The following is a 57139-nucleotide window of genomic DNA, read 5'->3' as shown; positions in this document are numbered from 1 at the left end:
TAGGTGGCCTCGTCGAACAGCCCCACCGGCAGGCCGCGGCCTTCCAGGTAGCGGGTATGCTCGGGGGTGTGCAGCACCGGCAGCGGCAGATGGCCGCCAACGGCGTAGGTCAGCAGGCCGGTGTCTTCATCGATCACCCCGCCAACCATGGTCACGTGCTTGCCCAGCTTGCAGTTGATCAGCCCGCGGTTGATGTGGCTGAGCACCTGCGAGGGTTTGAACTCGCGCATCTTGCTGCCGCGCTTGAATTCGAACAACAGCCGCGTGGTCATGAACTTCAGCAGCACGGTGACGAACGCTGACGACGCGCCATGCCCGGAGACGTCGGCGAGATAGAAAGCGATGCGCCGTTCGTCCACCCGGAAGTAATCGGCAAAATCACCCGACAGGTATAGCGACGGGATGATCTGGTGCTCGAAGGCGAACTCGCCGGCCACCCAAGGGCTTTCCGGCAGCATGTTCATCTGCACCTGGCGACCGGCGGTCTGGTCCTCCTGCAGCAGGTGCAGGCTGGCCTCCAGTTCGCGGTTGGCGGCTTCGAGCTTGTCGCGGTAGCGCTGGTTTTCCAGCACCAGGCGCGAGCGGTCGAGGGCGCGGCGCACCGAATGCTCGAGCACGGCCAGGTCTTCCAGCGGCTTGATCAGGTAGTCGGCAGCGCCCAGGCGCAACGCTTCCACCGCATCACTCATGACGCCGGCACCGGACACCACGATCACCGGTAACTGCGGGGCGCGCTCGCTGACCTGGCGGATCAGTTCGAGGCCGCCCATCTGCGGCATGCGCAGATCGCAGATCACGAGGTCGGGCTGGTGTTCTTCGAAGACCTGAAGCCCCTGCTGGCCATTGCCGGCCTGGAGGACGCTGAAGCCACTGTCTTCAAGATAGGCGGCGAGGCTTGCACGGACCACGTCGTCGTCATCGATGATCAGCAGCGTTGCACTGGTTTTCTGCATGTGGGCGAACGGCGCCGATTTAGGTTGGTGCAGCGGTGTCGGCAAGGCAGACGGCCAGCTACGGGAATTCTTTGTGGTCACACTCTACTTTGAGTTGTAGGACAAGATCACCTGCCCGGCAACTGTCCGGCAACTGTGAGAGCTACCTTGTAAGGCGCAGACGGTACTCCCATCCGGCAGGCGTTTCAAGCATGCAAGGGTCGACCCCGCCGCACTTTACAGGGCAAATCACCGGGAGTTATAAGAAAGTCGACCAGCGCAACCCGACGGGAAGGATGCAGCATGCCCCACACGCCCTCCAGCCATGGCGAGAAACGCGATTTCATCCGCATGCGCATCGACACCGAGGTCAGCCTGCTGCACGAAGGCCAGGTGATCGCGGCAGTGTGCCTGGACCTGTCCAGCGGCGGCATGCAGGTGCAGGCACCGCAGCGCTTCCACGTGGGGGACCATATCGAGGTACGGATCGAGTCCGACCACCCGGCGCTGAAGGGGCTGCACGCCAGCACCGAAGTGGTGTGGATTGCCGACCAGCCGGGCGGGCAGCAGAAGTTCGGGTTGCGGATTCTGGCGATGCATTGATGGGGCTGCTGGGCACCCCTGTAGGAGCGGCCTTGTGTCGCGATGGGCTGCGCAGCAGTCCCCGGCTTCAGCTTTGCCGCATGAATTGCCGGGGCCGCTTTGCGGCCCTATCGCGACACAAGGCCGCTCCTACACGGGGACTGTGCAGGACCAAGCACGCGCAGGATCAGAAGTCGTCTTCGACCTCGCCATCCTTGACCTTGAACTCGCGGTTCTGCAGGTAGGCGTTGCGAATGAAGATGTACTTGTCACCCTGGATCAGCTTCTCTGCCGACAGCAGGTCGGCGCGGGTGTCGATGATGTCCAGGGCGAAGATCGAATTGCGCGTCGGCACATGGTCGATGTAGCGGTAGGGCTTGGTGTAGGTATCCGGGTACTTGGCCACGCCGTCACGCACGGTGCTCGGGCCCAGCAGCGGGATGACCACGTACGGGCCGCTCGGCACGCCCCAGTAGCCGAGGGTCTGGCCGAAGTCCTCGTCGTTGCGCTGCAGGCCCATCTTGGTACCCACGTCGAAGAAGCCGCCCAGGCCGAAGGTGGTGTTGACTATCAGCCGCGCCGTGTCCACGCCCGCAGCATGGGGCTTGAACTGCAGCAGATCGTTGGCCAGGTTGGTCACATCACCCAGGTTGCGGAAGATGTTGTGGATGCCATCTTCGAGGAACTGCGGGGTGACCGCCTGGTAGCCCTTGGCCAATGGCTTGAGGGCATAGGTGTCGAGGGTATCGTTGAAACGGAAGATCGGGCGGTTGACCGCTTCCCAGGGATCTTCCTCGGTGGCGGCCTGGGTGGCTGCCACGGGCGCCAGCAGCATGCTGGCGCAGACACAGGCCTGGGTGACTCGTTCGATCACACTGGCACCGATCCTACGCATAGGTGTTTCTCCATCGAATTTCTCGGCCGCAAGCGCAAACGGGTGCGCTGCTGTACGGCGGCAGTATAGAGGCTTGCGGGCTGATAAACAGCTTTACACATCTCTGCTCAATATTTTGTGAACAACTGTTGCGCGGCGCCCGCTGTCACAGGGCGGTAACAATCGCCGAATAGCCTGCGGACTATTTGAGGGAAGTTGCCATGGACGCTGCACCCGCCTTCACCGCTGTGCTGTTCGGCTTGCGCGGCTGCCTGGTGCAAGCCGCCAATGGCGCCCCCTCGCCCGCCCCCGGCGCCCTGGCCACCCTCGCCAGCCTGCGCCAGCGCCAGGTGCCGTGCATCTGGCTGGACGACCTCGACGCCACTCAAAGCAAGCGCCTGGCGCACGTACTGCCCGCCTGGCTGCCGGGGCATTCGGTGAACGGCGTGCGCTGGCCGGCGCCGAATGCCTGCTGGCAGGCCCTGATGACGCTGGACAGCCAACGCCTGGACGGCTGCGTGCTGGTCAGCGGCGACCCACGCCTGCTGCAGTCCGGCCTGAACGCGGGGTTGTGGACGGTAGGGCTGGCAGCCTGCAGCCCGTTCTGCGACCGCAGCTCGCGGCAATGGCAAGCCATGACTGCGCAGGAACAGGACCTGGCCCGTGGCAAGGCGACGCTTGAACTGTTCGGCCTGGGCGTGCACTCGGTGATCGACCACCTGGAAGCGCTGGACACCTGCCTGCAGGACATCGCCCAACGCCGGCGCAAGGGCGAAAAACCCTGATACAGCACCTTTGACGCGGATCATGCAAAGCAACGACAGGTGGATTACGCTGAAGACAGGCCAGAACCTTTGCCGCTTCGCTGAGGTCCATGGCTTGCCAAGCCATTGATGGAGAACTGCCAATGCCTGCCCGCGAATTGCAAGAGCGCCTGAACAGCTTGCGCGAGCAACTGGATCGCAACGTGCCGCTTTCGGACGAGGAGCTGGCCGCGCTGCACGAAGAAGCGCGCCAGATCGAGGCGCAACTGAAGCTTGAGGAAGCCACGCCAGACCACAACCTGGTGGACGGCGTGAACCTGGCGATCGAACGCTTCGAGGCCGACCACCCCGACCTCACCGCCACCCTGCGCAGCATTGCCAACTCGCTGCACAGCATGGGGATCTAGAAATACTGGGGCCGCTTTGCGGCCCTATCGCGACACAAGGCCGCTCCTACAGGTACAGCGCATGCCTCAAATCTTGCGCTGTACCTGTAGGAGCGGCCTTGTGTCGCGATAGGGGCGCGAAGCGCCCCCCCCCCGGCGTACTTGCGAACCTTACTGCCGAACCAGGCGCTTGTTGTCCGGGCTGATCGCCCCCGTGCTGCGGTAAGGGTTGATATCCAGCCCACCCCGGCGCACATAGCGCGCATAGACGGTCAAATGCTCCGGCTGCAGCAGGTTCTTCAAGTCCAGGTAGATCCGCTCCACACACTGCTCGTGGAAGTCGGCATGCTGGCGGAAGCTGATCAGGTAGGTCAGCAGGCTGGCATGGTCCAGCGCCCTGCCCTTGTACTCGACCACCACGCTGCCCCAGTCCGGCTGGCCGGTGACCGGGCAGTTGGACTTCAGCAGGTGGCTGTGCAGGGTTTCTTCCACCTGCCGCTCCGGGTTGCAGTGCAGAAGCTCTGGCTGTGGCTGTTCGTAGTTGCTGATGGCAACGTCCAGCGCATCGATGCAATGCCCCGGCAAGGCCACTACGCCTTGGGCCTCGACCTCGGCCAGGGTGCGTACTTTCACGCCGACCGGCTTGCCGGCGGCGGCGGACAGGTCTTTCTCCAGGCACGCCTGCAGTTCGCCAAGCGAGGCGAACACCGTCTGGTTCAATGAGTTCAGGTACAGCTTGAACGACTTGGACTCGATGATGTTCGGCGAATCGGCGGGGATGGCGAACTCGCCGATTGCCACCACCGGCTTGCCCGACGGCAGCAGCCAGCTCAGCTCGAAGCAGTTCCAGTAATCCACACCCTGCCACGGCAAGGTCTGGGCGGTAACGCCCAGTTCGGCCCACTTGGCGGTACGCGGGATCGGGAACAGCAGCTCCGGAGAATAGGTGGCAATGTATTCGCTGGACTTGCCCAGCGGGGAATGTTCGGCAGCGGGATGCATGGAAACTGACCTGAAGGTTCGAAATTGCCCCTAGTCTACCGGTTTTGCCCCCCGCCTTGGAGCGCAAGTCAGCGGGATTACATCTTCGTCAGTTTGGGGCGAGCGGGTGCATCGTCACGTATCATCTCAGCATCACCCAATCCCTGTGGGAGCGGGTTCACCCGCGAACACCGGCAAAGCCGGTGCCATGCACCGTGTTGAATTCTTCGCGGGTAAACCCGCTCCCACAGGGTTTTGTGCCGTTTGCTGGAGTCAATTCACCCAATGAAACTGCTGATCGTCGAAGACCAGGCCCGTACCGGCCAGTACCTGAGCCAGGGCCTGAACGAGGCCGGCTTCGCCACCGAACTGGCCACCGACGGCGAGACCGGCCAGTTCCTCGCCCTGACCGGCGACCACGACCTGCTGATTCTCGACGTGATGCTGCCCGGCCGTGACGGCTGGCAGATCCTCCAGGCCGTGCGCCAGGCCGGACTGGACACCCCGGTGCTGTTTCTCACCGCCCGCGATGCCGTGGAAGACCGGGTGCACGGCCTGGAATTGGGCGCCGATGATTACCTGGTCAAGCCGTTCGCCTTCTCCGAACTGCTGGCGCGGGTACGCAGCCTGCTGCGCCGGGGCACCAGCCCCAGCCAGGACACCACCCTGGGCCTGGCCGACCTGCGCCTGGACCTGATCCGCCGCCGCGCCGAGCGCGCCGGCCAGCGCATCGACCTGACCGCCAAGGAGTTCGCCCTGCTTGAACTGCTGCTGCGCCGCCAGGGCGAGGTGCTGCCCAAATCGCTGATCGCCTCGCAGGTGTGGGACATGAATTTCGACAGCGACACCAATGTGATCGAAGTGGCGATCCGCCGCCTGCGCCTGAAGATCGACGACCCACACCCCAACAAGCTGATCCATACCGTACGCGGCATGGGCTATGTACTCGAAGAGCGCGCGGAGTGATGCGTCGGGTCTCCCTCGGCAGCCGCCTGGCCCTGCTGTTCGCCGCCTGCACCGCCGCTGTCTCGCTCGGCGCCGGCCTGATATTCAGCCGGGCCAGCGAGCAGCATTTCGTCGAACTGGACCAGCAACTGCTGGACTCGCGCCTGTCGCTGTTCCGCACCCAGCTGGCCGGTATCACCACCCCGGCCGAGCTGCAGGCGCGCCTGCCCGCCTTGCGCGATGAACTGGGCCACCAGGCCGACCTGGCCCTGCGCATCAACGGCAGCGACGGCGCCACCTGGTTCGAAAGCCGCACAGGCCTGCCGCGGACGCCACTGCCCGACGGCCTGGCAACCCTGCATGCGCAAGGCACCGACTACCGCAGCCTGGCCGTGCACCTGGCGCAAGGCGCCCCGCAGTCGCCACAACTGACCCTGTACCTCGACATCACCCATCACCAGCACTTCCTGCAGGGCATGCAACGGCTGATCTGGCTGACGGTGGGCCTGTCGGCGCTGGCCACGGCACTGCTCGGTGCCTGGGCTGCACGCCGCGGGCTGCGACCGTTGCGGCAGATGGGCCAGGTGGCTGCCAGCGTATCGGCGCGCTCGCTCACCACACGCCTGCCGGTGGCACAGATGCCCGAAGAGCTGGCCGAACTGGCCACGGCCATGAACGCCATGCTGCAGCGCCTGGACGATGCCTTCCAGCGCCTGTCGGCATTCTCCGCCGATATCGCCCACGAGCTGCGCACGCCGCTGTCCAACCTGCTGACCCACACCCAGGTCACCCTCACCCGCCCGCGCAGCCTCGAAGAGTACCGCGAAGCCCTGCACGGCAACCTCGAGGAGCTGCAATGGATGGCGCAGATGATCAACGACATGCTGTTCCTGGCCAAGGCCGACCATGGCCTGCTGGTGCCGGGGCAAGCACCGCTGGTGCTGCATGAGGAGGTGGATGCGCTGCTGGAGTACTACGCGCCGCTGGCAGAGGACAGCGGCGTGCAGATGCTGCGCGAGGGTGAGGCGCTGCTGCAGGGCGACCGGCATATGCTGCGCCGGGCACTGTCCAACTTGCTGGACAATGCCTTGCGCTTCACCCCGTCGGGTGGGCAGATAAAGGTGACATTGGGGCCAGGGCCGAGGATTGGCGTGGCCAATACCGGGGCGGCTATCGAGCCGGCAGTGTTACCACGTTTGTTCGACCGCTTCTACCGGGTGGACCCGGCGCGGCGGGAAGGCAGTAGCGAGCATGCCGGGTTGGGGTTGGCGATTACCCGGTCGATCGTGCAGGCCCATGGCGGGAGCATTCGGGCGCAATGCGAGGATGGGTGGACGCGGTTTTTGATCGAGTTCACTCAGGATCGGTGAAACTGGGGCTGCTTCGCAGCCCATCGCGACACAAGGCCGCTCCCACAGGGATCGCGTCAGCTTGGCCAATTCGCGATGCTTGTGGGAGCGGCCTTGTGTCGCGAAAGGGGCGCAAAGCGCCCCCAGACTCTCAGGTAAACATCAAACCGCCAGACCAATCGCCGGCTGCACCTGCGATGCCCGATAAGCCGGGTAAATGGTCGCCAGGAAGCTCATCACCAACCCGGCAGTGCAGATGATCGCCACATCGCCCCACTGCAGCTGCGACGGCAAGCTGCTGACGAAGTACACATCCGAAGTAAAGATGTGCTGCCCGCTCACCCGCTCCAGCCAACCGACGATCTGGCTGACGTTGAACGCCGCAATCACCCCAAGCACGCCACCGATCAGCGTCCCGACAATGCCGATCAGGCTGCCCTGGACCATGAACGTGCCCATGATCTGCGCCGGTGTGGCGCCCAGGGTGCGCAGGATGGCGATGTCCGGGCCCTTGTCGTTCACCACCATCACCAGGGTGGCGATGATGTTGAACGCCGCCACCGCGATGATCATCAGCAACAGCAGGCCGATCATGGTCTTTTCCATCTTCATGGCGCTGAACAGGCTGCCCTGGGTATGCGACCAGTCATCGGCACGGTAGGCATCGCCCAGCCCGGCAGCGATGGCCTTGGACACCTGCGGCGCGGCATACAGGTCGTGCAGTTTCAGGCGCACGCCCTGCACCTGGCCCGGCGCCCAGCGCTGCATGGCGCCGGCATCGTCCACATGGATGTAAGCCTGCGAGCCATCCAGCTCGGCGCCGACCTTGAAGATGCCGACCACGGTCAGGCGCTGCATGCGCGGGGTGATGCCGCCCGGCTCCTTGCTGATTTCCGGCACGATCAGGGTCAGTTTGTCGCCGGTATTCAGGCGGAAGCGCCGCGCAGTCAGCTCACCGATGACCACGCCGAACTCACCCGGCTGCAGGTCCTGCAGGCGGCCCTGGACGATATGCTGGCCGACGATCGAGACCTTGCCCTCTTCAGCCGGGTCGATACCGCCTACCTGGATCGGCTGCATCGCGCCCTTGTACGACAGCATGCCTTCCATTTCGGTAATCGGCGCCGCCGCCATCACCGCCGGGTCGCGCATGGCCGCGTCGGCCACCTTGTGCCAGTCGTCCAGCGGCTGCACGCCGAGGATGGCGGCATGCGGCACCAGGCCGAGGATGCGCGAACTCATTTCGCGCTGGAAGCCATTCATCACCGACAGCACCACGATCATCGCCAGCACGCCCAGCGACAGGCCGATCATCGAGGTCATCGAGATGAACGAGATGAAGTGGTTGCGGCGCTTGGCTCGGGTGTAGCGCGCGCCGATGAAGATGGGCAAGGGTCTGAACATGTACGAAATCACCCAATGAAAACAGGAAAACGGGGCGGCACCGGCCACCCCGTGCAGTCGATCAGATCGCCACCAGGTGGCCGTCGTCGAGCTTCAATACACGGTCCATCTGGCGCGCCAGGTTAAGGTCGTGGGTGACCACCAGGAACGCCGTGCGCGACGCGCTGGACAGTTCCTGCATCAACTCCTGGATGCCCTGGGCGGTGTGGTGGTCGAGGTTGCCGGTCGGCTCGTCGAGCATTACCAGGCCGGGGCGGTTGACCAGTGCCCGGGCAATCGCCACCCGCTGGCGTTCACCACCGGACAGTTCGGCCGGCTTGTGGTTGAAGCGGTGGGCCAGGCCCACGCGCTTGAGCAGCGCCTCGGCACGCTCACGGGCCTCGGGGATGGGCGTGCGGCCGATCAGCAATGGCATGCACACGTTCTCGATGGCAGTGAATTCCGGCAGCAGGTGGTGGAACTGGTAGACAAAGCCCAGCTCGCGGTTGCGCAACAGGCCACGGGCACGCTCGCCCAATGCCGACAGCTCCTCACCGGCCAGCCAGACACTGCCCTGGGTCGGCCGGTCGAGGCCGCCCAGCAGGTTGAGCAAGGTACTCTTGCCCGAGCCGGAGCTACCCACGATGGCTACCCGCTCACCGGCGTGCAGCTCGAGGTTGAGCCCGGACAGCACCTGCACCGATTCCGGGCCCTCGTCGTAGGACTTGCCCAGGTTGCGGCAACTCAGAACGGCTTTATCACTCATGCGCGACTCACTCATAACGTAGCGCCTCTGCAGGCTGGGTGCGGGCCGCACGCCAGGCCGGGTACAGGGTGGCGAAGAAACTCAGGACCAGTGCCGCGCCACAGACCATGTACACGTCCTGGGCCTGGATCTGCGACGGCAGGTAATCGATGAAATACACGTCGGCGTTGAGGAACTTGTGCCCGATCAGTTTCTCGATGCCGGCGATCACCGCGCTCACGTTCAGCGCGGCGACGATCCCGACCACGGCGCCGATCAGGGTACCGATCACCCCGATCACCGTGCCCTGGACCATGAAGATGAGCATGATCTGCCCGGGCGTGGCGCCCAGGGTACGCAGGATGGCGATGTCGCCACGCTTGTCGTTGACTACCATCACCAGGGTGGAAATGATGTTGAACGCCGCCACCGCCACGATCAGCAGCAACAACAGGCCGATCATGGCCTTTTCCATGCGGATCGCCTGGTACAGGTTGCCGTGGGTACGGGTCCAGTCACGGCTGTAGAATTCCTGGTCACCCAGGCGCTGGGCGATGTCCCAGGCCACCCGTGGCGCCTGGAACAGGTCGTCGAACTTCAGGCGCAGGCCCTGGACCTGGTCGGGTTTCCAGCGGTGCAGGCGGGACAGGTCGCTGATGTTGGTCAGGCCCAGGTAGCCGTCGATCTCGCCCGCGCCCACGTGGAAGGTGCCGACCACGGTGAAGCGCTTCATGCGCGGGAACATGCCGGCCGGGGTCACGCTGACCTCGGGGGCGACGAAGGTGAGCTTGTCGCCGATGCCCACGCCCAGCTTGGCCGCGGCCTTGTCGCCGATCATGATGCCCCACTCGCCCGGCGCCAGCTGGTCGAGGCGGCCTTGCAGGACGAACTTGTCGATGATCGACACTTCGCGCTCGCGGGCCGGGTCGATGCCGTTGAGCAGCACCTTCTGCACCTTGCCTTCATGGGTCAGCAGGCCCTGCATCTGGGTGAAGGGCGCAACCGCCACCACCTGCGGATTCTGCTTTACTTGTTGGGCAAGGGCCGGCCAGCCGGCAATGGGCTGGCCGCTCTCCAGCGTGGCATGCGGGATCATGCCCAACACGCGGGTGCGCATCTCGTGGTCGAAACCGTTCATCACCGAGAGCACCACGATCATCACCACCACGCCCAGGGCGAGGCCGATCATCGAGGTCAGGGAAATGAACGAGACGAAGTGATTGCGACGTTTGGCACGGGTATAACGCGTGCCGATGAATGCGAAAAGAGGTCTGAACATGTCGGGGCTTGTTCGGATGAAAGGGAACGTCCTTGTGGCGAGGCGCCTACGGCGGCTTTACACTCGGACCACCGCCGCTACCTTGGGTTCGCCATGACGACATTAGACGAAGAAGATCGCCGCGAATACTACCGCATCGAAGATCGGATCGCACTTCAAATAAGCCCCCTCAGCGCGGCCGAAGCCCTTGACCCAGATGTGTTGCAAGATGATTCGCCACTATTCAACCTGCTCAGCGAACTGCACCTGTCCGACTTCGAGTCGCAACACCTGCTGCGCCAGCTGAGCGAAAAGGACCGCACCCTCGCCGCCTTCCTGCGCGCGCAGAACAAACGCCTCGACCTGCTTAGCGCGGTGGTTGCCCAGACCCTGATCGGCGAAGTTGGCCAGCCCCAGCCGGTGGTCATCTCCGAGGGCGGCATCGAATTCGCGCAAGCCACAGCGGTGGCCCCCGGCACCCGAGTCAAGGTGAAGATGGTGCTGATGCCGCGCGCCCATGGCCTGCTGCTGCGCGGCAAGGTAACCCATTGCGACCCGCGCCCGGAGGGCGGCTTCGAGGTCGGCACCGAATTCACCGACATGACCGACGCCCAACGGCAACTGCTGGCTCGCTACATCCTGCAGCGCCAGCAGCAGCAACGGCGCCAGCAGCTGGAACAGAACGACCCCGCCTCCTGAGCCCATTTTTCTCTGATTTGAAGGAACGAACGTGACCCTGATCTACGGCCACCGCGGCGCCAAGGGCGAAGCGCCCGAGAACACCCTGAAGAGCTTCCAGCAATGCCTCGCCCATGGCGTGACCCGCTGCGAGCTGGACCTGCACCTGTCGGCCGACAACGAGCTGATGGTGATCCATGACCCCACCCTCAAGCGCACCACCGGCAAACGCGGCAAGGTGGTCGAGCACCCGGCCGCCGAGCTGGTCAAGATCGATGCCCGCAAAGGCGGCCCGGGCCACGTCCAGCCCTGCCCGATCCCGAAACTGGAAGAACTGTTCGAGAAATGCCCGTTCGAGCACTGGCAGCTGGAGGTGAAAAGCGCCTCGCGCACCCGTGCCGCCACCACCGTGCTGGCAATCCGCGAACTGGCCCAGCAGTACGGCCTGCTGGACAAGGTGACCATCACCTCCAGCTCACGCGAAGTGCTGGGTGCCGCCCTGGAGCTGGTGCCGGACGTCAAGCGCGGGCTGGTGGCCGAATACGCCTGGCTCGACCCGCTGAAGGTGGCACAGAACTACGGCTGCGAGCTGCTGGCATTGAACTGGACACTGTGCACCCCCGAGCGCCTGCTCAAAGCCCAGGGCCAGGGTTTGCACGTGTCGGTGTGGACGGTCAACGAACCGGCACTGATGCGCCGGCTCGCTGATTTTGGCGTGGACAGCCTGATTACAGACTTTCCCGGTTTGGCCAAGACCACCCTCGGGCAGGGTTGAAATCGGTCTCTCCGACCGGCTCAGGCCACCGGTCGGAGCCGCTCAAAAAAGCCGGTTCAGGCCGTCGTAGGCAGCTACCCGATAGGCTTCGGCCATGGTCGGGTAGTTGAACGTGGTGTTGACGAAGTACTTCAGGTTGTTCTGCTCACCCGGCTGGTTCATGATCGCCTGGCCGATGTGGACGATCTCCGAAGCCTGGTAGCCGAAGCAGTGCACGCCAAGGATTTCCAGGGTTTCGCGGTGGAACAGGATCTTCAGCATACCCTGCGGCTCACCGGCGATCTGCGCGCGCGCCATGCCCTTGAAGAAGGCCTTGCCCACTTCGTACGGCACCTTGGCCTGGGTCAGTTCCTGTTCGTTGCGGCCGATCGAGCTGATCTCCGGAATGGTGTAGATGCCGGTCGGCACATCGTTGACGAAGCGCCAGCTGCCATTATCGACGATGCTGCCAGCGGCAGAGCGGCCCTGGTCATGAGCGGCACTGGCCAGGCTCGGCCAGCCAATGACGTCGCCGGCACCGTAGATGTTCGGCACGCTGGTGCGGTAGGCCTCGTCGACCTCGATCTGGCCGCGGCTGTTGACCTTGATACCGATGTTTTCCAGGCCCAGCTTGTCGGTGTTGCCGGTACGGCCGTTGCACCACAGCAAGGCGTCGGCCTTGATCTTCTTGCCCGACTTCAGGTGCAGGATCACCCCGTTGTCCAGGCCTTCGACGCGCTCATACTCTTCGTTGTGGCGCACGGTGATGTTGTTGTTGCTGAAGTGGTAGCTCAGCGCCTGGGAAATTTCCGAGTCGAGGAAGCTCAGCAACTGGCCACGGTTGTCCACCAGCTCTACCAATACACCCAGGCCGCTGAAGATCGAGGCGTATTCGCAACCGATCACGCCGGCACCGTACACGATCAGCTTGCGTGGGGTGTGGCTGAGGCTGAGGATGGTGTCGCTGTCGTAGACGCGCGGGTGGTGGAAGTCGATGTCGGCCGGGCGGTACGGGCGCGAGCCGGTGGCGATGATGATGTGCTTGGCGTTGAGCTTTTCCACCACACCGTTCGGGCAGACCACTTCGACGGTCTGCTCGTCGGCGAAGCTGCCGGTGCCGAAGAACACGTCCACGCGGTTACGCGCGTAGTAGCCGGTGCGCGACGCTACCTGCTTGGCGATGACCTTCTCGGCGCTTTTCAGCACGTCCGGGAACGAGAACCAGCGCGGCTCACCGATGGCACGGAACATCGGGTTGGTGTTGAACTGCATGATCTGCCGCACCGAGTGACGCAGTGCCTTGGACGGGATGGTGCCCAGGTGGGTGCAGTTGCCCCCGACCTGGCGACGGCTATCGACCATCGCCACCTTGCGCCCTGCTTTGGCGGCGTTCATTGCCGCACCTTCTCCGGCCGGGCCGGAACCCAGCACCACTACGTCGTAGTTGTAGACAGCCATGCGTACTCCTTCAGAACTGGCCCGCAAGCCACGGTCGCTCGCGGGGCGCGATCATGCCGCCGGGGCGTCATGAGAAAATTCGGGTGCAGTCTAATCAAGCGTGAACGCCGCGCACATTAACCCTTGGTCGCGTCGTAGGCCAATTTTGCCCGCACTACATGTGTGAACCATTCCCTGGCGGCGATCATCCCTGCTTGTGCTTTCATTCGCCTTTCACTGCCCGTTCGAATGCGGGCGTAGCTCGGGAGACGAAGCCACCCTCGGCCCGAGTCACCAATACCGCGGCCAGGCCATGCGCCACGGCAAAATCCCAGCCACGTTCCGGGCCCAGGATCAACAGCAGCGTCGAATAGCCGTCGGCCTGCAGCGCCGAGGCATCGAGCACGGTGACCGCGGCCAGGTCGTGCTGCACCGGGCGCCCGAGGCGGGCATCGAAGGTGTGCGAATAGCGCCGGCCATTCTCCTCGAAATAGTGCCGATAGTCACCCGAGGTTGATACTGAAAGGCCATTGACCGGGATGATCTGGCGGGCTATCTGGCGATCTTCGCGTGGCAGCTCCAGGGCGATGCGCCATGGGCTGCCATCGGGCTTGCGGCCGGCGGCCTTGAGCTCGCCGGTGGCTTCGGCGACAAAGCTGGCCACGCCCATGGCCTGCAGGCGCGCGGCGATCAGGTCGACGGCATGGCCGGCGGCGATGCTGTTGAAGTCGAGTTGCACCGGGGCGTCCTTGCACAGGGCCTGGCCGTCGATATGCAAGTGCCGGTAGCCCACGCGCTGGCGCACCTGGGCCAGGGCCAGCGGGTCGGGCACCTGCTCGTGACGGGCCTGGGGGCCGAAGCCCCACAGGTCGAGCAAGGGTTCGACGGTAAGGTCGAAGGCGCCGCCGCTCTGCTCGGCCAGGAGCTGACCAAGGCTGACCAGTTCGAGCATGTCGGGCGGCAGGACCTGGCACTGGTTGGCGGGCAACTGGTTGAAACGGCTGACGGTGGAGTCGCCGCGGTAGGTCGAGTAATGCTGGTCGATGTCGTGCAGGATGGTTTCGACTGCCGCCTGCACCTGGACCGGCGCCGGGCCGCCGGGTTCGCGCACGTACTGGATGCTGTAGCTGCTGCCCATGGTCGGGCCGCCCAGGCGCTCCAGGGTGGGGCCCTGGTTGCAGGCGGTGAGCAGCATGAGGATGAACAGCAAGGCTGTGCGCAAGGTTCGGGCTCTCGGTTGCCTGTACTGGCCTCTTCGCGGGTAAACCCGCTCCCACAGGTATACCACTGCCCTCACGGACGACGCGGCCCTGTGGGAGCGGGTTTACCCGCGAAGAGGCCGGCACAGACAACAAAAATTCTGGATAAAAAAACGGGAACCCGAAGGTTCCCGTTTTTTCATTGCCTTACAAGCGTATCAGTGCGGAAACGCTGGCGGGTTCACACCGGCCATCTCTTCCATCACACGAACCACCTGGCAGCTGTAACCGAATTCGTTGTCGTACCAGACGTACAGAACAACGCGGTTGTCATTGCAGATGGTCGCTTCGGCGTCAACCACACCGGCGTGGCGCGAACCGACGAAGTCGGTCGAAACCACTTCCTGCGAGCTGACGTAATCGATCTGCTTGTGCAGTTCCGAGTGCATGGCGGTCTGGCGCAGGTACTCGTTGATCTCGTCGCGGCTGGTGGCCTTCTCGAGGTTCAGGTTGAGGATGGCCATCGAAACGTTCGGCGTCGGTACGCGAATGGCGTTGCCGGTCAGCTTGCCCTTCAGCACTGGCAGTGCCTTGGCGGCAGCAGTGGCGGCGCCGGTTTCGGTGATGACCATGTTCAGCGGCGCGGCACGGCCACGGCGGCTGCCCTTGTGGAAGTTGTCGATCAGGTTCTGGTCGTTGGTGAACGAGTGAACGGTTTCGACGTGGCCGTTGACGATGCCGTACTGGTCGTTGATGGCCTTGAGCACCGGCACGATGGCGTTGGTGGTGCAGGAAGCGGCCGAGATGATCTTGTCATCGGCAGCGATGTCACCGTGGTTGATGCCGTGCACGATGTTCTTCAGCGCGCCCTTGCCAGGTGCGGTGAGGATCACGCGGGCAGCGCCCGGGCAGGCCAGGTGCTGGCCCAGGCCGTCGGCATCACGCCATACGCCGGTGTTGTCGACGATCAGCGCGTTTTCGATGCCGTACTGGGTGTAGTCGACTTCGCTCGGGCTCTTGGCGTAGATAACCTGGATCAGGTTGCCGTTGGCGGTGATGGTGTTGTTGGCTTCGTCGATGGTGATGGTGCCATCGAACGGGCCGTGCACCGAGTCACGGCGCAGCAGGCTGGCACGCTTGACCAGGTCGTTCTCGGCGCCCTTGCGCACGACGATGGCGCGCAGGCGCAGGCCGTCGCCGCCACCGGTCTTCTCGATCAGGATGCGCGCCAGCAGGCGGCCGATGCGGCCGAAGCCGTACAGGACAACGTCGGTGCCCTTGCGCGCCGAAGCGTTCTGCTGGCCAACCACCTCGGCCAGTTCTTCACGGACGAACTGCTCGGCAGTGCGGCCATTGCCTTCCTGCTTGAACTTGTTGGCCAGCTTGCCCAGGTCGACCGAAGCGGCGCCCAGTTTCAGCTCGCTCATGGCCTTGAGCAGGGGGAATGTCTCGTGGACGGACAGTTCGGTTTCGTCGGCTTGACGATGACGCGCAAAGCGGTGCGCCTTGAGGATCGAGATAACCGAACGGTTGATCAGGCTACGGCCATAAATCGAGCTCACCACGTTGTTGTTGCGGTAGAGCTGACCGATAAGCGGGATCATCGCTTCAGCCAGGGCTTCACGATCGATCCACTCACCAAGACACTGGTCGGGCTTCTGAGTCACGGGAACCTTCCACATGTAGGGACAGAAAAAAGGGGCTACATTATGACGCCCCAACGCGTTACGGGCAATGAGCGCCTGTCGCGGCCACGCAAGCCAGCGTTCACGCCCTTTCGAACCTGACAGCCGGCACCGTCACCGGTACAATTGATCTCTTTGCCGCAACGCTTGGAGTGCAATCTCCCGTGTCAGTTCTGCGCCTACCGCAAATGTCGGCCACGGCCGGCAAACAAACCTGGGGCAATCTACCCGGTGCCACCCTCAGCCTGGCCATCGCCGAGGCCGCCAGCAGCGCGGGCCGCTTCACTTTGCTGCTGACTGCCGACAGCCAGGCTGCCGATCGTCTGGAACAGGAACTTCGCTTCTTTGCCCCGGACCTGCCGGTGCTGCCGTTCCCCGATTGGGAAACCCTGCCCTACGACCTGTTCTCGCCGCACCAGGACATCATTTCCCAGCGCATCGCCAGCCTCTACCGCCTGCCGGAGCTGAGCCACGGCATCCTCGTGGTGCCGATCACCACCGCCCTGCACCGCCTGGCGCCGACCCGTTTCCTGCTGGGCAGCAGCCTGGTGCTGGACGTGGGCCAGACCATCGACGTGGAGCAGATGCGCCTGCGCCTGGAGGCCAGTGGCTATCGCTGCGTCGACACCGTCTACGAGCATGGCGAGTTCGCCGTGCGCGGCGCGTTGATCGACCTGTTCCCGATGGGCAGCAAGCTGCCCTACCGCATCGACCTGTTCGATGACGAGATCGAGACGCTGCGCACCTTCGACCCAGAGACCCAGCGCTCGATCGACAAGGTGGATTCGGTGCGCCTGCTGCCGGCGCGCGAGTTCCCGATGCAGAAAGAGGAAGTGACCCGCTTCAAGGCGCGTTTCCGCGAACGCTTCGATGTCGATTTCCGCCGCAGCGCTATCTTCCAGGACCTGGCCAGCGGCATCATCCCCGCCGGCATCGAGTACTACCTGCCGCTGTTCTTCGAAGAAACCTCGACCCTGTTCGACTACCTGCCGGCCGACACCCAGGTGTTCTCGCTGCCCGGCGTGGAACAGGCCGCCGAACACTTCTGGAACGACGTGCGCGGGCGTTATGAAGACCGCCGTGGCGACCTGAGCCGGCCGCTGCTGCCACCGGCCGAACTGTTCCTGCCGGTGGAAGACTGCTTCGCCCGGCTCAAGCAATGGCCACGGGTAGTGGTCAGCACCGAAGACCTCGACCCGGGCGTGGGCCGCGAGCGCTTCCCGGCGCGCCCCCTGCCCAACCTGGCAATCGAGGCCAAGGCCAACCAGCCCCTGGCCGAACTGGCCAATTTCCTCGACCAGTTCCCCGGCCGGGTGTTGTTCACCGCCGAATCGGCGGGCAGGCGCGAAGTGCTGCTGGAGCTGCTCGAGCGGCTGAAACTGCGCCCGGATACCGTCGACGGCTGGGCCGACTTCATCACCGGCAGCGAACGCCTGGCAATCACCATCGCCCCGCTGGACGAAGGCCTGCTGCTGGACGACCCAGCCATCGCCCTGGTCGCCGAAAGCCCGCTGTTCGGCCAGCGGGTCATGCAGCGCCGGCGCCGCGACAAGCGCGGCGAAACCGCCAACGACGCGGTGATCAAGAACCTGACCGAGCTGCGCGAAGGCGCGCCGGTGGTGCACATCGACCATGGCGTGGGTCGCTACCTGGGCCTGGCCACCCTGGAAATCGACGGCCAGGCCGCCGAATTCCTCACCCTGGAATACGCCGAGGGCGCCAAGCTGTACGTGCCGGTGGCCAACCTGCATCTGATCGCCCGCTACACCGGCAGCGACGATGCCCTGGCACCGCTGCACCGGCTGGGCTCGGAGGCCTGGCAGAAGGCCAAGCGCAAGGCCGCCGAACAGGTGCGCGACGTGGCCGCCGAACTGCTCGACATCTATGCCCGCCGCGCCGCGCGCAAGGGCTATGCATTTGCCGACCCGTCCGCCGACTACGCCACCTTCAGCGCCGGCTTCCCGTTCGAGGAAACCCCGGACCAGCAAGCTGCCATCGAAGCGGTGCGCGCCGACATGCTGGCGCCCAAGCCGATGGACCGCCTGGTGTGCGGCGACGTCGGCTTCGGCAAGACCGAAGTGGCCATGCGCGCGGCATTCATTGCCGTGCACAGCGGCCGCCAGGTGGCCGTGCTGGTGCCCACCACCCTGCTCGCCCAGCAGCACTACAACAGCTTCCGCGACCGCTTTGCCGACTGGCCGGTGACCGTGGAGGTGATGAGCCGCTTCAAGTCGGCCAAGGAAGTGGCCAACGCCGCCGCCGATCTGGCCGAAGGCAAGATCGACATCCTCATCGGCACCCACAAGCTGCTGCAGGACGATGTACGCTTCAAGGACCTGGGCCTGGCCATCATCGACGAAGAGCACCGCTTTGGCGTACGCCAGAAGGAACAGCTCAAGGCCCTGCGCAGCGAGGTGGACATCCTCACCCTCACCGCCACGCCGATCCCGCGTACGCTGAACATGGCGGTGGCGGGCATGCGCGACCTGTCGATCATCGCCACGCCGCCGGCGCGCCGCCTGTCGGTACGCACCTTCGTCATGGAGCAGAACAAGAGCACGGTCAAGGAGGCGCTGCTGCGCGAGCTGCTGCGCGGTGGCCAGGTGTACTACCTGCACAACGATGTGAAAACCATCGAGAAATGCGCCGCCGACCTTGCCGAACTGGTGCCAGAGGCGCGCATCGGCATCGGCCACGGGCAGATGCGCGAGCGCGAGCTGGAACAGGTGATGAGCGACTTCTACCACAAGCGCTTCAACGTGCTGGTGGCCTCGACCATCATCGAAACCGGTATCGACGTGCCCAGCGCCAACACCATCGTCATCGAGCGTGCCGACAAGTTCGGCCTGGCCCAGCTGCACCAGCTGCGCGGCCGTGTTGGCCGCAGCCACCACCAGGCCTACGCCTACCTGCTGACGCCAACCCGGCAGAAGGTCAGCGCCGACGCCGAAAAACGCCTGGAGGCGATCGCCAACACCCAGGACCTCGGCGCCGGCTTCGTGCTGGCCACCAACGACCTGGAGATTCGTGGCGCCGGCGAGCTGCTGGGCGAAGGCCAGAGCGGGCAGATCCAGGCGGTGGGCTTTACCCTGTACATGGAAATGCTCGAGCGCGCGGTCAAGGCGATCCGCAAGGGCACCCAGCCCAACCTTGAGCAGCCGCTGGGCGGCGGCCCGGAAATCAACCTGCGCCTGCCAGCACTGATCCCCGAGGACTACCTGCCCGACGTGCATGCGCGGCTGATCCTGTACAAGCGCATTGCCTCGGCGGCCGACGAAGAAGGCCTCAAGGACCTGCAGGTGGAAATGATCGACCGCTTCGGCCTGCTGCCCGAGCCGACCAAGAACCTGATGCGCCTGACCTCGCTCAAGCTGCACGCGGAAAAGCTCGGCATCAAGAAAGTCGACGCCGGCCCCAACGGCGGGAAGATCGAGTTCGAGGCCGAGACCCCGGTCGACCCGCTGACCCTGATCAAGCTGATCCAGGGCCAGCCCAAACGCTACAAGTTCGAAGGCGCCACCCAGTTCCGCTTCCTGGTACCGATGGAACGCCCCGACGAACGCTTCAATAACCTGGAGGCGCTGTTCGAGCGCCTGACCCCACAGCCTGCCTAAGGAAGATCCATGCGTGCCATCCGTTGCCTGACCCTGCTGCTGGCGCTGTTCGCCCCGGCCGCCTTCGCCGAAGGCCTGTATCAGGTAGAAATGATCCTGGTGCGGCAGAACAGCGTGCCCGCCTTCACCAGCCCGTTCGCCCCCGAAGACTGGAGCGCTGGCGCTCCACGCCTGGAAAAGGACGCCGAGCGCCGCCTGGCGCTGGAAGACGAAGCCACCCGCCTGGAAGCCACCGCGGACTACACCGTGCTACTGCACAAGGCCTGGCAGCAGCAAGTGGGCAGCGAGCCCAGCCGCATCGCCCTGGGCGAAGGCACCGAGCAGTTCGGCCACTTCCCCATCGAAGGCAACCTGAGCATCGCCGAGGGCCGTTTCATTGCGGTCGAGGCCAACTTCTGGGTCAACCAGCTGGACGGCAACGGCAGCGTGCTGCAAAGCGAGCAGTTCAAGCAGAGCAACAGCAACGTCAAGGGCGGCCAGCTGACCTTCCTCGACGGTGGGCACCTGGCGGTGCTGCTGAAGGTGACACCACCAGGTACGCCTAAAATGCCAGTGATGGACCCGGAGATGATGGAGCAGTGATGTGAGCGAGAGCGATGCGCAGTTCTTTGTGCGGGAGCACGACGGCTGGACGTTCGCGTTTGACCGCAAGTCCCTGCAACGCGGCCTGGACTACGCCGAGGAAGGCAGAAGCGAAATCGTGTCCATCCTCGACATGACCGTCCGCGCCCAGTGCGCAGGTTCCGGCGGCCGGACCTACTACCAGCGCATCACGCTGGACATGACGGAAGATGGCCTGGAGTGCCGAGGCACTTGCTCATGCCCGGTGGGCGAAGACTGCAAGCATTGTGCGGCTGCGCTCTATTTGCTGGAGCGCGGGCCGGATTACGCCGAGGGCAGCCATGATGCCCCTCACCCAACGGTTGACGCAGCCCGGCAATCTCTGGACCTCCCACCTGAACTCGCCCATTGGGTCGAGGCCCTGGAAGCTCCGACAAAGCCTGCCGAGCCTGCCAGGCGCAAAGGCCCGTCGCTCTACTACAAGGTCGTTAATGAGCACGGCCTTTGCACGCTCAGCGTATCCAAAGGCACCCGCGAAGCCGATGGCCAGCTGAAACTCGCCCGTGCCAGCTCGCTGCCTGAGATGCTCTACTACACGCCACGTTACGTAACTGATGAGGACCTGCGCATCCTCAGGCTGATTGACGCCCTTGGCAAAAACACCAACATGCCAATCGCAAGGCTGGAAGGAAAGCAAGGCGCAGAGCTGTACGAGTTCGCACTGGCCAGTGGCCGCCTGATCTACGGCGAGCAACTGTTGCCACTAGCCCCCGGGCCGACACTGCCGGCCGAGTTTCGCTGGATGAGGCTTGAGAACGGCAGCTATCGTGGTGCGTGGCACCATGATGAGCGGATGCATGACATGGCACTGCCGCTCGACCCGCTCTATTACATCGATACCCAGACGGGCATGACTGGCAAGCTTGTACATGATCTTGACCCGTTCATTGCCAGCCAACTGGCAAGCGCACCTACGGTGCCCGAACACTTGATCATCCCCCTGAGCCACCGCTTGAATGCACTGAATCGCCAGGTTCCAACGCCTACAAGCGTACGCAGTGAACAGATCGACAGTATTCAACCCAGGCCGCACCTGACGCTGGGCAGCCTTGAATTCAGCGCCTACATGCCCAAGACCGGCCGCATGCAGCGGCAGATGCAGCATCGGGCCGCACTGGCGTTCGACTATGACGGTTTACGCGCCAGCGGCAGCGACGAAAAACCGCTGACCCGCCTGGTAGACAACACCAGCCAGCACATCCGCCGCCAGCCACAAGCCGAACAGGCGCTGCGCAAGGTGCTGCGCGACCTCGGTTTCAAGGCCGCCACCCGGCAGAGCAAGGCCCTGCCTGACAGTGCCGGCGAGATGCTCCAGTTGCCCGATGACGAAGCCTGGCTGCGCTTTGCCCGCGAAGGCCTGCCGCGCCTGCGCGAAGCCGGTTGGAACATTGACATCCACCGCGACTTCGCCTTCAACCTGCAGGAAGTGGACGACTGGTACGCCACCATCGACGAAGCGCCCGGCCATGAATGGTTCGACCTGGAGCTGGGCATCGTGGTCGATGGCCAGCGCCACAGCCTGCTGCCGATCGTGCTGCAACTGCTGCGCAGCAACCCGGAACTGCTGCGCCCCAGCGAACTGGCCCGGCGCAGTGACGACGAGCACCTGCTGATCGACCTCAACCGTGGCCGCCTCGATGCCCCGGCCCTGCGCGTTGCCTTGCCCTATGGCCGCATCAAGGCAGTGATGGGCACCCTGGGCGAACTGTACCTGCACGAAAACGCCGCAGGCCCGTCCCTGCGCCTGGACCGTGCCGATGCCTCACGCCTGAACGACATCGACGGCCTGCCCCTGCATTGGGAGGGTGGCGAGCATGTGCGCGACCTGGGCCGTCGCCTGCGCGATGCCCGTGACTTGCAGGTAGAACCGCCATCCGGGCTACAGGCCAGCCTGCGCCCTTACCAGCAACAAGGCCTGAACTGGCTGCAGGCGCTGCGCGAGATGGGCACCGGCGGCATCCTCGGCGACGACATGGGGCTGGGCAAGACCCTGCAGGCCCTGGCACACCTGCTGCTGGAGAAACAGTCCGGGCGCCTGAGCGCACCGGCCCTGGCGGTGATGCCGACCAGCCTGGTGCCCAACTGGCTGGACGAAGCCCAGCGCTTCGCCCCCGGGCTGCGCGTGCTGGCCCTGCAAGGCCCGGGGCGCAGCAAGCATTTCGCCAAACTGCACGAATACGACCTGGTCCTGACCACCTATGCCCTGGTGCCGCGCGACCTCGAGCACCTGCGCGCCCAGGCCTGGCATGTGCTGGTGCTGGACGAGGCACAGAACATCAAGAGCAGCACCAGCAAGGCCGCCCTCGCGGTTTACGAGCTGCAGGCCAATCAGCGCGTCTGCCTGACCGGCACGCCAATGGAAAACAACCTGGGCGAGCTGTGGTCGATTTTCCACTTCCTCATGCCTGGCTGGCTGGGTGACCTGAAGCGCTTCAACCAGGACTACCGCACACCGATCGAGCGCCACGGCGACAGCGAGCGCATGGCCCACCTGGCCAGCCGCATCCGCCCGTTCCTGCTGCGCCGCACCAAGGAGCAGGTGGCCACCGAGCTGCCGGCCAAGACCGAGATGGTGCACTGGGTCGAGCTTAGCGATGCCCAGCGCGACACCTACGAAGCCGTGCGGGTGGCCATGGACAAGAAAGTCCGCGATGAAATCGCCCGCAATGGCGCCGCGCGCAGCCAGATCATCATCCTCGACGCCCTGCTCAAGCTGCGCCAGGTATGCTGCGACCTGCGCCTGGTCAAAGGGGTGGAAAGCAAAGGCAACCAGGCCGACAAGGGCAAACTGGGCGCGCTGCTGGAAATGCTCGAAGAGCTGCTGAGCGAAGGGCGCCGGGTGCTGTTGTTCTCGCAGTTCACCTCGATGTTGGCGTTGATCGAGCAGGAACTGGAGAAGCGCAAGATCCGCTACAGCCTGCTGACCGGTGACACCCGCGACCGGCGCACGCCGGTGCAGCAGTTCCAGCAGGGTGATAGCGAAGTGTTCCTGATCAGCCTCAAGGCGGGTGGCGTGGGCTTGAACCTGACGGCCGCAGACACGGTGATCCACTTCGACCCCTGGTGGAACCCGGCCAGCGAGAACCAGGCTACCGACCGCGCCTACCGCATCGGCCAGGACAAGCCGGTGTTCGTGTTCAAGCTGATCACCCGGGGGACAGTGGAAGAAAAGATCCAGCTGTTGCAGCAGGAGAAGGCGGCGCTGGCGGCGAGCCTGCTGGATGGCGGGCAGGCCGGGCAATGGCGGCTGGGGGATGAAGAGATCGAAGCGCTGTTTGCGCCGCTGCCTGGGAAGCGCGGGCGGTAGCCTAGAATCCCTCGCTGCCTGTACCGGCCTCTTCGCGGGCACGCCCGCTCCCACAGGTACAGCGCTGCTTTTCAGGCTGTTGTGTTGCCTGTGCCGGCCTCTTCGCGGGTAAACCCGCTCCCACAGGGATATCAGTGCCCTCAAGGGCGGTGCTGTACCTGTGGGAGCGGGTTCACCCGCGAAGAGGCCAGCACAGGTACAACACCAATTTCGAAACCAGCACAGCACCTGTGGGAGCGGGCATGCCCGCGAAGGGGCCGGCGCGGTCAATCGACCAGCTGCGCCTCCCGCAACGCCCCCAACGCCTCCAGCCACCGCGGCTGCTGGCGATAATCCGTCCGCGCAAACCCTTGCCCACGCATCCGCGCAATCCGGGGCGAGGGCTTGACCTTCATCCGCTGCGCCGCACTCAACGCCAGCTCCGCCGCCGCCCGGTCATTGCACACCAGGCCCATGTCGCAGCCAGCACTCAACGCCGCCTCGATCCGACTGGCCGCGTCCCCGACCACATGCGCACCCGCCATCGACAGGTCATCACTGAAGATCACCCCGTCAAAGCCCAGCTCGCCACGCAGGATGTCCTGCAACCAGCGCCGCGAGAAGCCAGCCGGCTGGTTGTCGACCTGCGGATAGATGACATGCGCCGGCATCACTGCCGCCAATTGCCCGCTCAGGCGGGTGAACGGCACCAGGTCGGCCTGGCGCAGCTGTTCGAGGCTGCGCTCATCGGTGGGAATGGCCACATGCGAATCCGCTTCGGCCCAGCCATGCCCCGGGAAGTGCTTGCCACAAGCCGCCATGCCCGCCGCATTCATGCCACGGATGAACGCCCCGGCCAGTTGCGTGGCGCGCAGCGGGTCACCCTCGAAGGCGCGGCTGCCCACCACGGCGCTGCGCTGGTGGTCCAGGTCGAGTACCGGGGCAAAGCTGAGGTCCAGGCCAACCGCCAGCACCTCGGTCGCCATCAACCAACCGCACTGCTCGGCCAGGTACTCGGCGTTGTCATTGTCGGCCAGGGCACGCATGGCCGGCAGGCGCACAAAGCCCTGGCGCAGGCGCTGCACCCGGCCGCCCTCCTGGTCCACCGCCAGGATCAGGTCGGGGCGGATGGCGCGGATCGACGCGCACAGTTCACGCACCTGGCGCGGGCTGTCGATGTTGCGGGCAAAGATGATCAGGCCGGCCACTTCAGGCTGGCGCAGCAGGTGACGGTCTTCGGCGGTCAGCCATTTACCGGCGATATCCACCATCAGGGAGCCTTGCAGGCTGACAGTCATTGGGTAATCCTTCATTGAAGACTGAGAGAAGCCCACTGGGGGCAGGCGGCCTGCTCGATGCGCACCGGGCAATGGGCCGGCACCTGCTCGAACAGGCTTAGCAAATCGGTGTTGCGCAGGCGTATGCAACCATGGGACAGCGCTACGCCCATGGGTTCCGTATCCGGGGTGCCGTGCAAGTAGATATAACGGCGGAAGGTGTCGACCGCACCCAGGCGGTTGACACCCGGCTCGCAGCCACTGAGCCAGAGAATGCGGGTAAGGATCCAGTCCCGGCCGGGGCATTGCGCATGCAAGGCCGGCGACCACACCTCGCCGGTCCAGCGCCGCCCGGCCAATACCGCATTCAGCGGCAAGCCCGCACCGATCTTCGCCCGCACCTGGTGCAGGCCACACGGCGTGCAACCCGAGCCGTTGCGCTCGCCGGCGCCGTTGCGCGCCGTGGAAACCGGCACGCGCAGGCGCAGCTGGCCATCGGCAAAGCCATAAAGGCACTGGTCAGCGAGGGAAATGTGCAGGAAGTCGAGGTCGGGCATGGGCGCTAGCTTAGCCGAAGCGCCCTGCCCCGCCCAGCCTTCAGGCCTTGGCGGTGGTGGCGCTTGCGCTGGTCTTGGTGCGCGGGCGCAGCTGCGCGGTGGCCATGGCGTCGTCGGTAACACCGCTATCGGCACGCATGCCCGCAGCCAGGAACGGCACCATCAGGCGCATTACCTGCTCGATCGAGGTGTTGATGCCGAAATCGGTCTCGGCAATCGCCCGCAGGGCCTTGATGCCGGACATGCTGAAGGCGGCGGCGCCAAGCATGAAGTGCACTCGCCAGAACAGCTCCAGCGGCGGGATGCGCGGTGCAGCCTCGTTGACCAGCAGCATGTAGCGGCGGAACACCTTGCCGTACATGTCTTCCAGGTAACGCCGCAGGTGGCCCTGGCTCTGGCTGAAGGCCAGGCCCAGCAGGCGCATGAAGATCGACAGGTCGTTGTTGCTGCGCGGCTGCACGGCCAAAGCCTGCTCGACCAGCATTTCCAGCAGCTCTTCGAGGCTAGGCTTGTGCTCCGGCTTGGCCTGGCGCCGCTCCAGCTCACGCTCGAGGCTGGCGCAGAACGGCCCGAGGAAGCGCGAGAACACTGCCTGGATCAGGGCCTTCTTGGAGCCGAAGTGATAGTTGACCGCCGCCAGGTTGACCCCGGCCTTGCTGGTAATCAGCCGCAACGAGGTTTCTGCGAACCCCCTTTCCGCGAACAGCTGCTCGGCAGCATCGAGAATGCGTTCAACGGTTTCCGATTGGGCCATGACTACTCCGACTACTCCGCCAGACAAACAGGTGTTTGAAACATACGTTTCAGCCCTGCTTCTGTCAAGGCTCGGTGACCGGCCGGTCGCCATTTAAAAGCGCCAGGCGGGCGGCTGCAAGCGCCATTGCTGCTGTTTATTGCAGGTTTTGGCTTGCAGCGCATCCAGTACTGTATATAATCCCAGTCACTGTACAAAAAGACAGAGCGCTCACCATGTTGAAACTGACGCCACGCCAAGCCGAAATTCTCGCGTTCATCAAGCGTTGCCTGGAAGACAACGGCTTCCCGCCGACGCGCGCCGAGATCGCTCAGGAGCTGGGCTTCAAGTCGCCCAACGCCGCCGAGGAGCACCTCAAGGCCCTTGCCCGAAAAGGCGCGATCGAGATGACCCCGGGCGCCTCCCGTGGTATTCGCATCCCCGGTCTGGAAGCCAAGGCCGAAGAAAGCGGCCTGCCAATCATCGGCCGGGTTGCCGCCGGTGCGCCGATCCTTGCCGAACAGCACATCGAGCAATCCTGCAACATCAACCCCGACTTCTTCCACCCCCAGGCCGACTATCTGCTGCGCGTACACGGCATGAGCATGAAGGATGTCGGCATCTTCGATGGCGACCTGCTGGCGGTACACACCTGCCGCGAAGCCCGCAACGGCCAGATCGTCGTGGCCCGCATCGGCGACGAAGTCACCGTCAAGCGCTTCAAGCGCGAAGGCAGCAAGGTCTGGCTGCTTGCCGAAAACCCCGAATTCGCCCCCATCGAAGTCGACCTGAAAGAACAGGAGCTGGTGATCGAGGGCTTGAGCGTCGGCGTCATTCGCCGCTGATCCAGGAGGCGTCATGCAGCAGTTCATTCACGCACCCGAGCAAGCCCAGTTGCCATTGTTCGAAGCATTCCTCGCCCAGCCCGTACTGCCTGGCCTGAAAACCAGCGAAGTGGCGCGCAAGAGCAGCCAGCCCGAGCTGTTCAGCGAACTGTCGCTGCGCGGAGCCCCCGGGCACTGCCAAAGCCTGCTGGCACCCGTGCTGCGCGAACTGAGCGAAGAGGACGAGACCCGCTGGCTGACCCTGATCGCCCCGCCGTCAAGCCTGACCCAGGCCTGGCTGCGCGATGCCGGGCTCAACCGTGAACGCATCCTGCTGCTGCAACCTCGCGGCAATCAGAGCCCGCTTCAACTGGCCTGCGAAGCCTTGCGCCTGGGCCGCAGCCACACCGTGGTCAGCTGGCTGGGCAACGTCAACGCCACTGCACGCCAGCAATTGCTGCGCGCTGCCGGTGCCGGAAACGCACAAAGCCTGAACATCCGCCTCGGCTGATGTTCAGGCTTTGCCTGTCATTGCATGAAACCTGATGCCCTGCTGCACCTCAGTGCAGCACACGCGGCCCTTCATCACGCTCAAGCTCGCCATCCATCAGGCGACCGGCCATCTGCACGCCCACGCTGAGCATGGCCTTGGCCACTTCCACATGCTGACCCTGCAGGAACGCCTTGGCGTCTTCCGAGAAATCCAGGGTTACCAGAGAGCCCTCATCCTCGGCGCGACGCAGTTCGATGCGGCCATCAGGCAACTCGACAATTTCCAGAAACGACGTAGACATAAATGGCAGTTCTCCGCGAAAGGCCAGTATTGTACCAGCCGTAGCAGCTATCAGCACTCACTCAACGCGTCGCGGAAACGTCTCACCAGGCCCTTGAGGTTGCTGCGCCAGCTTTCCAGTTCGGCACGCGACAGCGCCGGATGCTCGGGCTCATCGAGATTGACCGCCTGGATCAATGGCTGGGTGACGTCGGTTTTTGGCGCTTTTTTCGCGACCGGTGGTCGGAACAAATCGGCATAAGCACTGAGCATTTGCGCCAGCCAGGTTTCGCGCTGGCGGGCCAGTTCCAGCAGTTCGGCCACTTCCGGGATGGCGATACCGTTCAGCGCATCGTCAGCCAGTGCTTGCTCGACCGTTGCAACAACTGGCAGGCGGTAGAAGCCACCAATTTCATGACACAGGCCCAGCAGTGCGCCGTAGAGATGGAACAGCGCCGACTCGCGCTCGGCCTGGACCAGGCCCTGGGCATTCATGGCCTGGCTTTGTTCGGCCTTGGCCATGGACTCCAGGGCGAGGCCGGCAAAGAACAGTTTCTGATTGGTGCGGGTGTAGAGTTCCTGGGCCATTTCAGTGCCCTCCCTAAGGCTGCAAGGCGGATAGCCTCATCATAAATGATTGGGGCCGCTTTGCGTCCCTTCGCGGGCTTGCCCGCTCCCACAGGAACTCCATCAAGCCCAAGGCCTGCGCTGTACCTGTAGGAGCGGGCAAGCCCGCGAAGGGGCGCGAAGCGGCCCCAATTACAGCACTGACGGATCAGCGCTTGTCTTCAACCTTCCACGCATTGCCGTCGTAGAACGCCTTCCAGCCGGTCGGCTTGCCATCAACCTCGGACTGCACGTACTGCTCCTTGGTCTTGCGGCTGTAGCGGATCACCGCCGGGCGGCCTTCCGGGTCTTTCTGCGGCGCATCACACAGGAAGTGGTACTTCGGATCGATCTCATGCTTGTGTGGCACGATCTCCAGCACCAGCGGTGCGCGGGTTTCGCGGTTCTTGGGGAACTGGCTGGCGGCCAGGAACAGCCCCGAAGCGCCATCACGCAGCACGTAGGTATCGTCGACCTTCTCGCACTTGAGCTCTGGCATGTCCACCTTGTCCATCTTCGGTGGCGCCGCCTCGCCGCTCTTGAGCAGCTTGCGGGTGTTCTTGCACGCCGGGTTGGTGCAACCGAAGAACTTGCCGAAACGGCCAGTCTTCAACTGCATCTCGCTGCCACACTTGTCGCACTCCAGGCTCGGCCCTTCGTAACCCTTGATGCGGTAGTTGCCTTCCTCGATCTCGTAGCCGGCGCAATCCGGGTTGTTACCGCAGATGTGCAGCTTGTGCTTCTCGTCCAGCAGGTAGGCATCCATCGCCGTGGCGCAGATCGGGCAACGGTGCTTGCCCAGCAACACGCGGGATTCCGATTCGCCCTCGTCGTCGGCGGCAATCTCGTCGCCCGGCACCAGGTTGACGGTGGCCTTGCAGCGCTCTTTCGGCGGCAGGCTGTAGCCCGAGCAACCGAGGAACACGCCGGTGGAGGCAGTGCGGATCATCATCGGCCGGCCACATTCCTTGCACGGAATGTTGGTCATGGTCGGTTGGTTGGCGCGCATGCCGTCTTCGCTGGACTCGGCGGTCTGCAGTTTCTTGCTGAAGTCGCCGTAGAACTCGTCGAGCACGTTCTTCCAGTCACGCTCGCCCTGGGCCACGTCGTCGAGGTTCTCTTCCATGTCGGCGGTAAAGCCGTAGTCCATCAGGTTGGAGAAGCTCTCGGACAGGCGCTCGGTGACGATGTCGCCCATCTTCTCGGAATAGAAGCGGCGGTTGTGCAGGGTCACATAGCCACGGTCCTGAATGGTCGAAATGATCGCCGCATAGGTCGACGGGCGGCCGATCCCGCGCTTTTCCATTTCCTTGACCAGGCTGGCTTCCGTGAAGCGTGCCGGTGGCTTGGTGAAGTGCTGGCTCGGGTCGATCTGGATCAGCTTCAGCGCTTCGCCCTGGACCATTTCCGGCAACACGTCGTCTTCGCCAGGCTTGCTCTGCTGCGGCAGCACACGGGTGTAACCGTCAAACTTGAGGATACGGCCCTTGGCACGCAGCTCGAAGTCGCCCGCGGCCACGGTGACGCTGGTGGACAGGTACTGCGCTGGCGGCATCTGGCAGGCCAGGAACTGGCGCCAGATCAGCTCGTACAGGCGCTCGGCGTCGCGCTCCATGCCAGTGAGCTTGCTCGGGTGGGTATTCACGTCGGAAGGACGAATCGCTTCGTGCGCCTCCTGGGCGCCTTCCTTGCTGCCGTACACCAGCGGTGCCTCGGGCAGGTACTGCTTGCCGAACTCGCGCTCGATGTAGCTGCGCGCCATGTCCAGGGCGTCGGCCGACAGGTTGGTGGAGTCGGTACGCATGTAGGTGATGTAGCCGGCTTCGTACAAGCGCTGGGCCATCATCATGGTTTTCTTCACACCGAAGCCCAGGCGGTTGCTGGCGGCCTGCTGCAAGGTGGAGGTAATGAACGGTGCCGACGGCTTGCTGCTGGTCGGGCGATCTTCGCGCTTGACCACGCTGTAGCTGGAAGCCTTGAGCTTCTCCAGCGCGGCCATGGCCTGGGCTTCGTTCAGCGGCTTGAAGGCCTCACCCTTCTCGCGTGCCACTTCGAAACGCACCTTGGCGTTCTTGGCGGTGCCGAGGTCGGCGTGGATTTCCCAGTACTCTTCCGGGATGAACGCGCGGATTTCGCGCTCGCGCTCCACCACCAGCTTCACCGCCACCGACTGTACACGGCCGGCGGACAGGCCACGGGCGATCTTGGCCCACAGCAGCGGCGAAACCATGTAGCCGACCACGCGGTCGAGGAAACGCCGCGCCTGCTGCGCGTTGACCCGGTCGATATCCAGCTCGCCCGGCTGCGAGAAGGCTTCCTGGATGGCCTTCTTGGTGATTTCGTTGAACACCACGCGCTTGTAGCGGGTGTCGTCGCCGCCGATGGCCTCGCGCAGGTGCCAGGCAATGGCTTCCCCTTCGCGGTCCAAGTCGGTTGCGAGATAGATGGTGTCGGCGTCCTTCGCCAGGCGGCGCAGCTCTTCGATCACCTTTTCCTTGCCAGGCAGGATCTCGTACTTGGCCTTCCAGCCGTGGTCGGGGTCGACGCCCATGCGTGCCACCAGCTGGCGGCGGGCCTTTTCCTTCGGCGACAGGGCCGGAGCCTCACCCGCGGCCTTGCCACGCTTGGCGGCTGGCTCTTTGCTGGCGCTGGCCGAACCGCTGGTGGGGAGGTCTCGGATATGGCCGATACTCGACTTCACCACGTACTGGTTGCCCAGGTACTTGTTGATGGTCTTGGCCTTGGCCGGGGATTCCACAATGACCAGCGATTTGCCCATGGATCGGAGTATTCCTGAATCTGAAGATGAAAAACGCGTCAGGTGCCAGACGCGGCACCGCTATATATAGTGGCAAAAGTGTGAGGTCAAGTTCGGACTATCACTCGTGCGACTTGCCCAGCAACCCGGGCAGCCCCTCTTCGGCCTTGACCAAAGCAAAGCGTGGCACCTGCTCGCCGTCAACCTCGACGGACTCCTGGAACATCGAAAGTGGCCGTACCCAGAAGCTGTAATCACCATACAGGCATTGGTAGAACACCATCCACTCTTCGCTTTCGGAGTGCCGCGCAACACTGAAGACACGGTACTCAGGCCCTTTGTAATGCCGGTATACGCCTGGTTGTATCTGCATGTTGCCCACCCTCTTGAATAAAACCTGTAAAAAACAAAACCGGGGCACAAGGCCCCGGTCGCTGTCCCGCTACGCGATCAGACGCGTTCGAAGACAGTGGTGATACCTTGGCCGAGGCCGACGCACATGGTCGCCACCCCCAGGGTACCGCCATTCTGCTTCATGACATTGAGCAGGGTGCCGGAAATCCGTGCCCCGGAGCAACCGAACGGGTGGCCCAAGGCAATGGCGCCGCCGTGCAGGTTAACCTTCTCATCCATCTTGTCGAGTACTTTCAAGTCTTTCAGCACTGGCAGGGCCTGTGCAGCGAAGGCTTCGTTGAGCTCGATGAAGTCGATGTCGGCCATGGTCAGGCCAGCACGCTTGAGGGCTTTCTGGGTCGACGGCACCGGGCCATAGCCCATGATCGCCGGGTCGACACCAGCCACCGCCATGGAACGGATGACCGCCAATGGCTGGATACCCAGGTCCATGGCGCGCTGGCCGGACATGACAATCATGCACGACGCACCGTCGGTGATCTGCGACGAGGTACCGGCAGTGACGGTACCGCCTTTCGGGTTGAACGCCGGCTTCAGCGACGCCAGGCCTTCGAGGGTGGTTTCCGGGCGAATGGTTTCGTCGAAATCGAACACCTTCAGGAAGCCGTTCTCGTCATAGCCCTGCATCGGGATGATTTCGTCCTTGAACTTGCCTTCGACCGTGGCCTTGTGCGCCAGCTGGTGCGAACGCAGGCCGAACAGATCCTGCTGCTCACGGGTGATACCGTGCATCTTGCCGAGCATTTCCGCGGTCAGGCCCATCATCCCGGAAGCCTTGGCGGCATGCAAGGACAGGTGCGGGTTGGGGTCGACGCCATGCATCATGCTGACGTGGCCCATGTGCTCCACGCCACCGACCACGAATACATCACCGTTGCCGGTCATGATCGCCTGGGCGGCGGTGTGCAGCGCGCTCATCGACGAGCCGCACAGGCGGCTGACGGTCTGCGCCGCGGAGGTGTGCGGGATCTGGGTCATCAGCGAGGCCATGCGGGCGATGTTCCAGCCCTGCTCGAGGGTCTGATTGACGCAGCCCCAGATCACGTCCTCGACTTCTTTCGGGTCGACCTTGTCGTTGCGTTCCAGCAGCTTGCTGATCAGGTGCGCCGACATGTCTTCGGCGCGGGTATTGCGGTGCATGCCACCCTTGGAGCGGCCCATCGGCGTGCGACCGAAGTCGACAATCACCACGTCTCTTGGATTCAGGCTCATATCAAATCTCTCGCTCTAGCTCGTTGACCGCTCAGTTGAAGAAGCGCTGGCCGTTCTTGGCCATTTCACGCAGCTTGGCGGTCGGGTGGTACAGCGGCCCCAGGTCGGCATACTGATCGGCCAGGGCAACGAATTCGGCCACACCGATCGAGTCGATGTAGCGCAGCGCACCACCGCGGAAGGGAGGGAAGCCAATGCCGTAGACCAGGCCCATGTCGGCTTCGGCGGCGGTTTCGACGATGCCGTCTTCCAGGCAGCGCACGGTCTCCAGGCACAGCGGGATCATCATCCAGTTGATGATGTCTTCGTCGGTGACTTCACGCTGCTCGAAGACGATCGGCTTGAGCACGTCGAGCACGCTGGCGTCGGCGACCTTCTTCGGCTTGCCGCGCTTGTCGGTTTCGTAGGCGTAGAAGCCCTTGCCGTTCTTCTGGCCCAGGCGGTTGGCCTCGTACAGTGCGTCAACAGCCGAGCGGCGCTCGTCCTTCATGCGGTCCGGGAAGCCTTCGGCCATCACGTCGCGGCCGTGGTGGCCGGTGTCGATGCCGACCACGTCCATCAGGTACGCCGGGCCCATCGGCCAGCCGAACTTTTCCATGACCTTGTCGATTCGCACGAAGTCGACACCGGCGCTTACCAGCTTGGCGAAGCCGCCGAAGTACGGGAACAGCACGCGGTTGACCAGGAAGCCCGGGCAATCGTTGACCACGATCGGGTTCTTGCCCATTTTCTTGGCGTAGGCCACGGTGGTGGCGACCGCCACTTCACTGGACTTCTCGCCACGGATAACTTCCACCAGCGGCATCATGTGCACCGGGTTGAAGAAGTGCATGCCGACGAAGTTTTCCGGGCGCTTGAGCGCCTTGGCCAGCAGGTTGATGGAAATGGTCGAGGTGTTGGAAGCGAGGATCGCATCGTCCTTCACCTGGGTTTCCACTTCAGCCAGCACGGCCTGCTTGACTTTCGGGTTCTCGACCACGGCCTCGACGACGATGTCGACATTGGCGAAATCGCCATAGGACAGGGTCGGGCGAATGGCGTTGAGTGCCTCGGCCATCTTGGCCGGGGTCAGGCGGCCCTTCTCGACGCGGTTGCCGAGCAGCTTGGAGGCCTCGTTCAGGCCCAGCTGGATGGCTTCCTCGCGGATATCCTTCATCAGGATCGGGGTGCCCTTGACCGCCGACTGGTAGGCGATGCCGCCACCCATGATGCCAGCGCCGAGCACGGCGGCCTGCTTCACGTCGTGGGCGATTTCGTCATGCGCCTTGGCCTTGCGCTTGAGTTCCTGGTCGTTGAGGAACAGGCCGATCAGGCTCTCGGCAACCGAGGTCTTGGCCAGCTTGGCGAAGCCTGCGGCTTCGACTTCCAGGGCCTTGTCACGGCCGAAGTTGGCAGCCTTCTGGATGGTCTTGATGGCTTCGACCGGGGCTGGGTAGTTCGGGCCGGCCTGGCCGGCGACGAAGCCCTTGGCAGTCTCGAAGGCCATCATCTGCTCGATGGCGTTGAGCTTGAGCTTTTCCAGCTTGGGCTGGCGCTTGGCCTTGTAGTCCAGCTCGCCACTGATGGCGCGCTTGACCAGGTCAAGGGCACCGGCCATCAGCAGTTCAGGCGCGACCACGGCGTCGACGGCACCCACTTTCAGGGCGTCTTCGGCACGGTTTTCCTTGCCGGCAGCGATCCACTCGATGGCGTTGTCCGAACCGATCAGGCGCGGCAGGCGCACGGTGCCACCGAAGCCCGGGTAGATACCCAGCTTGACTTCCGGCAGGCCGATCTTGGCGCTGGTGGACATGACCCGGTAGTCGGCGGCCAGGCACATTTCCAGGCCACCGCCCAGGGCGATGCCGTTGATGGCGGCGACGGTCGGCACTTCGAGGTCTTCGAAGGCGTTGAAGATGCGGTTGGCTTCCAGGTTGCCGGCGACCAGTTCGGCCTCGGGCAGCTTGAAGTTGTCGACGAACTCGGTGATGTCGGCGCCGACGATGAACACGTCCTTGCCACTGCTGACGATCACGCCCTTGACCGAGGCGTCGGCCTGGATGGCATCGACGGCCTGGCGCAGTTCGTTCAGGGTCAGGCGGTTGAACTTGTTGACGGACTCACCCTTGAGGTCGAACTTGAGCTCGACGATGCCACTTTCAAGAGCCTTAACCGTGATGGCTTTACCTTCGTAAATCATCAACTGATCTCCACGATATGGAAGCTGAACAGTACACGCCGATCGCTGCAGCAAAAGCAGGCCTAGCTGCCCTGCCCCAGGCACACCCGTCAGCGCGCTAGTCGGAAGTATGGCTTGGCGTCATGACATACAAACGCTCAATTCATACGCCCGTTTGATTTGGGTGTGCACACATTCTCCGAAAAGATCGGCGTTGTCAAATGCTCGCGAGCAAGGTGAAAACACGACTTTCCGGTCATTTTGTAGCGTCCCGGTACAAAACATGATGACAGTGATTGCTGACCATTCATGTCGGCGATTGACCATGAACCGCAGGAGAATGCTGCAGCTTTTGCCTTGCGCGGCGACCTCGAACGGCTACACTGGCACTTGCTTGAATGCATACCCGGCCTGCCTGGCCTTTTCTGCGCAGCAGAACGCAAAGCGGCGACTTGGCACCCCACCCCTTCAGGGGATCGGCCAAGCCGCCGCTTTGTCGTTATAGAGGCTTAAAAAGCGCCGCATACCCTTGTAGGAGCGGCCTTGTGTCGCGATCGGGCTGCGCAGCAGCCCCGGCAATCTTTGCTTTTCTCTGATATCTCAGGGGCTGCTGCGCAGCCCGATCGCGACACAAGGCCGCTCCTACAAGGGCCCGTGCAAAACAGGTTTCAGGCCAAGGTTTCGAGGACGTGGGCAATATCCTGCAACACAGCCGTATCGCCCCGCTCGGTCCAGTACAGCGCGATCATCCGGGCATCGGCCTCGACCTTGTAGACACTCGCCGGCAAGCGCGCCAGGGCCTCCATGAAGCGTGGGTCCTCGCAGGGTTCACGCCACTGGTTCCACCACACCCCCGGGGTGATCTGCCAGAAGCTGAAGCTGTCCTCATGCCCGCGGCGACGTGCCCGGTGGTATTGCGGGCACGGGCTTGGCGGCTCCTTTTCCAGCCAGTGCGGCCACTGCTGCGGCGCCAGCTGCATGGCCAGACCCATGCGCCGAGCCTCCAGGCGCAGCTTCATCTGCTCGCTCTGCTTGCGCGAGGTGCGCAACCAGGAAAGCGGGCTGAGAATCAGCGCGAGGATTGACACCACCAGCAATACCGTCATATCTGTAGTTCCCATAAAACGTTGCAAATGAGCTGGTTAGCCATTTTTCACGGAAGACCCGCCCGAAAGCGACCATACTTCTTCTATCGCGATTGTCAGGAGTTCCGCTCATGTCCTACGAACATCTTCTGGTCGCCGTCGACCTGACCGAAGAATGCGACCCGGTGATCAAACGTGCCATGGCGCTGGCTGCACCGTCGAATGCCAAGGTTTCGCTGGTACACATCGTCGAGCCGATGGCCATGGCGTTCGGCGGTGACGTGCCGATGGACCTGTCGCAGTTGCAACAGCAGCAGTTCGACCAGGCCAAGGAACGCATGGACCGCCTGTTCAACAAATACCCGGACATCCACCGCGGCGACTCGCACCTGACCTATGGCCAGCCGCGCCAGGAAATCCACCAGTTGGCCAAGGACCAGAAGTGCGACCTGATCGTGGTCGGCAGCCATGGCCGTCACGGCCTGGCGTTGCTGCTGGGGTCCACGGCCAATGACGTGCTGCATGGTGCGCCGTGCGATGTACTGGCGGTGCGGTTGCAGAAGAAGGAATGATTCAACCTGTGCCGGCCCCTTCGCGGGTGAACCCGCTCCCACAGGTACTGCACCGCGTTAATCAGCGGTGCGGTCCTTGTGGGAGCGGGTTCACCCGCGAAGGGGCCGAATCAGGCTAACGCTGGTCAGCCTTCCAGCTCGGCCCAGCGCTCCACCAGCACATCCAGCTCACCCTGCAGCTTCTCGATCTTGGCCAGCACTGCCGAGGTTTCCGCAATCGGCCGCTGATAGAAGCCCGCCGCATTCACTTCTTCCTGGGCCTCGGCCATGCGCTGCTCCAGTTCGTCGATCTGCCCCGGCAGCATTTCCAGCTCACGTTGCAGCTTGTAGCTGAGCTTCTTCTTCGAACCATCGGCCACCTCTGCAACAGGCGCAGGCGCCGGCTTGGCCTCGACCTTCTCCACCACCGCACTGTTGAGCTCGGACTTGCCGCCCTTGCTCTCGGTCACGCCCAGCAGCTTCGGCGAGCCACCCTGGCGAATCCAGTCCTCGTAACCACCGACGTATTCGCGCACCTTGCCCTCGCCTTCGAACACCAGGGTGCTGGTGACGACGTTGTCGAGGAAGGCCCGGTCGTGGCTGACCATCAGCACGGTGCCCTTGTAGTTGGACAGCACCTCCTCGAGCAGCTCGAGGGTTTCCACATCCAGGTCGTTGGTCGGTTCGTCAAGCACCAGCAGGTTGGCCGGCTTGCTGAACAGCTTGGCCAGCAACAGTCGTGCACGCTCGCCACCCGACAGCGCCTTGACCGGCGTACGGGCACGCTGAGGGCTGAACAGGAAATCGCCCAGGTAGCTCAGCACATGGCGGTTCTGGCCATCGATCTCGATGAAGTCGCGGCCTTCGGCCAGGTTGTCGATAACGGTCTTTTCCAGGTCGAGCTGGTGGCGCATCTGGTCGAAATAGGCCACTTCCAGCTTGGTGCCGCGCTCGACCTTGCCGGTGGTCGGCTCCAGGTCGCCGAGCATCAGCTTGAGCAGGGTGGTCTTGCCGGTACCGTTGGCGCCCAGCAGGCCGATGCGGTCCTCACGCTGCAGGACCATGGAGAAGTCCTTGACCAGCACAGGCCCGTCGGGGTGATGGAAGCTGACGTTTTCCAGCACCATCACCTGCTTGCCGGACTTTTCCGCCGCCTCGATCTGGATGTTGGCCTTGCCCTGGCGCTCGCGGCGTTCGCTGCGCTCCACGCGCAGGGCCTTCAGCGCGCGCACGCGGCCTTCGTTGCGGGTGCGGCGAGCCTTGATGCCCTGGCGGATCCACACTTCTTCCTGAGCCAGGCGCTTGTCGAACAATGCGTTGGCGGTTTCCTCGGCGGCCAGCGCGGCCTCCTTGTGCACCAGGAAGCTGGCATAGTCGCCGTTCCAGTCGATCAGGCCGCCGCGGTCCAGTTCGAGGATGCGGGTGGCCAGGTTCTGCAGGAAGGAACGGTCGTGGGTGATGAACAGCACCGCGCCGTTGAAGCCGCGCAGGGCCTCTTCGAGCCAGGCGATGGCACCGATGTCCAGGTGGTTGGTCGGTTCGTCGAGCAGCAGCAGGTCGGGTTCCGACACCAGCGCCTGGGCCAGCAGCACGCGGCGGCGCCAGCCACCGGACAGTTCGGCCAGGGTCTTGTCGGCCGGCAACTGCAGGCGGCTGAGGGTGCTTTCCACCACCTGCTGCAGGCGCCAGCCGTCACGGGCTTCCAGCTCGTGCTGGACGTGCATGAGTTTTTCCAGGTCTTCATCGCCCTGGATGTTCAGGCTCAGGTGGTGGAACTGCGCCAGCAACTCGCCCACGCCATCCAGGCCTGCGGCCACCACATCGAACACCGTGCGCTCGTCGGCCACCGGCAGTTCCTGCGGCAGCTCGCCGATCTTCAGGGCCGGGGCGCGCCAGATTTCGCCGTCGTCGCCCTTCTGCTCGCCCTTGACCAGGCGCAGCATGCTCGACTTGCCGGTGCCGTTGCGGCCGATGATGCACACCCGCTCGCCACGAGCGATCTGCCAGGACACTTTGTCCAGCAGCGGCATGGCGCCGAATGCGAGGGACACATCGCTGAATTTGAGCAGGGTCATGTTGGTCTCCATAAATCGGGCGCGCATTCTACCTGACTTGGCCCTCGACGGCATCCGCCTGGCCAACCGGCGAGGCCTTTGCGATATCTGGTCGAACTTAATATCCCGATACAAGCACAGTGCTTTCACCCGCCGCCGGCAAACAGCTAAGCTAAGGCAATAGCTTCCAACAGTGCTGGCTCCGCCGTCACTTCCCCATGGTTCAACTGCCCGGACGTATCATGCGCAGCCGCCTGTTACATATTGCATCCTGCCTGCTGCTCACCGCCGCCACCTGCGCGGCGCAGGCCGCCGACCTTACCCTGCAACGCCAATACTATGACGAGGCCAAGCGCGCGCTGGCCAAAGGCGACAAAGGCCCGTACCTGCGCTATGCCCAGGCCCTCAGCGACTACCCGCTGACGCCCTACCTGGCCTACGACGAACTCACCGCCCGCCTGAAAACCGCCAGCAACCAGGAAATCGAAGGCTTCCTCGCCAAGCATGGCGACCTGCCCCAGGCCAACTGGATGAAGCTGCGCTGGTTGCGCTGGCTGGCCGAACGCGGCGAATGGAACACCTTCGCCAAGTACTACGACCCCAAGCTCAACTTCACCGAACTGGACTGCCTCAACGGCCAGTACCAGCTCAGCCACGGCCTGCGCGCCGAAGGTTTTGCCACGGCCGACAAACTGTGGAACGTCGGCAAGTCGCAGCCGGCCACCTGCGACACGCTGTTCGGCATGTGGGCGGCCGAGGGCCAGCTGACCGAGGCCAAGCGCTGGCAACGCACCAAGCTGGCGGCCCAGGCGCGCAACTACGGCCTGGCCAACAACCTGGTCAAGACCCTGACCACCCTTGCCCCGCAAGGGCGCCTGCTGGTCGATGTGGCGCAGAAACCCGAGCTGCTCAACCAGCCGTCGCGCTTCACCCCGGTCAACGAGGCCATGTCCGACGTGGTCAGCCTCGGCCTGCGCCGCCTGGCCCGGCAGGACCCGGAGCGGGCCATGGCGCTGCTCGACGACTACGCACAGCGCATGCACTTTTCCCGTGACGAGAAGGTGGCCATCGCCCGTGAGATCGGCCTGACCCTGGCGCGCCGCTACGACCCGCGCGCACTCGACCTGATGACCCGCTACGACCCCGAACTGCGTGACAACACCGTCAGCGAATGGCGCCTGCGCCTGCTGCTGCGCCTGGGGCGTTGGGAAGACGCCTACGAACTGACCCGCCGCCTGCCCCAGGACCTGGCCAGCAGCAGCCGCTGGAAGTACTGGCAAGCGCGCAGCCTGGAGCTGGCACAGCCGAACAACCCTCAGATCCCGCTGCTGTACAAGACCGTGGCGCGTGAGCGTGACTTCTACGGTTTCCTCGCCGCCGACCGGGCACAGACCCCTTACCAGCTGAACAACAAGCCGCTGGTGCTCAGCCCGCAGCTGGTCAACAAGGTACGCAACACCCCGGGCATCCGCCGTGCCCTGGAGTTCCACGCCCGTGGCCAGATCGTCGAAGGCCGCCGCGAGTGGTACCACGTCAGCCGCCACTTCACCCGCGACGAAATGGTCGCCCAGGCGCGCCTGGGCTACGACCTGCGCTGGTACTTCCCGGCCATTCGCACCATCAGCCAGGCGCAGTACTGGGACGATCTGGACATCCGCTTCCCGATGGCCCACCGCGACACCCTGGTGCGCGAGGCCAAGGTCCGCGGCCTGCATTCAAGCTGGGTATTCGCCATTACCCGCCAGGAAAGCGCGTTCATGGAGGATGCCCGTTCCCCGGTGGGTGCCAGCGGCCTGATGCAGTTGATGCCGGCCACGGCCAAGGAAACCGCGCGCAAGTTCAGCATCCCGCTGGCATCCCCGGCGCAAGTGCTCAACCCGGACAAGAACATCCAGCTGGGTGCGGCCTACCTGAGCCAGGTGCACAGCCAGTTCAACGGCAACCGGGTACTCGCTTCGGCAGCCTACAATGCCGGGCCCGGGCGCGTGCGGCAGTGGCTCAAAGGCGCCAAGCACCTGAGCTTCGATGTGTGGGTGGAGTCGATCCCGTTCGACGAAACGCGCCAGTATGTGCAGAACGTGCTGTCGTATTCGGTGATCTATGGGCAGAAGCTGAACTCGCCGCAGCCGCTGGTGGATTGGCATGAGCGGTACTTCGATGACATGTGATTGCTAGTGAGCCTGTGCCGGCCTCTTCGCGGGTAAACCCGCTCCCACAGATTTCACCGGTCCTGAATGCGGTGCAGTACCTGTGGGAGCGGGTTTACCCGCGAAGAGGCCGGCACATGCAACACAGCTACTCCAGGATTTCGACCTGCATCCCTGCCTCCAACCACCCACTGCCATCCACCGCCAGGTTCTGCCCGAACAGCACATCCCCCTCCTTCTCACGGAAGGTCCTGAGCGTGGCCATCGGCTCGCGGTCCTCGCTGCGCTCGCCGGTAGCCGGGTCGATGGTGGTAAAGATGCAGCGCACACTGGGCTTGAGCACGCGAAACTCCAGGCTGCCGATACGAATCCGCTTCCAGCCATCTTCGGCAAACGGTTCAGCCCCCTGCACCACCAGGTTGGGCCGAAAGCGCAGCATCTCCATGGGCCGTCCGATACGCCGCTCGAGTTCGTCCAGCGAACCCTGGCCGATCAGCAACAACGGGAAACCGTCCGGGAACGCCGCCCGGTCACTGTTGAAGCCATAGCCATTGGGCAGGTAACGCGCGCGCTGCTCCGGGCAATGCACCAGGCGCACGGCCTTGCCCAGCAGCTGGCTCAGCCAGGCCGCCGCCGCATCGCCCGCATCCGGCACGCGCAGGGTATCGCGCCAGATGGTCACGCCGCGCAGGGCGTCATCGGCAGGCGGCACAGGCACCCGCAACGGTGCCTGCCCAGGTGCTTCCAGCAGCAACTGGCCGCTGTCATCATCGCTAGCCTTGATCTGGCCTAGCCGAGGCCAGGCGCGCTGGGTAAGGAAGCGTCCGTTTTCTTCCTCCACCACCATCCAGCGCCGGTCACCCTGCAACCCCAGCAATCCCACCGGTGAAGCCTGCAGGCGTTGCGCCTGCCCCGACTTCACCGGGTACCGATACAGCTCACTGAGAAACATCCCTGCCGCCTCGCGTCATGCCAAAACGCCAAGCTTATACCCGGCAGGGGCCGGGATCACGCGGTAGCGGCATCCAGCAACAGGCGTTGCTTGACCACGTCGACCAGGCGATCGGGCTGGAACTTGGACAGGAAGTTGTCGCAGCCCACCTTCTTCACCATGGATTCGTTGAAACTACCCGACAGCGAGGTGTGCAACACCACGTACAGCTGGCGCAAACGGGCATCGCCACGGATCTCGGTGGTCAACCGGTAGCCATCCATTTCCGGCATCTCGGCGTCGGTGAACACCATCAGCAGCTTCTCGCACACGTCCTCACCAGCGTCAGCCCAGCCCTTGAGCATGCGCAGCGCCTTCAGGCCATCACTGGCCACGTGCAGCTTCACGCCCAGCTGGGACAGGGTGTCGCGCAATTGCGCCAGGGCCACGCTGGAGTCGTCCACCAGCAGCACTTCGCGGCCACGGGCACGGGCCAGCACCGGGTCGGCGAGCTTGTCGCCGGAAACCCGCGCGTTGTACGGCACGATCTCGGCCAGCACCTTCTCCACGTCGATCACTTCCACCAGCTTGTCATCGACCTTGGTGATGGCGGTCAGGTAATGCTGGCGGCCGGCACTGGATGGCGGCGGCATGATCGCTTCCCAGTTCATGTTGACGATGCGGTCGACACCGCCCACCAGGAAAGCCTGCACCGAGCGGTTGTATTCGGTGACGATGATGGTGCTGTCCGGCCCCGGCTGCAGCGGGCGCATGCCGATCGCCTGGGACAGGTCGATCACCGGCAGGGTCTGGCCGCGCAGGTTGACCACGCCGCAGACGAAAGCGTGGCGCTGGGGCATCAGGGTCAGCTTGGGCAGTTGCAGCACTTCCTGCACCTTGAACACGTTGATCGCGAACAGCTGGCGGCCGGCCAGGCGAAACATCAGGATTTCCAGGCGGTTCTCACCCACCAGTTGCGTGCGTTGGTCTACCGTGTCGAGAATGCCAGCCATTGGAAAGCCCCCAGGCTTGAGTCGGAAAAAGTGAAATCATCCACCCTGTATCGGCGGCTTCACGCACACCTTGACCCTTGCGGGAAAATGCCGTGAAGGCGATTGATATCACTTTACCATCATGCTTTACTGCGGGAAGCCGGGTGATTAAGCGGGACAGTAAAAGTTCCCCACCTGAGGCCCTTATCAGGGAAACCCTTAGCCACAATCGGGTGCAACCTGATGTTCGCGATATCCTTTAGCCATTAATGTGACGCCATTCTCATTGCATGAATGGAGTCAGGCTTTTGCTAGCTATCGTTTTGGCGTGCCCGTCCCCTGCGCCCGCCCCACGCGCGGGGGCATCATGATGGACAGCGCCTTGTCGTTCGATAACGCCCTGCAGGGGTTCCTGCTGGATGCCCAGGTACTGCTGACCCAGGCCCAGGAATGCCTGCAGCATCTGGAGCTGATCGACAACGACCCGGATGCCTGCCACTGCCTGGACAACGCCCTCGACAACCTTGCTCGACAGGCCACACACCTGGGCCTGCGCGAAGTCGCCCATTACACCACCGCCCTGCAGCAGTTGCTGGCACCGGCCTGCCAGGTCGGTCGCCTGCAGCGCGAAGCCCTGCCCGCGGTAGGGGCCTGCCTGACCCTGCTGGCCTGGCAACTGGAACTGGTCGACCCTTGCACCGGGCGGCTCAACCTGGACATCGGCGAGCAGCTGGTACTGCTGGGTGAACTGGCCAAGGCCGTGCAGCAAACGTTTGCACAACCCTGCACCTCCTGCGACGAGCAAGGCAACGTGTGCATCCACCCGCATACCGAGACGGCAGGCAGTACGCACTCCGGCCGCTCATCTGCCACATATTGAACTGGCTTGAAATGCAGCCGGGCACGTTTATTCAGGCCCACCCAGGTCGAACTTGGAAAGTTCTCGAAGTTTTCCAGGTTGCCGGGGGCCAAGTTGAATCAACAGCGCGCAAGTTCAATGGCAAGTGCCTGTTGTGCGATCAAGCCAAGTGGCACTTTGCTACCCTCCAGCGCCCGCCCCGCAGGCGTTTCATAGCGTTACCCGATCGCGACCAATGCACTGCGAAGTGGTAATATGCGGCCCCACAAACGCTTGCGACCTGCAGCAAGGTCGCAAGATCACGTGTTCGAAAGAAAATAGAAAGTACTGCTCCAAAGCCTCTGACATGGATTGTGCAAGGCCTCCATCAGCAATACTTCAGTGGCTTCCCTACCTATGTTTCCACGCTTGAAGACTTCTTTGCGGTGCTGCTTCCGCACTACCCTGCTGCGCTGGGCGACGGTCGGGCTGTGCGTGGCTTCGCTGGTCGCCACCCTGTCGCTGTACCTGACCGACCAGGCGATCCCGGCCAGCCTGTTGCTGCTGCAGCTGGCCGCCACGCTGGGCGCTGCCGTGCACCTGGCCCTGGGCGCCAGGTCGATCAACCTGCGCCCGGCGGAACTGGCCGAGCGCATGCTCAAGGTCCAGGAAGACGAGCGCCAGCACCTGAGCCGGGAATTGCACGATGACATCGGCCAGCTGCTCACCGCCGCCAAGCTGCAACTGCAGTGGCTGCAGAAGCGCATGCCCGATGACCTGCAAGGCCACTGCGACGCCCTGCGCAGCACGCTGGATGACACCCTGGGCAACGTGCGCGATGTCTCCGCCCTGCTCAACCCGCGGCAGCTGGCCAGCCTGGGCCTGGAGGCCAGCCTGCGCGCACACCTGGTGCGCACCCTGGGCAACAGCGGCGTGCACTGGAGCCTGGCGTGCAACCAGCGCCTGGGCGGCATCGACGAGGCCGTGGCCATGGCGGTGTTCCGCATTACCCAGGAAGCCGTGACCAACATGCTGCGCCACGCCCAGGCACGCAACCTGGTCGTCCGCCTGCAGCGCACCCCCGAGGGGTTGGCGTTATCGATCCACGACGATGGCCGCGGCTTCGTGCCAGCCAGGCAACCGGCCGAAGCAGGCCAGCGGGGCTTGGCCGGCATGCAGGAGCGGGTAACCGCGTTGCAGGGCAGCCTGGACATCACCAGCCAGCTCGGCCTGGGCACGCGCATCGAGGCAATGTTCCCATGGCCACCGCGCACCCAGGAACGCGCCAGGAGTACTGCAACCCATGACCTGTAGACTGCTGCTGGTAGACGACCACTCGCTGATCCGCGCCGGGGTGCGCGCACTGGTCTGCGACATCCCCGGCTATGACGTGATCGGTGAAGCCGACGACGGCAGCCAGTTGCTCGAACAGGTGCGCACGCTGGCGCCGGACATCGTCTTGCTGGACATCTCCATGCGCTCGACCAGCGGCCTGGACGCCCTCACCCAACTGCGCGCCAGCGGCAACACCTGCAAGGTGCTGATCCTGTCGATGCACACCGACCCGGACCTGATCATGCGGGCCCTGGAAAGCGGCGCCCACGGCTACCTGCTCAAGGACACCAGCGCCACCGAACTGGAACAGGCCCTGGCCGCGGTGCGCAACGGCGAGCGCTACCTCAGCCCAGCCATCGCCCATACGGTCATCAACCAGGCGCTGCAGCACGCCAGGCAGGGCAAGCAACCCGCGGGCGAGCGGCATAACCTCACGGCGCGACAGCTGGAGATCCTGCGCCTGATCGTGCGTGGCAAGTCCACCCGGGAAATCGCCACCGGCCTGGGCCTGTCGATCAAGACCGTGGAAACCCACCGCTCGCAAATCATGAAACGCCTGCAGATCCATGATGTGGCCGGCCTGGTGCTGTTCGCCGTGCGCGAGAAAATCATCAGCCTGGACGACTGAGCAACGGCGACCCGTCCGGCAGATGCAGGCGCAGTGCAGCGGGCCTGGCCTGGAAGCGCAACTTGTCGGCCTGCACCGGCTCGCCATCAAGGTTGATGTCCAGGCCCTGCGAGCACTTGATCTCGACCCAGGGCAACCTGGCCCTGACTAACAACCCGTTGCCAGACAACAGCTCACGCAGCGCCCCGACCATTTCCTGGGGTGCCGGCAGGATGGCGATATCGAGCAAGCCGTCGTCCACCAGGGCCTCGGGGCACAGCACTTGCCCACCCCCGGCCTGGCGGCCATTGCCGATCCCCAGCGCCAGCAGGTCACCCTGCCAGTCGAAGCCCGGCCCTTGCAGCTCCACCGAGGCTGCCTGCAGTTCGCTGAAGCGCGACAAGCCAGTGAACAGGTAGGCGGCCGCGCCCAGCACTTTCTTCAGGTCTTCGGAGGTGTTGGCCGTGACCTGGCTGCCAAAACCGCCCGTGGCCATGTTGAGGAACAACTGGTCGCCGGCCTGGCCCAGGTCTATTGGCCGTGCGGGTATGTTCAGCAGTGCCAGGGCGGTGGCAGGCTCCAGGGGTATGCCGGCGGCCTTGGCAAAATCGTTGGCCGTGCCCAGCGGCAACAACGCCAGGCTGGCCTCGGTACCTGCCAGCCCCATGGCCTCGGCGACATCACGCAGCGTGCCATCGCCGCCTCCGGCGACGATATGGCCGTAGCCGGCGGCCAGCGCCTCGGTGACCAGGCGCTGCGCGTCGCCGGCCTCCCAGGTGACCCGCACATCCAGTACCCAGCCGCTGTCGCGCAGGCCATGCACGGCGCTGCGCACGTCTTCGTTCATGGCCTGCTTGCCGTGCAGGATCAGCATTGCCTTGCGCCCTTGCATGTGCGCGCCTCCGTGAAGTGATCAACCAAGATCTCGACCCTTTGCAATTGCGGATCGTTGCATGCGCCCGAAAAAATAGCAGGCCAACGCGATCAGTTTTTGTAGGAGCGGCCTTGTGTCGCGATAGGGGCGCGAAGCGGCCCCACATTTTTAGCTTCGCTGCGGAGATTGCCGGGGCCGCTCTGCGGCCCTATCGCGACACAAGGCCGCTCCTACAAAAATTGACCGCGTGGGCCGGACGTCAACCGACAAGCGTTGGCCGGTCTTTTCCCACACACCTGGCAATGCACGGCTATGCTCAGCAGATACACTTTATTGCCACGGACGCGCCCCCGGCAGTGGTTCTACCACTGCTGCCCACGGGCGCGTCTTGCTATCCGCGGCCTTTAGCGAGGATTCCGGGTCATGCGCATTCTCTGGACACTGCCGTACCTGCCCTGGCCAACCACCAGCGGCAGCAAGACCCGGCAATACCACCTGATGCGCGCACTGGCACAGCGGGGCCATCGGATTACCCTGCTGGTGCAATCGAAGATCCCGCTCGGCGATGCCGCCCGCGAAGCCCTGGAACCGCTGCTCGAGCGCCTGATCGTGCTGCCCCGTCGGCCCCTGCACAGCCCGCTGAACCTGCTGGCCTCGCCGATCATCGCCTACCCCATGCGGGCAATCATCAATGGCCTGGCCCCTTGCCTGCGGCACCGCTTCGAGCAATTGCTGGACGAGCCCTGGGACGTGATCCAGATCGAACACAGCTACAGTTTCCAGCCCTTCGAAAAGGCCCTGCAGGCACGCGGACTGCCGTACATGCTCAGCGAGCACACCTTGGAATCGGTGATGGGCGGCGCCAGCCACGATCGCCTGCCGCTATGGCTGCGCCCGCTCAACGCCTTCGACCGCTGGCGCTATCGACGCTGGGAACAGCGGGTATTGCGCCAACCCACCGAACTGGTGGCAGTCAGCGCCCACGATGCCGAATTGATCGCGCAGATCAGCGGGCGCCCGGTGAACGTGGTGGTCAATGGCGTGGACTGTGATTTCTACCAGCACGTGCAACCCGCGCTGCACAGCCAGCGCCTGCTGTTCGTTGGCAACTTCGAGTATGGCGCCAACCTGGAGGCCATCGAATGGGCGCTGGAAGACATCATGCCGCAGGTCTGGATGAGCAACCCGGCGGTGCGCCTGGCGATTGCCGGGCATGCCATGCCGGCCAGCTGGAAACTGCACTGGAACGACCCGCGCATCGAATGGTTCGGCTACCGCCCCGACCTGCGTGAACTGCAGCGGCGTTCGGCACTGTTCTTCGCGCCGCTGCGCTATGCCGGTGGCTCCAAGGTGAAAATCCTCGAAGCGATGGCCGCCGGCTTGCCGGTGATCACCACCGGCAAAGGCGTTTCAGGCCTGGCCGCGAACAATGGTGAGCACTACCTGGGCAGTGAGGATGGCGACCAGCTGGCCCTGCTGATCACCCAGTTGCTCAACCAGCCCTGGCGCATGAGCCAGTTGAGCGACGCCGGGCGCCAGTTCGCCCGCCAGCGCCACGACTGGAGCGTGGCCGCCCAGCAACTGGAGAACGTGCACATGCGCCTGGCACTGGCGGCACCGGCCGAGGCCACGCCGCTGGCCAGTGCCTGACGGGGCCGCTCAGCCAAGTAGTTCGCTGAAGGGGATGAACGGCACGCTGTCACCCTGCTTCGGCGTACTGCCTTCGCGCACCTCCACCAACCCTTCGGCCCAGGCCGCACTGCGCAGCACGCCAGAGCTCTGGTTCTTGTAGATGCGCACCTGGCCCTGTTCGATGCGGGCGCGCAGGTACTCGCGGCGCGTGCCGGCCTTGGGCCAGTCAAAGCCGGCCGGCATGTCGAAGCGCAACGGCGTGACATCGGCCACGCCCTGACGCCGCAACAGGTAGGGCCGGGTCAGCAGGCCGAAGGTGACCAGGGTCGAGGCCGGGTTACCCGGCAGGCCGATTACCGGTACGCCCTGGAAGTGGCCGAAGGTCAGCGGCTTGCCCGGTTTGATCGCCAGCTTCCACAAGGCCAGCTCGCCGGCTTCGCGCAGGGCGGCGCCGAGGTAGTCGGCCTCCCCCACCGAGACACCGCCGGTGGACAGGATCAGGTCGACATCGCCCAGCTCGGCCAGGCAGCTACGGGTGCGCGCCAGGTCATCCGGCAGGATGCCCGCATCGACCACGTCGCAGCCCAGCCTCTGCAGCCAGCTGACCAGCAGCCGGCGATTACTGTTGTAGATCTGCCCCGGCCCCAGCGGCAGGCCGGGTTCGACCAGTTCGTCACCGGTGGACAACACCGCCACCCGCACCTTGCGCACCACGTCCAGCCGGCCATGGCCCAGGGTCGCGGCCAGGCCCAGCTCGATCGGCCCCAGCCGGGTGCCGGCGCTCATCACCTGTTCGCCCTTGCGGGTTTCCTGGCCCTGGGGACGAATGTTCTGCCCGGTCTTCAGCGCTTCGAGAAAGCGTACCCGGCCATCCTCCGACACTTCGGTGTTTTCCTGCATCTCGACGCAGTCGGCACCTTCAGGCAGCGGTGCCCCGGTGAAGATGCGCGCGCAGGTGCCCGGTTGCAGCGGCTGCGGCGCATGGCCGGCGAAAATCCGCTGGCTGACCGGCAGTGGTTCGCCCTGCCAGTCGGCCAGGCGCAGGGCGTAACCGTCCATGGCACTGTTCGGCCAAGGCGGCAGGTCGAGCGAGGCCACCAGGTCGGTGGCCAGCACACGGCCCTCGGCCTCGGCCAGCGGCAGGTTCTCGGTGTCGCGGATCGGTGCCGCTTCGGCCAAAGCCAGCAGCTGCTCCAGGGCCTGTTCCACCGGCATCAGCGGCCGGGCCTGGCGGACCTCAGCCACGGCTGTCGCAGGCCGCTGCCTGCTTCAGGTGCGGCACGAAGTTGCACGGGCGATGGCGGGCATCCAGCTGCTCGGCGAGGATACCGTCCCAACCGGTGCGCACCGCGTTGGTCGAACCCGGCAGGCAGCACACCAGGGTACCGTTGGCCAGCCCGGCCAGGGCGCGCGACTGCACGGTGGAGGTGCCGATGTCGGCCACGGAAATCTGCCGGAACAGCTCACCAAAGCCTTCTACCTGCTTGTCCAGCAGGCAGGCCACGGCCTCGGGCGTGCTGTCGCGGCCGGTAAAGCCGGTGCCGCCGGTGATCAGCACCACCTGCACGCTGTCATCGGCAATCCAGGTGGCGACCTGGGCGCGAATCTTGTACAAGTCGTCTTTCAGCAGCACGCGCTCGGCCAGGCGATGGCCAGCCGCGCTCAGCCGGTCGACGAACAGCTGGCCGGAGGTATCGGTGTCGAAAGTACGGGTGTCGCTGACCGTGAGCACGGCGATGTTCAGCGGCACGAAGGGGGTATCTGCCTTGGCTTTCATGGGGGTCCGTCACAAGAAGATGGGATGGCCGCAGTTATAACACAGCACACGCCCATCACAGCGTGACGCCCGTGGCCCTTGCCCTCGATCAATGCCCCGGGTTTGCCGCTATGCTGCACTGTAGACGGAACTTGCGTGGACGCCCTGCGTCTTAATGTCATCTAGCACCATCGCACTGGAGAAACACGATGATTCAACGGACCCTACCCGCCTTCCTGCTCGCCTTGGGCCTGGGCGCCCTCGCTGGCTGCGCATCGCCAACCGTCATTACCCTGAACGACGGTCGCGAAATCCAGGCCACCGACACACCGAAGTTCGATGAAGACTCCGGTTTCTACGAATTCGAGCAGCTGGACGGCAAGCGCACACGCCTGAACAAGGACCAGATCCGCACCGTCAAAGAGCTCTGATCGCAGCCTGTTTTTTGCAAAGGCCCTTTTAACAACAAGGGCTTGCGTGCAAAAAAAGTATGCAGTAGGATTTCCTTCATCGGAGTGTAGCGCAGCCAGGTAGCGCGTCTCGTTCGGGACGAGAAGGCCGCAGGTTCGAATCCTGTCTCTCCGACCAAATCCTCGTCAAAAAGCCCGCCTAGTGCGGGCTTTTTGTTGCGCATTGAAAAGTGCCCTGCCCCAGCGCGCGCCCCTTTGTGGGAGCGGCCTTGTGTCGCGAAAGGGCTGCAAGGCAGCCCCCAGCAACTTGTGCAGCCTGGCTGAAATCCTGGGGCCGCGTTGCGACCCTTTCGCGACACAAGGCCGCTCCCACATGTGTCAGTGCGACACCTCGGCCTCCACCGGCACATACAGCAACTGCAGGCGCTCACTGCTCCAGGCCCGGGTCTGGTTGGTCAGCGCCAGGTTGTTGTTCAGCTTCTGCCCATAGCTTGGCACGATTTCCTTGAGCCTGGCCTGCCAGGCTGGCGACTGGATACGGTCCTTGAAGGTCTTTTCCAGCACGGTCAGCATGATCGGCGCCGCGGTCGAGGCACCCGGCGATGCCCCCAGCAATGCAGCGATGCTGCCGTCCTGGGCCGCCACCACTTCAGTACCGAACTGCAGCACACCGCCCAGTACCGGGTCCTTCTTGATCACCTGCACCCGCTGGCCGGCCTGCAGCAGCTTCCAGTCTTCGTTCTTGGCGTTGGGGAAGTACTCGCGCAGCGCGTTCATGCGGTCATCGAAACTGAGCATCAACTGCCCCATCAGGTAGGTGCTGAGGTCGATGTTGTCGATACCGGCATTGACCATCGGCAGCACGTTGTGGCTGTTCAGCGAGGCGAACATGTCCAGCAGCGAGCCGTGCTTGAGGTACTTGGTGGAGAAGGTGGCGAACGGGCCGAACAGCAGCACCTGCTTGCCATCGATCATCCGCGTGTCCAGGTGCGGTACCGACATCGGTGGCGCGCCGACCGAGGCCTTGCCGTACAGCTTGGCCTGGTGGCGGGCGACCAGGTCGGGGTTGTCGGTCATCAGGAACTGGCCACCGACCGGGAAGCCGGCATAGCCTTCAGCTTCAGGGATGCCCGACTTCTGCAGCAGCTTCAGCGCGCCACCACCGGCACCGATGAACACGAAGCGGGCGTTGACGGCCTTTTCCTCGCCGCCATTGGCCAGGTCGGCCACCCGCACATGCCAGGTGCCGTCGTCGTTGCGCACGATGTCGCGCACTTCATGACGCAGGTTCAGCGACACATTGGGGTTGCGGGTCATCGCCGCGAACAACTGGCGGGTGATTTCGCCAAAGTTCACGTCGGTGCCGATGGCCATGCGCGTGGCGGCGATTTTCTGCTCCGGGTCACGGCCTTCCATCACCAGCGGTGCCCACTTGCGGATCTGCTCGTGGTCTTCGGAGATTTCCATGCCGCGGAACAGCGAGCTGTGCTGCAGGGCGTCGACGCGCTTGTGCAGGAAGGCGACGTTGTCGTCACCCCAGACAAAGCTCATGTGCGGCACGTTGTTGATGAACGACTTCGGGTTGCTGAGCACGCCCTGCTCGACCTGGTAGGCCCAGAACTGCTTGGACACCTCGAACTGCTCGTTGACCCCAACGGCCTTGCTGATGTCGATGCTGCCGTCTTTACCGACGCTGGTGTAGTTCAGCTCGCAGAACGCGGAGTGACCGGTACCGGCGTTGTTCCAGGCGTTGGAGCTTTCTTCGGCCACCTGGTCCAGGCGTTCGTAGACGTCGACCTTCCAGGAAGGCTCCAGCTCGGTGAGGTAGGTGCCCAGGCTGGCACTCATGATGCCACCGCCAATCAGCAGCACATCGACGGTCTTTTCCGGCTCCGCGGGTTTGGAGCAGCCGATGACGCCCAGGCAGAGGAACGTCAGCAGGAATTTCTTCATTGATGTTATCCAGTTGTTGTGTACACGCGCGCCGCCTTGAGCAGGGAACGTGCCAACTGGGTCTGGAGCAGTGAATACAGGGGGCGGGCGATGGGGTAGATGGCGACAATCCGCCAGAGGGCATTGGAATGAAGCAGTGGAAGTGGCGGGTTTCCCCAGTAGCCAACCTGACGCCGCACCGTTGTGGGAGCGGCCTTGTGTCGCGAAAGGGCCGCGTAGCGGCCCCAGGATATCAGCGTCCATGCAGAGATTGCCGGGGCCGCTTTGCGGCCCTTTCGCGACACAAGGCCGCTCCCACAAGAGCCGCGTCAGGCGGTGAGGCGGGAGGTGACTTCACCCAGCTGCCCCGACAACCCATGCAGGCGCTGCCCCGCCCGTTCGGTATGCTGCACCGCCTGCTGGTTGGCCGTGGCGATGCGGGTGATTTCGATCAGGTTGCAGGAAATGTCCTCGGCCACGCTGGTCTGCTCTTCGGCCGCCGTGGCGATCTGCCGGTTCATGTCGCGGATCGCTTCCACTGCCAGGGTGATGCGCTGCAGCATCTGCCCGGCCTGCTGCACCTGCTCGGCACCCTCCTCGCTGCGCTGCTGGCCGCTTTCGATGGCCTTGACCGCCTCCACCGCCCCAGACTGCACCGCTTCGATGATCTGGTGGATCTCGGCGATCGACGCCGCCGTGCGCTGGGCCAGGCTGCGCACTTCATCGGCGACGACCGCAAAACCTCGCCCGGCCTCGCCGGCACGGGCCGCTTCGATGGCCGCGTTGAGCGCCAGCAGGTTGGTCTGCTCGGCAATGCCACGGATCACTTCGAGCACTTTGCCAATGCGCGTGCTGTCATGCTCCAGGTCGCGAATCACCGCCGCCGTGCCGGCAATTTCGCGGTTGACCGCGCCGATGATGTCGATGGTCTGCTGCATCACCTGCTCGCCCGCCTGGGCACTGTGGTCGGCGTCGTCCGCCGCGCGGGCGGCCTCGGCGGCGTGGCGCGCGACTTCCTGGGCGGTTGCGGACATCTCGTGCATGGCCGTGGCCACCTGGTCGGTGCGCTGGAACTGGTCATGGGTACCACGGGCCATGTCGCCGGCGATGCTGCGCAGCTGGCCGCTGGCACCTTCCAGTTCCTGGGCGTTGTCCTGCAGCCGGCCGACCGTGTCGGCGAGGAAATCGCGCAGAGTGTTGGCGGCCCGCGCCAGGCGGCCCAGTTCGTCCTCGCGGCGGCTGTCTACCCGGGCGGCAAAGCGGCCCTGGCTCAGCTGCGCGACATAGTCGATCAACTGGCGGATCGGCTCGACCAGGCTGCGGTTGACCAACCACAGGCTGAGCAGCCCCACCAGCACGGCCGAAGCCAGCATCACCAGCAAGCCCAGCCATACCGTGCGCTCGGCGCCGGCACTCAGGCTGGCGGCGTGCTGACGGGCTTCGGCACGCAGTTGCTCGACCAGTTCGCTCATCTGCTCGCTGGCGGCGCGGTCCACGCCCTTGACCGCCTGGTCGCCGGCTACCGGGTCGCCGCCCGCCGCCAGGAATGCCTGGCGCCCCTGCGCATAGGCCTGGCCCAGCTGCCGGTGGCTGTCACGCAGTTGCTGCAGCGGCGCCTTGAGCCTCGCGTCGCTGCTGTCGATCAATTGCCCGAGCAGTTGCTGCACCTGTTGCTCGCGAGCCTGGAACTGCTGCCAGTACTTGTCCATGTCAGCCGGCTGGCGCCCGCGCAACAGCACATTCTTCCATTCCTGCACCTGGATCTTGAACTGCAGGTTGGCTTCGTCGATCAACTGCGAGGCCCGCAGCGGCCCGTCGACCAGCTCGGCGTAGCCGCGCACGCTGGACGAGAGGAACTGGAAGCACACCAGGGCGATCAGCAACATCGCCACCAGACTGCCGCCGAGCAGGGAGAGGATTTGCACTCTGAGGGATTTACGCAACATCTTGGATCTCGGAAAGCAGGAGGAAGACCGGGGGCCGCGCGAGTTGGCAATGGGGTGCAACGCAGCCCGGTTACTGGCAGGCCAAAAAAAGGCTGCCATCAAGCAATGGCAGCCAGGTCGAGCACTTACGCAACAGTTGAGCTAGATACTCTCAGGCAAATACTACAGAAATGTTACAACGCCACTACAAGCTACCCCGTGGTGAACTGCAAGGCCGCCAGCCGGGCATACAGCGGGCTCTCTTCGATCAGCTGGCGATGCGTCCCCACCGCCACCAGCCTGCCCTTGTCGATGACCGCGATACGGTCGGCATGCTGGACCGTAGCCAGGCGATGGGCGATCACCAGGGTGGTGCGCCCGGCCATCAGGCTGGGCAGCGCCTGCTGGATCAGGTGTTCGCTTTGCGCGTCGAGTGCGCTGGTGGCTTCGTCCAGCAACAGGATCGGCGCATCGACCAGCAACGCACGGGCGATGGCCAGGCGCTGCCGCTGCCCGCCGGACAGACCAATGCCGCCCTCGCCCAGCGGTGTCTGGTAGCCCTGCGGCAATTGCCGGATGAATGCGTCGGCATGAGCACCCCGGGCGGCTGCCTCGACCTCGGCCAGGGTCGCCTCGGGCCGGCCATAGCGGATGTTGGCCTCGACCGTGCCGCGAAACAGCGAGGGGTTCTGTGCCACCAGGGCGAACTGCTGGCGCAGGTGATCGGGGTCGAGTTCGGTGATCGCCCGGCCATCGAGCAGGATGCGCCCCTGCTGGGGGTCGTAGAAGCGCAGCAACAAATCGAACAAGGTCGACTTGCCCGCCCCCGACGGGCCCACCAACGCCACGGTCTGCCCCGGCTCGATGGTCAGGCTCAGGCCATCGACAGCCGCCACCGAGGGCCGTGACGGGTAGGCGAACACCAACTGCTGCAGCTCGATGCGCCCACTGGCCCGCTGCTGCGGCAGCATCTGCGCCATGGCGGGCGGCAGGATGGCGCTGCGCGCCGCCAACAGTTCGGCAATGCGCTCGGCGGCGCCCGCCGCCCTCTGCAACTCGCCGATCACCTCGCTGAGGGTGCCGAAGGCGCTGCCGACGATCAGGCTGTAGAACACGAAGGCGGCCAGTTCGCCCGCGGAAATACGCCCGGCGATCACGTCCATGCCGCCAACCCACAACATCACCCCCACCGCTCCAAGAACCAGCACGATTACCAGGGTGATAAGCCAGGCGCGCTGGGCAATCCTCTGCCGGGCCACGGCAAACGCCGCTTCCACCGTGCCGGCGAACAGCTCGCGGTCATGCGCCTGGTGGTTGTAGGCCTGCACGGTCTTGATCTGCCCGAGGGTCTCGGCCACATAGCTGCCCACATCGGCCACCCGGTCCTGGCTCTGCCGCGACAGGCTGCGTACCCGGCGGCCGAACAGCAGGATCGGCGCCAGCACCAGCGGCAGGGCCACCACCACGATACTGGTGAGCTTGGGGTTGGTGATGAACAGCAACACCACGCCACCGATGACCATCAGCGCGTTGCGCAGGAACATCGACAGCGAAGAGCCGATTACCGATTGCAGCAAGGTGGTGTCGGCGGTCAGCCGCGACTGGATCTCGGAGCTGCGGTTGTCTTCGAAAAACCCGGGATGCAGGCCGATCAGGTGGTCGAACACGGCTCGACGGATATCGGCCACGCAGCGCTCGCCGATCCACGACACCAGGTAGAAGCGGCTGAAGGTACCCACCGCCAGTGCCACCACCAGCAGCAGGAACAGGCCGATGGTCTGGTTGAGCTGATGCGCGGAGCGGGTCATGAAGCCCTGGTCCACCAGCAGGCGGATGCCCTGCCCCATGGACAGGGTGATGGCGGCGGTGACTACCAGGGCCAGCAAGGCCAGCAGCACCTGGCGACGGTACGGACGGACAAACTGCCAACCCAGGCGCAAGGCGCGGCGTTGACGCGGGGAAACCGATTCGGGCATGGCGCTGACCACATTGGCGGGGAAACCGCAGCCTACCACTCATCCACGCCTGTGGAACCCTTGCAGGGTTGCTATAGCCTATCGGTCTAACCAGGCTATGGAGCTTTACTGCCGTTTCTGTTCGACTGTGCCTGCCGTGACCCTGCAGGTACTGTCACAGGCCAGTCACGGCACAGGGTTAACCTGCGCTTGAACCTGATGAGGAGACAATACATGAGCTTGCAGCATGGCAGCGACAACCAGAAGCCCCGGACTACCCCACAACCGCAGGTGTGCGGTTCGATCATCGATGCCCAGGGGCGCGAAGTACCGATCACCGAGCAGATGATCCAGCAGGCCTGCAAGGCCTTGGAAGAAAGCCGGGTAGAGCGCGTACGCAAAGGTTGATCGGCGAATTCTTGCAACCCGGCGCTTGCGCCGGGTTTTTATTTGCCTGAATCCTGTACCGGCCCTTTCGCGGGTAAACCCGCTCCCACAGGGACAACACAAGCCTTGAGGTCAGCGGGCTACCTGTGGGAGCGGGTTTACCCGCGAAGAGGCCGGCACAGCTTTCAAATGGCTGTCAGACCAACACCCCACCCAAGGCACTGACCAGCTGCGCCAACTGCGGCGACTCCCCGCGCAAGCGCACCGCCAGCCCCTCGATCTCGCGCCGTGGCGGGTACTGCTTGCGCAACTGGTCGAACGCTGCACGCTGCTGCTGCGGGTCGTCGCTGAGGCTGCGGCGGAAATCGGCATCGTCGCGGCGTGGGTCGTACACCGCGCGGCACAGGGTGGCCAAGGCCCAGGCCGGGTCGGTGCTGGCATCCAGCTCGATCTGCGCCAGCGGCGGCCGGGGCAGCAGGTCGGCCAGTTGCACCTGTTCATCCACACCGAGGAAGCGGCACAGCGCCTGGTAGATCTGCGCCGTACCACGCTGGCGGCCGTCGAGGCTGTAGCCGGCAATGTGCGGCGAAGCCAATGTGCACAGGTCGGCCAGTTGCAGGTCGACCTGCGGCTCCCCCTCCCACACATCCAGCACCGCATGCAGGTCTTCGCGGTCCAGCAGCAGTTCGCGCAGGGCGGCGTTGTCCACTACAGGGCCACGGCTGGCGTTGACCAGCCAGGCCCCCGGGCGCAACTGCGCCAGCTGCGCCTGGCCCAGCAGGTGCCAGGTCGGGTGCTCGCCGCCACGCTGCAACGGGGTGTGCAGGCTGATCACATCGCACTGTTGCAGGATGGTTTCGAGGCTGACGTAGTCACCGCCCTCGGCGGCCTGGCGCAGCGGGTCGCATACCAGTACCTTCCAGCCCAGGCCATGCAGCACCCGC

The 57139-nt window shown here is 64.2% G+C and carries 49 protein-coding genes, 1 tRNA gene and 1 pseudogene (2 of these 51 only partly in view); 21 read left to right on the top strand and 30 right to left on the bottom strand.

Features of this window, described 5'->3' with window-relative positions:
• A protein-coding gene (rssB, locus tag CAG46_RS20305; protein WP_015269551.1) for a two-component system response regulator RssB crosses the window boundary here: on the bottom strand, window positions 1-953 show its 5' portion. Its footprint begins 232 nt before the window's first position; the window shows 953 of its 1185 coding nt (coding positions 1-953); it begins with the start codon at window positions 951-953; the stop codon falls past the left edge of the window.
• Between the two features lie 282 nt (window positions 954-1235).
• On the opposite strand from rssB, the gene CAG46_RS20300 reads away from it, so the two are divergent.
• Complete coding sequence (locus CAG46_RS20300; RefSeq protein WP_025338339.1) at window positions 1236-1535, top strand: PilZ domain-containing protein; 300 nt, start codon at window positions 1236-1238, stop codon at window positions 1533-1535.
• A gap of 166 nt (window positions 1536-1701) precedes the next feature.
• Here CAG46_RS20300 and CAG46_RS20295 read toward each other — a convergent pair whose 3' ends face one another.
• Window positions 1702-2409, bottom strand: a complete 708-nt coding sequence (locus tag CAG46_RS20295; RefSeq protein WP_015269550.1) for a VacJ family lipoprotein — start codon at window positions 2407-2409, stop codon at window positions 1702-1704.
• 200 nt (window positions 2410-2609) lie between these two features.
• Here CAG46_RS20295 and CAG46_RS20290 point away from each other — a divergent pair, with 200 nt between their 5' ends.
• Both CAG46_RS20290 and CAG46_RS20285 read left to right on the top strand, forming a co-directional pair.
• Window positions 2610-3173 (top strand): phosphonoacetaldehyde phosphonohydrolase-related protein, encoded by a 564-nt coding sequence (locus CAG46_RS20290; protein ID WP_085617242.1) that lies wholly within the window; start codon window positions 2610-2612, stop codon window positions 3171-3173.
• A 122-nt stretch (window positions 3174-3295) separates the two neighbouring features.
• Window positions 3296-3559, top strand: coding sequence for a DUF4404 family protein (locus tag CAG46_RS20285; RefSeq protein ID WP_015269548.1), 264 nt, complete (start codon window positions 3296-3298; stop codon window positions 3557-3559).
• A 150-nt stretch (window positions 3560-3709) separates the two neighbouring features.
• Here CAG46_RS20285 and queF read toward each other — a convergent pair whose 3' ends face one another.
• The gene (gene queF / locus CAG46_RS20280; RefSeq protein ID WP_085617240.1) at window positions 3710-4540 is read right to left on the bottom strand and encodes an NADPH-dependent 7-cyano-7-deazaguanine reductase QueF; all 831 of its coding nucleotides are present in this window, start codon (window positions 4538-4540) and stop codon (window positions 3710-3712) included.
• A 264-nt stretch (window positions 4541-4804) separates the two neighbouring features.
• Between queF and cinR the strand changes: the two genes are divergently transcribed.
• Window positions 4805-5485 carry a two-component system response regulator CinR gene (cinR, locus tag CAG46_RS20275; protein ID WP_015269546.1) on the top strand — a complete coding sequence of 227 codons (681 nt, stop codon included), beginning with the start codon at window positions 4805-4807 and terminating at the stop codon, window positions 5483-5485.
• Window positions 5482-6834, top strand: coding sequence for a heavy metal sensor histidine kinase (locus tag CAG46_RS20270; protein ID WP_085617238.1), 1353 nt, complete (start codon window positions 5482-5484; stop codon window positions 6832-6834). The genes cinR and CAG46_RS20270 overlap by 4 nt, the downstream gene beginning before the upstream one ends.
• Window positions 6835-6975: 141 nt before the next feature.
• Here CAG46_RS20270 and CAG46_RS20265 read toward each other — a convergent pair whose 3' ends face one another.
• The 3 genes from CAG46_RS20265 to CAG46_RS20255 all read right to left on the bottom strand — a co-directional run bounded on the left by CAG46_RS20265 (window position 6976) and on the right by CAG46_RS20255 (window position 10220).
• Entirely contained in the window at window positions 6976-8217 is a 1242-nt protein-coding gene (locus CAG46_RS20265; protein ID WP_085589453.1) for a lipoprotein-releasing ABC transporter permease subunit, read from the bottom strand.
• A gap of 61 nt (window positions 8218-8278) precedes the next feature.
• Window positions 8279-8962, bottom strand: a complete 684-nt coding sequence (lolD, locus tag CAG46_RS20260; RefSeq protein WP_169774647.1) for a lipoprotein-releasing ABC transporter ATP-binding protein LolD — start codon at window positions 8960-8962, stop codon at window positions 8279-8281.
• A 7-nt stretch (window positions 8963-8969) separates the two neighbouring features.
• A complete protein-coding gene (locus CAG46_RS20255; RefSeq protein ID WP_085617236.1) occupies window positions 8970-10220 on the bottom strand; it encodes a lipoprotein-releasing ABC transporter permease subunit in 1251 nt (416 codons plus the stop codon).
• 93 nt (window positions 10221-10313) lie between these two features.
• On the opposite strand from CAG46_RS20255, the gene CAG46_RS20250 reads away from it, so the two are divergent.
• Complete coding sequence (locus CAG46_RS20250) at window positions 10314-10898, top strand: PilZ domain-containing protein (protein WP_085617234.1); 585 nt, start codon at window positions 10314-10316, stop codon at window positions 10896-10898.
• A 31-nt stretch (window positions 10899-10929) separates the two neighbouring features.
• Window positions 10930-11652 (top strand): glycerophosphodiester phosphodiesterase, encoded by a 723-nt coding sequence (locus tag CAG46_RS20245; RefSeq protein WP_015269542.1) that lies wholly within the window; start codon window positions 10930-10932, stop codon window positions 11650-11652.
• A gap of 42 nt (window positions 11653-11694) precedes the next feature.
• Here CAG46_RS20245 and sthA read toward each other — a convergent pair whose 3' ends face one another.
• The 3 genes from sthA to CAG46_RS20230 form a co-directional block, all read right to left on the bottom strand.
• Window positions 11695-13089, bottom strand: coding sequence for a Si-specific NAD(P)(+) transhydrogenase (sthA, locus tag CAG46_RS20240; protein ID WP_015269541.1), 1395 nt, complete (start codon window positions 13087-13089; stop codon window positions 11695-11697).
• Between the two features lie 202 nt (window positions 13090-13291).
• Window positions 13292-14290 carry an FAD:protein FMN transferase gene (locus tag CAG46_RS20235; RefSeq protein WP_085617232.1) on the bottom strand — a complete coding sequence of 333 codons (999 nt, stop codon included), beginning with the start codon at window positions 14288-14290 and terminating at the stop codon, window positions 13292-13294.
• Between the two features lie 195 nt (window positions 14291-14485).
• Window positions 14486-15949: a glyceraldehyde-3-phosphate dehydrogenase gene (locus tag CAG46_RS20230; RefSeq protein ID WP_031324543.1), complete on the bottom strand. Its 1464-nt coding sequence runs from the start codon at window positions 15947-15949 to the stop codon at window positions 14486-14488.
• Between the two features lie 167 nt (window positions 15950-16116).
• Between CAG46_RS20230 and mfd the strand changes: the two genes are divergently transcribed.
• From mfd to CAG46_RS20215, 3 genes are read left to right on the top strand one after another with little or no spacing between them, the layout of a single operon-like run.
• Window positions 16117-19566, top strand: a complete 3450-nt coding sequence (mfd, locus tag CAG46_RS20225) for a transcription-repair coupling factor (RefSeq protein WP_085617230.1) — start codon at window positions 16117-16119, stop codon at window positions 19564-19566.
• 9 nt (window positions 19567-19575) lie between these two features.
• Window positions 19576-20148, top strand: a complete 573-nt coding sequence (locus CAG46_RS20220; RefSeq protein WP_004376408.1) for a CsiV family protein — start codon at window positions 19576-19578, stop codon at window positions 20146-20148.
• A gap of 1 nt (window position 20149) precedes the next feature.
• Complete coding sequence (locus CAG46_RS20215) at window positions 20150-23494, top strand: DEAD/DEAH box helicase (protein ID WP_085617228.1); 3345 nt, start codon at window positions 20150-20152, stop codon at window positions 23492-23494.
• 266 nt (window positions 23495-23760) lie between these two features.
• Here CAG46_RS20215 and nagZ read toward each other — a convergent pair whose 3' ends face one another.
• The 3 genes from nagZ to CAG46_RS20195 are packed head-to-tail and all read right to left on the bottom strand — an operon-like array spanning window position 23761 to window position 26061.
• A complete protein-coding gene (gene nagZ / locus CAG46_RS20205; RefSeq protein ID WP_170931124.1) occupies window positions 23761-24759 on the bottom strand; it encodes a beta-N-acetylhexosaminidase in 999 nt (332 codons plus the stop codon).
• A 23-nt stretch (window positions 24760-24782) separates the two neighbouring features.
• Window positions 24783-25307 (bottom strand): L,D-transpeptidase, encoded by a 525-nt coding sequence (locus tag CAG46_RS20200; RefSeq protein ID WP_025338328.1) that lies wholly within the window; start codon window positions 25305-25307, stop codon window positions 24783-24785.
• Window positions 25308-25347: 40 nt separating this feature from the next.
• Complete coding sequence (locus tag CAG46_RS20195; protein WP_075044216.1) at window positions 25348-26061, bottom strand: TetR/AcrR family transcriptional regulator; 714 nt, start codon at window positions 26059-26061, stop codon at window positions 25348-25350.
• Window positions 26062-26276: 215 nt separating this feature from the next.
• Here CAG46_RS20195 and lexA point away from each other — a divergent pair, with 215 nt between their 5' ends.
• Entirely contained in the window at window positions 26277-26885 is a 609-nt protein-coding gene (lexA, locus tag CAG46_RS20190; RefSeq protein ID WP_004376420.1) for a transcriptional repressor LexA, read from the top strand.
• Window positions 26886-26898: 13 nt separating this feature from the next.
• The gene (gene sulA, locus CAG46_RS20185) at window positions 26899-27375 is read left to right on the top strand and encodes an SOS-induced cell division inhibitor SulA (RefSeq protein WP_025338326.1); all 477 of its coding nucleotides are present in this window, start codon (window positions 26899-26901) and stop codon (window positions 27373-27375) included.
• Between the two features lie 49 nt (window positions 27376-27424).
• On the opposite strand, the gene CAG46_RS20180 is transcribed toward sulA, so the two are convergent.
• The 7 genes from CAG46_RS20180 to CAG46_RS20145 form a co-directional block, all read right to left on the bottom strand.
• A complete protein-coding gene (locus tag CAG46_RS20180; RefSeq protein ID WP_004376430.1) occupies window positions 27425-27658 on the bottom strand; it encodes a hypothetical protein in 234 nt (77 codons plus the stop codon).
• 50 nt (window positions 27659-27708) lie between these two features.
• Complete coding sequence (locus CAG46_RS20175; protein WP_025338325.1) at window positions 27709-28224, bottom strand: DUF6586 family protein; 516 nt, start codon at window positions 28222-28224, stop codon at window positions 27709-27711.
• 187 nt (window positions 28225-28411) lie between these two features.
• Window positions 28412-31021, bottom strand: coding sequence for a type I DNA topoisomerase (gene topA, locus CAG46_RS20170; RefSeq protein ID WP_025338324.1), 2610 nt, complete (start codon window positions 31019-31021; stop codon window positions 28412-28414).
• Between the two features lie 100 nt (window positions 31022-31121).
• Window positions 31122-31373, bottom strand: coding sequence for a DUF1653 domain-containing protein (locus CAG46_RS20165; protein ID WP_023661154.1), 252 nt, complete (start codon window positions 31371-31373; stop codon window positions 31122-31124).
• A 77-nt stretch (window positions 31374-31450) separates the two neighbouring features.
• Complete coding sequence (gene fadA / locus CAG46_RS20160; RefSeq protein ID WP_013971712.1) at window positions 31451-32626, bottom strand: acetyl-CoA C-acyltransferase FadA; 1176 nt, start codon at window positions 32624-32626, stop codon at window positions 31451-31453.
• A 31-nt stretch (window positions 32627-32657) separates the two neighbouring features.
• The gene (fadB, locus tag CAG46_RS20155; RefSeq protein WP_025338323.1) at window positions 32658-34805 is read right to left on the bottom strand and encodes a fatty acid oxidation complex subunit alpha FadB; all 2148 of its coding nucleotides are present in this window, start codon (window positions 34803-34805) and stop codon (window positions 32658-32660) included.
• A gap of 647 nt (window positions 34806-35452) precedes the next feature.
• Window positions 35453-35890, bottom strand: a complete 438-nt coding sequence (locus CAG46_RS20145) for a hypothetical protein (RefSeq protein WP_013971710.1) — start codon at window positions 35888-35890, stop codon at window positions 35453-35455.
• 110 nt (window positions 35891-36000) lie between these two features.
• Between CAG46_RS20145 and CAG46_RS20140 the strand changes: the two genes are divergently transcribed.
• Window positions 36001-36441: a universal stress protein gene (locus tag CAG46_RS20140; protein WP_013971709.1), complete on the top strand. Its 441-nt coding sequence runs from the start codon at window positions 36001-36003 to the stop codon at window positions 36439-36441.
• Window positions 36442-36566: 125 nt separating this feature from the next.
• Here the strand turns inward: CAG46_RS20140 and CAG46_RS20135 are convergent, their stop codons facing one another.
• Window positions 36567-38495 (bottom strand): ATP-binding cassette domain-containing protein, encoded by a 1929-nt coding sequence (locus CAG46_RS20135; RefSeq protein WP_025338322.1) that lies wholly within the window; start codon window positions 38493-38495, stop codon window positions 36567-36569.
• A 221-nt stretch (window positions 38496-38716) separates the two neighbouring features.
• On the opposite strand from CAG46_RS20135, the gene CAG46_RS20130 reads away from it, so the two are divergent.
• Window positions 38717-40642: a transglycosylase SLT domain-containing protein gene (locus CAG46_RS20130; protein ID WP_075044214.1), complete on the top strand. Its 1926-nt coding sequence runs from the start codon at window positions 38717-38719 to the stop codon at window positions 40640-40642.
• 127 nt (window positions 40643-40769) lie between these two features.
• On the opposite strand, the gene CAG46_RS20125 is transcribed toward CAG46_RS20130, so the two are convergent.
• Both CAG46_RS20125 and CAG46_RS20120 read right to left on the bottom strand, forming a co-directional pair.
• The gene (locus CAG46_RS20125; protein ID WP_085617222.1) at window positions 40770-41573 is read right to left on the bottom strand and encodes an MOSC domain-containing protein; all 804 of its coding nucleotides are present in this window, start codon (window positions 41571-41573) and stop codon (window positions 40770-40772) included.
• 56 nt (window positions 41574-41629) lie between these two features.
• The gene (locus tag CAG46_RS20120; RefSeq protein ID WP_015269524.1) at window positions 41630-42565 is read right to left on the bottom strand and encodes a chemotaxis protein CheV; all 936 of its coding nucleotides are present in this window, start codon (window positions 42563-42565) and stop codon (window positions 41630-41632) included.
• A gap of 349 nt (window positions 42566-42914) precedes the next feature.
• On the opposite strand from CAG46_RS20120, the gene CAG46_RS20115 reads away from it, so the two are divergent.
• From CAG46_RS20115 to CAG46_RS20105, 3 genes are all read left to right on the top strand, one after another.
• Window positions 42915-43424, top strand: a complete 510-nt coding sequence (locus CAG46_RS20115; RefSeq protein ID WP_085617285.1) for a histidine kinase — start codon at window positions 42915-42917, stop codon at window positions 43422-43424.
• A gap of 375 nt (window positions 43425-43799) precedes the next feature.
• The gene (locus CAG46_RS20110; RefSeq protein ID WP_084785094.1) at window positions 43800-44696 is read left to right on the top strand and encodes a sensor histidine kinase; all 897 of its coding nucleotides are present in this window, start codon (window positions 43800-43802) and stop codon (window positions 44694-44696) included.
• A complete protein-coding gene (locus CAG46_RS20105) occupies window positions 44686-45345 on the top strand; it encodes a response regulator transcription factor (RefSeq protein ID WP_025338317.1) in 660 nt (219 codons plus the stop codon). The genes CAG46_RS20110 and CAG46_RS20105 overlap by 11 nt, the downstream gene beginning before the upstream one ends.
• Here CAG46_RS20105 and yegS read toward each other — a convergent pair.
• On the bottom strand, window positions 45329-46216 hold the full coding sequence (gene yegS / locus CAG46_RS20100; RefSeq protein WP_085617220.1) for a lipid kinase YegS: 888 nt from the start codon (window positions 46214-46216) through the stop codon (window positions 45329-45331). The two genes, CAG46_RS20105 and yegS, sit on opposite strands and share 17 nt — an antisense overlap.
• Before the next feature lie 405 nt (window positions 46217-46621).
• Here yegS and CAG46_RS20095 point away from each other — a divergent pair, with 405 nt between their 5' ends.
• Entirely contained in the window at window positions 46622-47848 is a 1227-nt protein-coding gene (locus CAG46_RS20095) for a glycosyltransferase family 4 protein (RefSeq protein ID WP_085617218.1), read from the top strand.
• Between the two features lie 9 nt (window positions 47849-47857).
• Here the strand turns inward: CAG46_RS20095 and glp are convergent, their stop codons facing one another.
• Both glp and moaB read right to left on the bottom strand, forming a co-directional pair.
• Window positions 47858-49045 (bottom strand): gephyrin-like molybdotransferase Glp, encoded by a 1188-nt coding sequence (gene glp / locus CAG46_RS20090; protein ID WP_085617283.1) that lies wholly within the window; start codon window positions 49043-49045, stop codon window positions 47858-47860.
• A gap of 22 nt (window positions 49046-49067) precedes the next feature.
• Window positions 49068-49607 carry a molybdenum cofactor biosynthesis protein B gene (gene moaB / locus CAG46_RS20085; RefSeq protein WP_025338313.1) on the bottom strand — a complete coding sequence of 180 codons (540 nt, stop codon included), beginning with the start codon at window positions 49605-49607 and terminating at the stop codon, window positions 49068-49070.
• 188 nt (window positions 49608-49795) lie between these two features.
• Here moaB and CAG46_RS20080 point away from each other — a divergent pair, with 188 nt between their 5' ends.
• On the top strand, window positions 49796-50017 hold the full coding sequence (locus CAG46_RS20080) for a YgdI/YgdR family lipoprotein (RefSeq protein WP_025338312.1): 222 nt from the start codon (window positions 49796-49798) through the stop codon (window positions 50015-50017).
• An 80-nt stretch (window positions 50018-50097) separates the two neighbouring features.
• Window positions 50098-50174 (top strand) — tRNA-Pro (locus CAG46_RS20075).
• A 200-nt stretch (window positions 50175-50374) separates the two neighbouring features.
• Here CAG46_RS20075 and mqo read toward each other — a convergent pair.
• From mqo to CAG46_RS20055, 4 genes and pseudogenes are all read right to left on the bottom strand, one after another.
• Window positions 50375-51949, bottom strand: a complete 1575-nt coding sequence (gene mqo, locus CAG46_RS20070; protein WP_085617216.1) for a malate dehydrogenase (quinone) — start codon at window positions 51947-51949, stop codon at window positions 50375-50377.
• A gap of 308 nt (window positions 51950-52257) precedes the next feature.
• On the bottom strand, window positions 52258-52962 hold the full coding sequence (locus CAG46_RS29370) for a methyl-accepting chemotaxis protein (RefSeq protein ID WP_371917556.1): 705 nt from the start codon (window positions 52960-52962) through the stop codon (window positions 52258-52260).
• Window positions 52963-53190: 228 nt separating this feature from the next.
• Window positions 53191-53301 (bottom strand): annotated as a pseudogene (locus CAG46_RS29365) (hypothetical protein); the annotation flags it as partial.
• 764 nt (window positions 53302-54065) lie between these two features.
• Window positions 54066-55829, bottom strand: coding sequence for an ABC transporter transmembrane domain-containing protein (locus CAG46_RS20055; RefSeq protein WP_085617281.1), 1764 nt, complete (start codon window positions 55827-55829; stop codon window positions 54066-54068).
• Between the two features lie 213 nt (window positions 55830-56042).
• Here CAG46_RS20055 and CAG46_RS28940 point away from each other — a divergent pair, with 213 nt between their 5' ends.
• On the top strand, window positions 56043-56216 hold the full coding sequence (locus CAG46_RS28940) for a PA1571 family protein (RefSeq protein WP_170929323.1): 174 nt from the start codon (window positions 56043-56045) through the stop codon (window positions 56214-56216).
• Between the two features lie 175 nt (window positions 56217-56391).
• On the opposite strand, the gene pdxB is transcribed toward CAG46_RS28940, so the two are convergent.
• Window positions 56392-57139, bottom strand: partial view of a 4-phosphoerythronate dehydrogenase PdxB gene (pdxB, locus tag CAG46_RS20050; RefSeq protein WP_025338308.1) — the 3' portion only. The gene runs 395 nt beyond the window's last position; only the last 748 of its 1143 coding nucleotides appear in the window; its start codon lies off the right edge, out of view; it ends in the stop codon at window positions 56392-56394.

The organism is Pseudomonas sp. B23(2017) (assembly GCF_002113725.1).
Classification (GTDB): Bacteria; Pseudomonadota; Gammaproteobacteria; order Pseudomonadales; family Pseudomonadaceae; genus Aquipseudomonas; species Aquipseudomonas putida_Z.
The sequence above is the reverse complement of the archived record's forward strand: the minus strand, read 5'-3'. Positions and strand labels throughout refer to the sequence as shown.

Bases quoted from the DNA above. Each gene is read 5' to 3' on its own strand.
- topA (WP_025338324.1), bottom strand. From the start codon at position 31,021: ATGGGCAAATCGCTGGTCATTGTGGAATCCCCGGCCAAGGCCAAGACC.
- fadB (WP_025338323.1), bottom strand. From the start codon at position 34,805: ATGATTTACGAAGGTAAAGCCATCACGGTTAAGGCTCTTGAAAGTGGC.
- CAG46_RS29370 (WP_371917556.1), bottom strand. From the start codon at position 52,962: ATGTCCGCAACCGCCCAGGAAGTCGCGCGCCACGCCGCCGAGGCCGCC.
- CAG46_RS20105 (WP_025338317.1), top strand. From the start codon at position 44,686: ATGACCTGTAGACTGCTGCTGGTAGACGACCACTCGCTGATCCGCGCC.
- cinR (WP_015269546.1), top strand. From the start codon at position 4,805: ATGAAACTGCTGATCGTCGAAGACCAGGCCCGTACCGGCCAGTACCTG.
- CAG46_RS20290 (WP_085617242.1), top strand. From the start codon at position 2,610: ATGGACGCTGCACCCGCCTTCACCGCTGTGCTGTTCGGCTTGCGCGGC.
- fadA (WP_013971712.1), bottom strand. From the start codon at position 32,626: ATGAGCCTGAATCCAAGAGACGTGGTGATTGTCGACTTCGGTCGCACG.
- mqo (WP_085617216.1), bottom strand. From the start codon at position 51,949: ATGAAGAAATTCCTGCTGACGTTCCTCTGCCTGGGCGTCATCGGCTGC.
- CAG46_RS20095 (WP_085617218.1), top strand. From the start codon at position 46,622: ATGCGCATTCTCTGGACACTGCCGTACCTGCCCTGGCCAACCACCAGC.
- yegS (WP_085617220.1), bottom strand. From the start codon at position 46,216: ATGCAAGGGCGCAAGGCAATGCTGATCCTGCACGGCAAGCAGGCCATG.
- CAG46_RS20265 (WP_085589453.1), bottom strand. From the start codon at position 8,217: ATGTTCAGACCCTTGCCCATCTTCATCGGCGCGCGCTACACCCGAGCC.
- CAG46_RS20120 (WP_015269524.1), bottom strand. From the start codon at position 42,565: ATGGCTGGCATTCTCGACACGGTAGACCAACGCACGCAACTGGTGGGT.
- CAG46_RS20220 (WP_004376408.1), top strand. From the start codon at position 19,576: ATGCGTGCCATCCGTTGCCTGACCCTGCTGCTGGCGCTGTTCGCCCCG.
- CAG46_RS20250 (WP_085617234.1), top strand. From the start codon at position 10,314: ATGACGACATTAGACGAAGAAGATCGCCGCGAATACTACCGCATCGAA.
- CAG46_RS20055 (WP_085617281.1), bottom strand. From the start codon at position 55,829: ATGCCCGAATCGGTTTCCCCGCGTCAACGCCGCGCCTTGCGCCTGGGT.
- lexA (WP_004376420.1), top strand. From the start codon at position 26,277: ATGTTGAAACTGACGCCACGCCAAGCCGAAATTCTCGCGTTCATCAAG.
- CAG46_RS20145 (WP_013971710.1), bottom strand. From the start codon at position 35,890: ATGACGGTATTGCTGGTGGTGTCAATCCTCGCGCTGATTCTCAGCCCG.
- CAG46_RS20110 (WP_084785094.1), top strand. From the start codon at position 43,800: ATGTTTCCACGCTTGAAGACTTCTTTGCGGTGCTGCTTCCGCACTACC.
- glp (WP_085617283.1), bottom strand. From the start codon at position 49,045: ATGCCGGTGGAACAGGCCCTGGAGCAGCTGCTGGCTTTGGCCGAAGCG.
- CAG46_RS20135 (WP_025338322.1), bottom strand. From the start codon at position 38,495: ATGACCCTGCTCAAATTCAGCGATGTGTCCCTCGCATTCGGCGCCATG.
- CAG46_RS20230 (WP_031324543.1), bottom strand. From the start codon at position 15,949: ATGTGGAAGGTTCCCGTGACTCAGAAGCCCGACCAGTGTCTTGGTGAG.
- sulA (WP_025338326.1), top strand. From the start codon at position 26,899: ATGCAGCAGTTCATTCACGCACCCGAGCAAGCCCAGTTGCCATTGTTC.
- queF (WP_085617240.1), bottom strand. From the start codon at position 4,540: ATGCATCCCGCTGCCGAACATTCCCCGCTGGGCAAGTCCAGCGAATAC.
- lolD (WP_169774647.1), bottom strand. From the start codon at position 8,962: ATGAGTGATAAAGCCGTTCTGAGTTGCCGCAACCTGGGCAAGTCCTAC.
- CAG46_RS20165 (WP_023661154.1), bottom strand. From the start codon at position 31,373: ATGCAGATACAACCAGGCGTATACCGGCATTACAAAGGGCCTGAGTAC.
- CAG46_RS20130 (WP_075044214.1), top strand. From the start codon at position 38,717: ATGCGCAGCCGCCTGTTACATATTGCATCCTGCCTGCTGCTCACCGCC.
- CAG46_RS20080 (WP_025338312.1), top strand. From the start codon at position 49,796: ATGATTCAACGGACCCTACCCGCCTTCCTGCTCGCCTTGGGCCTGGGC.
- CAG46_RS20200 (WP_025338328.1), bottom strand. From the start codon at position 25,307: ATGCCCGACCTCGACTTCCTGCACATTTCCCTCGCTGACCAGTGCCTT.
- CAG46_RS20255 (WP_085617236.1), bottom strand. From the start codon at position 10,220: ATGTTCAGACCTCTTTTCGCATTCATCGGCACGCGTTATACCCGTGCC.
- CAG46_RS20140 (WP_013971709.1), top strand. From the start codon at position 36,001: ATGTCCTACGAACATCTTCTGGTCGCCGTCGACCTGACCGAAGAATGC.
- CAG46_RS20125 (WP_085617222.1), bottom strand. From the start codon at position 41,573: ATGTTTCTCAGTGAGCTGTATCGGTACCCGGTGAAGTCGGGGCAGGCG.
- CAG46_RS28940 (WP_170929323.1), top strand. From the start codon at position 56,043: ATGAGCTTGCAGCATGGCAGCGACAACCAGAAGCCCCGGACTACCCCA.
- CAG46_RS20115 (WP_085617285.1), top strand. From the start codon at position 42,915: ATGGACAGCGCCTTGTCGTTCGATAACGCCCTGCAGGGGTTCCTGCTG.
- moaB (WP_025338313.1), bottom strand. From the start codon at position 49,607: ATGAAAGCCAAGGCAGATACCCCCTTCGTGCCGCTGAACATCGCCGTG.
- sthA (WP_015269541.1), bottom strand. From the start codon at position 13,089: ATGGCTGTCTACAACTACGACGTAGTGGTGCTGGGTTCCGGCCCGGCC.
- CAG46_RS20175 (WP_025338325.1), bottom strand. From the start codon at position 28,224: ATGGCCCAGGAACTCTACACCCGCACCAATCAGAAACTGTTCTTTGCC.
- CAG46_RS20180 (WP_004376430.1), bottom strand. From the start codon at position 27,658: ATGTCTACGTCGTTTCTGGAAATTGTCGAGTTGCCTGATGGCCGCATC.
- CAG46_RS20285 (WP_015269548.1), top strand. From the start codon at position 3,296: ATGCCTGCCCGCGAATTGCAAGAGCGCCTGAACAGCTTGCGCGAGCAA.
- CAG46_RS20195 (WP_075044216.1), bottom strand. From the start codon at position 26,061: ATGGCCCAATCGGAAACCGTTGAACGCATTCTCGATGCTGCCGAGCAG.
- CAG46_RS20300 (WP_025338339.1), top strand. From the start codon at position 1,236: ATGCCCCACACGCCCTCCAGCCATGGCGAGAAACGCGATTTCATCCGC.
- CAG46_RS20295 (WP_015269550.1), bottom strand. From the start codon at position 2,409: ATGCGTAGGATCGGTGCCAGTGTGATCGAACGAGTCACCCAGGCCTGT.